Source organism: Bradyrhizobium viridifuturi (assembly GCF_001238275.1).
Lineage (GTDB): Bacteria > Pseudomonadota > Alphaproteobacteria > Rhizobiales > Xanthobacteraceae > Bradyrhizobium > Bradyrhizobium viridifuturi.
In genome coordinates this window covers 114,907-166,488 of sequence record NZ_LGTB01000016.1, presented here as the reverse complement: position 1 = coordinate 166,488, position 51,582 = coordinate 114,907, and the positions used below count along the sequence as shown (strand labels likewise).

Annotated in this window: 49 protein-coding genes and 1 pseudogene (1 of these 50 only partly in view); 32 read left to right on the top strand and 18 right to left on the bottom strand. The window is 65.6% G+C overall.

Annotated features, from left to right (window positions below):
• Positions 1 to 111: 111 nt before the first annotated feature.
• Positions 112 to 1,386 (top strand): cytochrome P450, encoded by a 1,275-nt coding sequence (locus ALC15_RS16825; protein ID WP_050628196.1) that lies wholly within the window; start codon positions 112 to 114, stop codon positions 1,384 to 1,386.
• Between the two features lie 72 nt (positions 1,387 to 1,458).
• The gene (locus ALC15_RS16820) at positions 1,459 to 3,300 is read left to right on the top strand and encodes a class I SAM-dependent methyltransferase (RefSeq protein ID WP_094193924.1); all 1,842 of its coding nucleotides are present in this window, start codon (positions 1,459 to 1,461) and stop codon (positions 3,298 to 3,300) included.
• Positions 3,301 to 3,310: 10 nt separating this feature from the next.
• On the opposite strand, the gene ALC15_RS16815 is transcribed toward ALC15_RS16820, so the two are convergent.
• On the bottom strand, positions 3,311 to 3,820 hold the full coding sequence (locus ALC15_RS16815; protein WP_050628195.1) for a MarR family winged helix-turn-helix transcriptional regulator: 510 nt from the start codon (positions 3,818 to 3,820) through the stop codon (positions 3,311 to 3,313).
• Between the two features lie 106 nt (positions 3,821 to 3,926).
• Between ALC15_RS16815 and ALC15_RS16810 the strand changes: the two genes are divergently transcribed.
• The 4 genes from ALC15_RS16810 to ALC15_RS16795 all read left to right on the top strand — a co-directional run bounded on the left by ALC15_RS16810 (position 3,927) and on the right by ALC15_RS16795 (position 6,970).
• Complete coding sequence (locus tag ALC15_RS16810) at positions 3,927 to 4,826, top strand: alpha/beta fold hydrolase (protein ID WP_050628194.1); 900 nt, start codon at positions 3,927 to 3,929, stop codon at positions 4,824 to 4,826.
• Positions 4,827 to 4,896: 70 nt separating this feature from the next.
• Positions 4,897 to 5,700 (top strand): isocitrate lyase/PEP mutase family protein, encoded by an 804-nt coding sequence (locus ALC15_RS16805; RefSeq protein ID WP_050628193.1) that lies wholly within the window; start codon positions 4,897 to 4,899, stop codon positions 5,698 to 5,700.
• 119 nt (positions 5,701 to 5,819) lie between these two features.
• Positions 5,820 to 6,380, top strand: a complete 561-nt coding sequence (locus tag ALC15_RS16800) for a thiamine pyrophosphate-binding protein (protein WP_094193928.1) — start codon at positions 5,820 to 5,822, stop codon at positions 6,378 to 6,380.
• The gene (locus tag ALC15_RS16795) at positions 6,380 to 6,970 is read left to right on the top strand and encodes a thiamine pyrophosphate-dependent enzyme (protein WP_050628192.1); all 591 of its coding nucleotides are present in this window, start codon (positions 6,380 to 6,382) and stop codon (positions 6,968 to 6,970) included. The genes ALC15_RS16800 and ALC15_RS16795 overlap by 1 nt, the downstream gene beginning before the upstream one ends.
• A gap of 13 nt (positions 6,971 to 6,983) precedes the next feature.
• Here the strand turns inward: ALC15_RS16795 and ALC15_RS16790 are convergent, their stop codons facing one another.
• Complete coding sequence (locus ALC15_RS16790; RefSeq protein WP_050628191.1) at positions 6,984 to 7,907, bottom strand: LysR substrate-binding domain-containing protein; 924 nt, start codon at positions 7,905 to 7,907, stop codon at positions 6,984 to 6,986.
• A gap of 122 nt (positions 7,908 to 8,029) precedes the next feature.
• Here ALC15_RS16790 and ALC15_RS16785 point away from each other — a divergent pair, with 122 nt between their 5' ends.
• The 6 genes from ALC15_RS16785 to ALC15_RS16760 all read left to right on the top strand — a co-directional run bounded on the left by ALC15_RS16785 (position 8,030) and on the right by ALC15_RS16760 (position 13,634).
• A complete protein-coding gene (locus ALC15_RS16785) occupies positions 8,030 to 9,199 on the top strand; it encodes an acyl-CoA dehydrogenase family protein (protein ID WP_050628190.1) in 1,170 nt (389 codons plus the stop codon).
• Positions 9,200 to 9,210: 11 nt separating this feature from the next.
• On the top strand, positions 9,211 to 10,311 hold the full coding sequence (locus ALC15_RS16780; protein WP_050628189.1) for a CaiB/BaiF CoA transferase family protein: 1,101 nt from the start codon (positions 9,211 to 9,213) through the stop codon (positions 10,309 to 10,311).
• Between the two features lie 26 nt (positions 10,312 to 10,337).
• Positions 10,338 to 11,192: an HTD2 family dehydratase gene (locus ALC15_RS16775; RefSeq protein ID WP_050628188.1), complete on the top strand. Its 855-nt coding sequence runs from the start codon at positions 10,338 to 10,340 to the stop codon at positions 11,190 to 11,192.
• A gap of 96 nt (positions 11,193 to 11,288) precedes the next feature.
• Positions 11,289 to 12,341, top strand: coding sequence for a histidinol-phosphate transaminase (gene hisC, locus ALC15_RS16770; RefSeq protein WP_050628187.1), 1,053 nt, complete (start codon positions 11,289 to 11,291; stop codon positions 12,339 to 12,341).
• Positions 12,342 to 12,435: 94 nt separating this feature from the next.
• Positions 12,436 to 13,326 (top strand): MBL fold metallo-hydrolase, encoded by an 891-nt coding sequence (locus tag ALC15_RS16765; RefSeq protein ID WP_050628186.1) that lies wholly within the window; start codon positions 12,436 to 12,438, stop codon positions 13,324 to 13,326.
• A gap of 119 nt (positions 13,327 to 13,445) precedes the next feature.
• Complete coding sequence (locus tag ALC15_RS16760; protein WP_050628209.1) at positions 13,446 to 13,634, top strand: Rossmann-fold NAD(P)-binding domain-containing protein; 189 nt, start codon at positions 13,446 to 13,448, stop codon at positions 13,632 to 13,634.
• 17 nt (positions 13,635 to 13,651) lie between these two features.
• Here the strand turns inward: ALC15_RS16760 and ALC15_RS16755 are convergent, their stop codons facing one another.
• The 3 genes from ALC15_RS16755 to ALC15_RS16745 all read right to left on the bottom strand — a co-directional run bounded on the left by ALC15_RS16755 (position 13,652) and on the right by ALC15_RS16745 (position 16,012).
• Positions 13,652 to 13,945, bottom strand: a complete 294-nt coding sequence (locus ALC15_RS16755; protein ID WP_050628185.1) for a putative quinol monooxygenase — start codon at positions 13,943 to 13,945, stop codon at positions 13,652 to 13,654.
• A 21-nt stretch (positions 13,946 to 13,966) separates the two neighbouring features.
• Positions 13,967 to 15,340, bottom strand: a complete 1,374-nt coding sequence (locus ALC15_RS16750; protein ID WP_050628184.1) for an epoxide hydrolase family protein — start codon at positions 15,338 to 15,340, stop codon at positions 13,967 to 13,969.
• Positions 15,341 to 15,406: 66 nt separating this feature from the next.
• On the bottom strand, positions 15,407 to 16,012 hold the full coding sequence (locus ALC15_RS16745) for a VOC family protein (protein ID WP_050628183.1): 606 nt from the start codon (positions 16,010 to 16,012) through the stop codon (positions 15,407 to 15,409).
• Positions 16,013 to 16,125: 113 nt separating this feature from the next.
• Here ALC15_RS16745 and ALC15_RS16740 point away from each other — a divergent pair, with 113 nt between their 5' ends.
• From ALC15_RS16740 to mdlC, 4 genes are all read left to right on the top strand, one after another.
• Entirely contained in the window at positions 16,126 to 16,632 is a 507-nt protein-coding gene (locus tag ALC15_RS16740; protein ID WP_050628182.1) for a winged helix-turn-helix transcriptional regulator, read from the top strand.
• Between the two features lie 111 nt (positions 16,633 to 16,743).
• The gene (locus ALC15_RS16735) at positions 16,744 to 17,127 is read left to right on the top strand and encodes a tautomerase family protein (RefSeq protein WP_050628181.1); all 384 of its coding nucleotides are present in this window, start codon (positions 16,744 to 16,746) and stop codon (positions 17,125 to 17,127) included.
• Between the two features lie 130 nt (positions 17,128 to 17,257).
• On the top strand, positions 17,258 to 18,145 hold the full coding sequence (gene blaBJP, locus ALC15_RS16730; RefSeq protein ID WP_050628180.1) for a BJP family subclass B3 metallo-beta-lactamase: 888 nt from the start codon (positions 17,258 to 17,260) through the stop codon (positions 18,143 to 18,145).
• 143 nt (positions 18,146 to 18,288) lie between these two features.
• Positions 18,289 to 19,917 (top strand): benzoylformate decarboxylase, encoded by a 1,629-nt coding sequence (gene mdlC / locus ALC15_RS16725; protein WP_050628179.1) that lies wholly within the window; start codon positions 18,289 to 18,291, stop codon positions 19,915 to 19,917.
• An 89-nt stretch (positions 19,918 to 20,006) separates the two neighbouring features.
• On the opposite strand, the gene ALC15_RS16720 is transcribed toward mdlC, so the two are convergent.
• Positions 20,007 to 21,566: a 4-hydroxyphenylacetate 3-hydroxylase family protein gene (locus tag ALC15_RS16720; protein ID WP_050628178.1), complete on the bottom strand. Its 1,560-nt coding sequence runs from the start codon at positions 21,564 to 21,566 to the stop codon at positions 20,007 to 20,009.
• Positions 21,567 to 21,649: 83 nt separating this feature from the next.
• On the opposite strand from ALC15_RS16720, the gene ALC15_RS16715 reads away from it, so the two are divergent.
• Positions 21,650 to 22,270 carry a TetR/AcrR family transcriptional regulator gene (locus tag ALC15_RS16715; RefSeq protein ID WP_050628177.1) on the top strand — a complete coding sequence of 207 codons (621 nt, stop codon included), beginning with the start codon at positions 21,650 to 21,652 and terminating at the stop codon, positions 22,268 to 22,270.
• A gap of 4 nt (positions 22,271 to 22,274) precedes the next feature.
• Positions 22,275 to 22,808, top strand: coding sequence for an isochorismatase family protein (locus ALC15_RS16710; protein WP_050628176.1), 534 nt, complete (start codon positions 22,275 to 22,277; stop codon positions 22,806 to 22,808).
• Positions 22,809 to 23,063: 255 nt separating this feature from the next.
• Here ALC15_RS16710 and ALC15_RS16705 read toward each other — a convergent pair whose 3' ends face one another.
• Positions 23,064 to 23,858 carry an SDR family oxidoreductase gene (locus ALC15_RS16705; RefSeq protein ID WP_050628208.1) on the bottom strand — a complete coding sequence of 265 codons (795 nt, stop codon included), beginning with the start codon at positions 23,856 to 23,858 and terminating at the stop codon, positions 23,064 to 23,066.
• Positions 23,859 to 24,006: 148 nt separating this feature from the next.
• Complete coding sequence (trhA, locus tag ALC15_RS16700; RefSeq protein ID WP_050628175.1) at positions 24,007 to 24,702, bottom strand: PAQR family membrane homeostasis protein TrhA; 696 nt, start codon at positions 24,700 to 24,702, stop codon at positions 24,007 to 24,009.
• A gap of 196 nt (positions 24,703 to 24,898) precedes the next feature.
• Between trhA and ALC15_RS16695 the strand changes: the two genes are divergently transcribed.
• Both ALC15_RS16695 and ALC15_RS16690 read left to right on the top strand, forming a co-directional pair.
• Positions 24,899 to 26,362 (top strand): YcjX family GTP-binding protein, encoded by a 1,464-nt coding sequence (locus ALC15_RS16695; RefSeq protein ID WP_050628174.1) that lies wholly within the window; start codon positions 24,899 to 24,901, stop codon positions 26,360 to 26,362.
• The gene (locus ALC15_RS16690) at positions 26,359 to 27,390 is read left to right on the top strand and encodes a YcjF family protein (RefSeq protein WP_050628173.1); all 1,032 of its coding nucleotides are present in this window, start codon (positions 26,359 to 26,361) and stop codon (positions 27,388 to 27,390) included. The genes ALC15_RS16695 and ALC15_RS16690 overlap by 4 nt, the downstream gene beginning before the upstream one ends.
• 268 nt (positions 27,391 to 27,658) lie before the next feature.
• Here ALC15_RS16690 and ALC15_RS16685 read toward each other — a convergent pair whose 3' ends face one another.
• Entirely contained in the window at positions 27,659 to 29,254 is a 1,596-nt protein-coding gene (locus ALC15_RS16685; RefSeq protein ID WP_162240492.1) for a glycosyltransferase family 39 protein, read from the bottom strand.
• Positions 29,255 to 29,494: 240 nt separating this feature from the next.
• On the opposite strand from ALC15_RS16685, the gene ALC15_RS16680 reads away from it, so the two are divergent.
• The 5 genes and pseudogenes from ALC15_RS16680 to ALC15_RS16660 all read left to right on the top strand — a co-directional run bounded on the left by ALC15_RS16680 (position 29,495) and on the right by ALC15_RS16660 (position 33,846).
• Positions 29,495 to 31,231: an adenylate/guanylate cyclase domain-containing protein gene (locus ALC15_RS16680; RefSeq protein ID WP_050628207.1), complete on the top strand. Its 1,737-nt coding sequence runs from the start codon at positions 29,495 to 29,497 to the stop codon at positions 31,229 to 31,231.
• A gap of 161 nt (positions 31,232 to 31,392) precedes the next feature.
• A complete protein-coding gene (locus ALC15_RS16675; RefSeq protein ID WP_021079752.1) occupies positions 31,393 to 31,620 on the top strand; it encodes a hypothetical protein in 228 nt (75 codons plus the stop codon).
• 221 nt (positions 31,621 to 31,841) lie between these two features.
• Positions 31,842 to 33,041 carry a SorA family sulfite dehydrogenase catalytic subunit gene (sorA, locus tag ALC15_RS16670; RefSeq protein ID WP_050628172.1) on the top strand — a complete coding sequence of 400 codons (1,200 nt, stop codon included), beginning with the start codon at positions 31,842 to 31,844 and terminating at the stop codon, positions 33,039 to 33,041.
• Between the two features lie 11 nt (positions 33,042 to 33,052).
• Positions 33,053 to 33,363, top strand: a pseudogene (sorB, locus tag ALC15_RS16665) (SorB family sulfite dehydrogenase c-type cytochrome subunit).
• Between the two features lie 282 nt (positions 33,364 to 33,645).
• On the top strand, positions 33,646 to 33,846 hold the full coding sequence (locus tag ALC15_RS16660) for a cold-shock protein (protein ID WP_021079749.1): 201 nt from the start codon (positions 33,646 to 33,648) through the stop codon (positions 33,844 to 33,846).
• Between the two features lie 199 nt (positions 33,847 to 34,045).
• On the opposite strand, the gene ALC15_RS16655 is transcribed toward ALC15_RS16660, so the two are convergent.
• From ALC15_RS16655 to ALC15_RS16645, 3 genes are all read right to left on the bottom strand, one after another.
• Positions 34,046 to 36,097, bottom strand: coding sequence for a tetratricopeptide repeat protein (locus tag ALC15_RS16655; protein ID WP_050628171.1), 2,052 nt, complete (start codon positions 36,095 to 36,097; stop codon positions 34,046 to 34,048).
• Positions 36,098 to 36,280: 183 nt separating this feature from the next.
• Positions 36,281 to 36,847, bottom strand: coding sequence for a hypothetical protein (locus ALC15_RS16650; protein ID WP_050628206.1), 567 nt, complete (start codon positions 36,845 to 36,847; stop codon positions 36,281 to 36,283).
• Between the two features lie 165 nt (positions 36,848 to 37,012).
• A complete protein-coding gene (locus ALC15_RS16645; RefSeq protein ID WP_050423774.1) occupies positions 37,013 to 37,477 on the bottom strand; it encodes an Lrp/AsnC ligand binding domain-containing protein in 465 nt (154 codons plus the stop codon).
• A 117-nt stretch (positions 37,478 to 37,594) separates the two neighbouring features.
• Between ALC15_RS16645 and putA the strand changes: the two genes are divergently transcribed.
• A complete protein-coding gene (gene putA / locus ALC15_RS16640; RefSeq protein ID WP_050628170.1) occupies positions 37,595 to 40,600 on the top strand; it encodes a bifunctional proline dehydrogenase/L-glutamate gamma-semialdehyde dehydrogenase PutA in 3,006 nt (1,001 codons plus the stop codon).
• 165 nt (positions 40,601 to 40,765) lie between these two features.
• On the top strand, positions 40,766 to 41,971 hold the full coding sequence (locus ALC15_RS16635; RefSeq protein ID WP_050628169.1) for a CaiB/BaiF CoA transferase family protein: 1,206 nt from the start codon (positions 40,766 to 40,768) through the stop codon (positions 41,969 to 41,971).
• Between the two features lie 100 nt (positions 41,972 to 42,071).
• Here the strand turns inward: ALC15_RS16635 and ALC15_RS44825 are convergent, their stop codons facing one another.
• From ALC15_RS44825 to ALC15_RS16625, 3 genes are all read right to left on the bottom strand, one after another.
• A complete protein-coding gene (locus ALC15_RS44825) occupies positions 42,072 to 42,236 on the bottom strand; it encodes a hypothetical protein (RefSeq protein ID WP_167350149.1) in 165 nt (54 codons plus the stop codon).
• Positions 42,237 to 42,327: 91 nt separating this feature from the next.
• Positions 42,328 to 43,875, bottom strand: a complete 1,548-nt coding sequence (locus tag ALC15_RS16630; RefSeq protein WP_050628168.1) for a hypothetical protein — start codon at positions 43,873 to 43,875, stop codon at positions 42,328 to 42,330.
• 90 nt (positions 43,876 to 43,965) lie between these two features.
• Positions 43,966 to 45,021: a hypothetical protein gene (locus ALC15_RS16625; protein WP_050628167.1), complete on the bottom strand. Its 1,056-nt coding sequence runs from the start codon at positions 45,019 to 45,021 to the stop codon at positions 43,966 to 43,968.
• A 204-nt stretch (positions 45,022 to 45,225) separates the two neighbouring features.
• Between ALC15_RS16625 and ALC15_RS16620 the strand changes: the two genes are divergently transcribed.
• The 4 genes from ALC15_RS16620 to ALC15_RS16605 all read left to right on the top strand — a co-directional run bounded on the left by ALC15_RS16620 (position 45,226) and on the right by ALC15_RS16605 (position 48,586).
• Positions 45,226 to 45,600, top strand: a complete 375-nt coding sequence (locus ALC15_RS16620) for a Crp/Fnr family transcriptional regulator (RefSeq protein ID WP_050628166.1) — start codon at positions 45,226 to 45,228, stop codon at positions 45,598 to 45,600.
• Positions 45,597 to 46,406 (top strand): MBL fold metallo-hydrolase, encoded by an 810-nt coding sequence (locus ALC15_RS16615; protein WP_050628165.1) that lies wholly within the window; start codon positions 45,597 to 45,599, stop codon positions 46,404 to 46,406. The genes ALC15_RS16620 and ALC15_RS16615 overlap by 4 nt, the downstream gene beginning before the upstream one ends.
• A gap of 125 nt (positions 46,407 to 46,531) precedes the next feature.
• Entirely contained in the window at positions 46,532 to 47,845 is a 1,314-nt protein-coding gene (locus tag ALC15_RS16610) for an MFS transporter (protein WP_050628205.1), read from the top strand.
• A 126-nt stretch (positions 47,846 to 47,971) separates the two neighbouring features.
• Positions 47,972 to 48,586, top strand: coding sequence for a glutathione S-transferase family protein (locus ALC15_RS16605; RefSeq protein WP_050628164.1), 615 nt, complete (start codon positions 47,972 to 47,974; stop codon positions 48,584 to 48,586).
• Positions 48,587 to 48,646: 60 nt separating this feature from the next.
• Here the strand turns inward: ALC15_RS16605 and ALC15_RS16600 are convergent, their stop codons facing one another.
• From ALC15_RS16600 to ALC15_RS16590, 3 genes are read right to left on the bottom strand one after another with little or no spacing between them, the layout of a single operon-like run.
• Positions 48,647 to 49,144 (bottom strand): TPM domain-containing protein, encoded by a 498-nt coding sequence (locus ALC15_RS16600; RefSeq protein WP_050628163.1) that lies wholly within the window; start codon positions 49,142 to 49,144, stop codon positions 48,647 to 48,649.
• Between the two features lie 4 nt (positions 49,145 to 49,148).
• Entirely contained in the window at positions 49,149 to 50,039 is an 891-nt protein-coding gene (locus ALC15_RS16595) for a TPM domain-containing protein (protein ID WP_050628162.1), read from the bottom strand.
• Positions 50,040 to 50,060: 21 nt separating this feature from the next.
• The gene (locus tag ALC15_RS16590) at positions 50,061 to 50,669 is read right to left on the bottom strand and encodes a LemA family protein (RefSeq protein WP_050628161.1); all 609 of its coding nucleotides are present in this window, start codon (positions 50,667 to 50,669) and stop codon (positions 50,061 to 50,063) included.
• A gap of 157 nt (positions 50,670 to 50,826) precedes the next feature.
• Between ALC15_RS16590 and ALC15_RS16585 the strand changes: the two genes are divergently transcribed.
• A protein-coding gene (locus tag ALC15_RS16585) for an enoyl-CoA hydratase (RefSeq protein WP_094193923.1) crosses the window boundary here: on the top strand, positions 50,827 to 51,582 show its 5' portion. Its footprint extends 99 nt past the window's final position; only the first 756 of its 855 coding nucleotides appear in the window; it begins with the start codon at positions 50,827 to 50,829; the stop codon falls past the right edge of the window.

The window sequence follows — 51,582 nt, the reverse complement described above, 5'->3', positions numbered from 1 at the left end:
ACCACAGAAGCAGTCTCTGAGTGGAGAGAGCCCCCACCCGCCGCGCTCTTCGAGCGCAGCGACCTCCCCCGCAAGCGGGAGAGGTGAGAACCGCCGCCGGAGCCAATGAAGATGAACGTCCAGACCGCCATCCGTGCCGACCGGGCCGAGCTGCTGCGCCAGGCGCGCGAGGAAGCCTATGCGACGCCATTGAAGGATTTCCATCCCGGCGCGCCGCGGCTATTCCAGAACGATACGCTGTGGCCGTGGTTCGAGCGGCTGCGCAAGGAAGAGCCGGTGCACTACTGCACCAATGCGCCGATCGAGCCCTATTGGTCCGTGGTGAAGTACAACGACATCATGCATGTCGACACCAGCCACGGCATCTTCTCCTCGGATTCCACGCTCGGCGGCATCTCGATTCGCGACGTGCCACCCGGCTACGACTATCCGAGCTTCATCGCGATGGACCAGCCGAAGCACGCCCATCAGCGCAAGACCGTGTCGCCGATGTTCACGCCTGATCATCTCGACGAGCTGGCTAAGCTGATCCGCCAGCGCTCGGCCAGCGTGCTCGACAACCTGCCGCGCAACGAGACCTTCAATTTCGTCGAGCGCGTCTCGATCGAATTGACGACCCAGATGCTCGCGACGCTGTTCGACTTCCCCTGGGAGGAGCGGCGCAAGCTGACGCGCTGGTCCGACGTCTCCACCGCGCTACCGAAAAGCGGCATCGTCGAGTCGCCGGAACAGCGGCGGCAGGAGATGGACGAGTGCTACGCCTATTTCTCCAAGCTCTGGAACGAGCGTGTCAACTCGGCCCCGAAGAACGACCTGCTGTCGATGATGGCGCACAGCGACGCCACGCGGCACATGGATCCCGACAATCTGATGGGCAACATCATCCTGTTGATCGTCGGCGGCAACGACACCACGCGCAACACCATGAGCGGCTCGGTGCTGGCGCTGCATGAGCATCCCGACCAGTTCCGGAAACTGAAGGAGAACCCTGCGCTGATCGACACCATGGTGCCGGAGGTGATCCGCTGGCAGACGCCGCTGGCGCATATGCGGCGCACCGCGCTGCAGGACACCGAGATCGGCGGCAAGACGATCCGGAAGGGCGACCGCGTCGTGATGTGGTACGTCTCCGGCAATCGCGACGACGAGGTGATCGACCGGCCCGACGAGTTCATCATCGACCGCGCCCGGCCCCGCATCCATCTGTCGTTCGGCTTCGGCATCCACCGCTGCGTCGGCATGCGGCTTGCCGAGCTGCAGCTCAAGATTGTCTGGCAGGAGATGCTGAAGCGTTTCGACCGCATCGAGGTGGTCGGTGAGCCGAAGCGGGTCTATTCCAGCTTCGTGCGCGGCATCGAGAACCTGCCGGTACGGATCCCGGGCTGAATAATCCTTGGCTGCAATTACGTTCGGCCCTATGTCTTGCCGCGTCTTACAGCTTGGGCCAGTTGACGGATCATGAACCGAAAAGAACGGCGTGCGGCCGGTAAGCAACGGGACGCGTCCGGCAAGAGCGCACCTGCTTTCGGCTCCGCGGGCATCAGCATTGCCGACCTTGCCGCAGAGGCCAGCCGCTTCTACGGGGTGCGCCGCTTCAACGAGGCGCAGGAGATCTGCCGGAGCATTCTTGCGCGCGAGCCTGCCCATGTGCAGAGCCTGAACCTGCTCGGCCTGATGGCGCAGGCTGCCGGCGACCACCGGGCCGCCGTGAAGACCTTCGCGAAGGCGATTGCGTCCGACGACCTGAATGCCGCCTGCCACTACAATGCCGGCAATTCGTACCAGGCGCTCGGCAATCGCGGCAAAGCTACTGCGCATTTCAGCAAGGCGCTCGCGCTCGGCATGGATGCGAAGGCCGTCGGCTTCATCCTGCAAAGTCCGACCGTCACTCGCTATGTCGCGCGGATTGCCGGCAAGTGGCCGCTACCGGTGACGAGCGCCGACTTGTTCGGCGGCGAAGGCGTTGCCCCGCTGGCCAGCGATCTGTTCCTGCGCTGCGCGATGGAAGCAACGACGCTGGCGAGCATGCAGCTCGAAGTGCTGCTCGGGCACGTGCGAGCCGAATTGCTGCGGCTCGCCGGCGAGCAACGCAGCGATGGCGATGACGACGATCTCGTTGCCTTTGCCTGCGCGCTCGCCCGGCAATGCTTCATCAACGAATATGTCTATGGACAGGCCGAGGCGGAGAGCAAGCAGGCGGGCGCACTGCGCGATCGATTGCTGCACGACCTGGCATCCAGCGCCGCGATCGCGCCGCTGACGCTGGCCGTCGTCGCAGCGTACTTCCCGCTTCATGCCCTGCCGGCGGCGGACGCGCTGCTGCGCCGGGAATGGCCTCCAACCGTCGCCGGCTTGTTGCGGGTGCAGCTTCGCGAACCGCACGACGAGAAGGCAGAGCGCAGCGCCATTGCGACGCTCACCCCGATCAGGAACGACGTATCAGTCGAGGTGATGCGCCAGTACGAGGAGAATCCCTATCCACGCTGGACCGTGAACCCGCTTTCGGCATTCGTCGCCGATCGGGCGCGGGGAAAGACGGTCGCGACTGCGGAACAGCAGGCCGAACGGGATATTCTGATCGCCGGTTGCGGCACCGGTTCGCACGCGATCCAGATCGCGCAGGTCTATCCGAATGCGCGCCTGCTCGCGGTCGACATCAGCATGACCAGCCTCGCCTACGCCCGCCGCAAGACGCGCGAGTTCGGCTTGCGCAATGTCGAGTATGCGCAGGCTGATATCCTGGAGTTGGGCTCGATCGATCGCACCTTCGACAGCATCGAGTCGGTCGGGGTGCTGCATCATCTTGCCGAGCCCTTTGCCGGCTGGCGCGTGCTGGTCTCGCTGCTGCGGCCGGGCGGCACGATGCGCATCGGCCTTTACAGCGAGCTGGCACGCCGCGTCATTGTCGAAGCCCGCAGCCGCATCGCAGCTCGCCATTATCGCGCCACCGCCGACGACATCAGGCGGTGCCGGCAGGAGATCTTCCGCGAGGCCGAGCAATGGAGACCGCTGATCGGCGCCAAGGATTTCTACAGCATGAGCGGCTGCCGCGATCTGCTGTTCAACGTCATGGAACACCGCCTCACCATCCCGGAGATCGCGGCGTTCCTGAACGATCATGGCCTGACTTTCCAGGGCTTCGAGCCGTTTGACGACCCGGCGGTGCTCGAGAAATTCCGCAAGCAGTTTCCGGGGACGGCCGACGAGACCAATCTCGATCAATGGCACCGCTTCGAGGTCGAGCATCCGGAGACGTTCTGGGACATGTACGTGTTCACGGCGCAAAAGCGCGCGGACTGACGGTAAGAGGTCAGTGACCGTGCTGGCCCTTGTTGGTCGGCAACGGGCAATTGGTGCAGACCCGGTCGTCGCACATCCGGCAGATCGTGAAGCGATCCATCTCGGAGGTGTCCTGCCGGGCGAGCAATGCGCGGATCAGCGTCGCCAGCTGCTTCCGTTCGGCCGATGACAGCACCTCCAGCAGCGACGTCACCGCCGAAATCCGCGACGCCAGCAGCTCGTTCCGGGACGCGACGCCCGACGCCGTCAGGTGCAAGGCGACCTCGCGGCCGTCCTTGCCGGGCCGGCGCTCGACCAGCCGATCCGACACCAGACGATCCACCAGCCGGACCGTTCCGGAATGCGACAGGCCGAGGATCCGCCTGAGCTTGTCGTTGGTCATGCCCTGGCCATAGCCGATCACGATGAGCGCCGCGGGCGTCTCGCCGCCGCGGCCGACCACCTCGCGCGCGCCCTGCTCGATGCGATCCATGACGGCGAGCGACAGCGCGCCCAGCAGATTGGCGATTCCGTTTTCCATGCCCTCATAATATGTGCGCTGCGCACAAAAAACAACTTGACCAGATATGTGCGCTACGCACATATTTACCCCAGAGAGCGACAACGATGAAAAATGGAGAGCAGCGATGACGACCCGAAGCGGCGCACTGGCAACGCCTGAGACCACAGGCAGCGAACCCGCCCTGAAATACGTGCAGGCCAACGGCGTGCGGTTTGCCTATCTCGAACAGGGCAGTGGGCCGCTGGTCATGTTCATGCACGGCTTTCCCGACAACGCCTGGTCGTATCGCAAGCAGCTGCAGGTGTTCGCGGATGCCGGGTATCGCGCGGTCGCGCCGTTCCTGCGCGGCTATGCGCCGACCGGGATTCCGGCCGACGGCATCTTCGATCCGATTGCGCTGGGCAGGGATCTCGAAGCACTGATCGAAGCGCTGAGCGACGACGGACGGGCCTGCGTCGTCGGCATGGATTGGGGCGGCACCTCGACCTTCCAGGCGCTGGCCACGGCGCCGTCGGCGATCAAGGCCGCGGTCGTCATGAACACCGCGCACCCGATCACGATCGCAAGCCTCAGGAGCGATCCCGACGCCGTTCGATCGGTCTTCCATGTCTATTTCTTTACGGTGCCCGGCGCTCACTCGGCGGTCAACATCGAGGGACTTCCCTTCGTCGACTACCTTTGGAAGTTGTGGTCGCCGACCCTGCAGAACGACGAGCATCTTCGCTCGGTCAAGGAGACGCTCAGCTCTCCCGGCACCATGAAAGCGGCGTTGAAGTACTACAATGGCCTGGTCGAAGCGGGAGCCGCGGGCCGGCTGCCGATCAACGACATGCATACGCCGACGCTGACGATCTATGGCGGCAACGATCCGACGGCGCGGTATTCGATGCAGGAGGAGCCGCTCTTCAAGGGGCCACATCGCAGGGTCATCCTGCCCGATGTCGGGCACTTCCCGCACCTCGAGCGTGAGGCCGAGGTGACCAGCCTGATCTTGGACTGGTTCAAAACGCACGGCGCCGACTGAACAGGCGCGCCGCAACCGGCGGCCGCGACAATCACAGCATCTTCAAATCCTCTGATCAGGAGTGTGCGCAATGGACGCCACGACGCAGCAGCAATACGCCGAAGCATTTCGAGCCCTTCACAAGACGGGCGATCCGCTCGTCCTGTTCAACGCCTGGGATGTCGCCACCGCCAAGGCGATCGCGAAGTCGTCGCCGGCGGTGGCGACCAGCAGCGGGGCCGTCGCGGCCGCACTCGGCTACGCCGACGGAGAGAACGCCCCGCTCGACATGGTGGAAGGCCTGGTCGCGCGGATGACCGCTTCGGTGCCAGTTCCGGTATCGATCGATCTGGAGGCGGGCTATGGCGATACGGCGGAGGCCGCCGCGCATTCAGCGGCGCGGATCCTGAAAGCCGGTGCCATCGGCATCAATATCGAGGACGGGCTTTCGGGCGGAAGGCGGCAACTCGTCGATCCCGCCCAGCATGGCGAGAAGATCCGGGCCGTCCGGGCCACCGCGCAAAAGCTCGGAATTGATCTCTTCATCAATGCGCGGACCGATCCGTTTCTGCTGAAGTTCGGCTCGCCGGAGCAGTGCCTGAATGAAGCGGCCCGGCGCGCGAGGATCTATGCCGATGCCGGCGCCGATGGGATTTTCGTACCCGGGCTCACCGAGCTCGCGCTGATCGAGCGGTTCGTGCAACTGACGCCGCTACCCGTCAACATCATGGTGACGCAGGGTGTCCCCGACATCGCCGATCTCGCCCGCGTCGGCGTGCGACGGGTCAGCCTCGGGCCGTGGCCCATGATGGCGGCGATGCGCGTCATCGGACAGGCCGCCGCCGCGGTCGCCACGAGCAAGCAATACGGCGCGCTTCTGCAGCCGAACGGCTGATGACGGAGATATACAATTCCGGCATAGCTGCGCGAAACAGATGTGACGGGATTTGAGCGCCCCTACCCGCTAAGCCTCCCGGTGTGAGGACGCGCCTCTGCGCGCCCCGAACCGAGGCCATGATGGACCAGATTGCCGTTCACCAGGACAGCGCGACCAGCCGCGACTGGCCGGTTGCGATCTACCGCACGCTGAAGAGCTTCGGCGTTGCGCAGGTGTGCTACGTCCCCGACGCGGGACATTCCGAGCTGATCAAGCTGTCGCACGCCGATGCCGGCATCAAGACCACGGTGCTGACTACAGAAGAGGAAGGCGTGGCGCTCGCCGCCGGCGCCTGGCTCGGCGGCGACTGCGCGGTGCTGCTGATGCAATCGAGCGGCGTCGGCAATTGCGTCAACATGCTGTCGCTAATGGCGAGCTGCCGCTTCCCGCTGCTGACCCTGGTGACGATGCGCGGCGAATGGGCCGAGTTCAATCCCTGGCAGATCCCGATGGGCCGCGCGACGCCGCAGGCCTTCGAGATCATGGGCACGACGGTGCTGCGCCTCGAGAATCCCGACGACGCCGAGGAAGTGATCTCGGCCGCCGCCTCGCTCGCCTATGACGGCGACCAGCAGGTCGCGGTGCTGATCTCGCAGCGGATGATCGGCCGCAAGAAGTGGACCAAGGAGACGCACTGATGTCAGCAACCGGCACTCTCGATCGCCGCGCCGCCGTGAAGGCACTGCTTGCCGACCGCGGCGATCTTCTGGTGATCTCCGGACTCGGCTCGTCGTCCTACGACGTGTTCGATGCCGGCGAGCATCCCGGCAATTTCTATCTCTGGGGCGCGATGGGCGGCGCTGCGATGGTCGGGCTCGGCCTCGCGCTGGCGCAGCCGAAGCGCCCGGTACTGGTTGTCACCGGCGACGGTGAGCAGCTGATGGGGATCGGCAGCCTCCTCACCATCGCGACCAAGCAGCCCGGCAATCTCTCGATCGCGGTGCTCGACAACGGCCATTTCGGCGAGACCGGCATGCAGCTCAGCCATTCTGGTCTCGGCGCCAAGCTCGAGGTGATCGCGAGCGGCGCGGGCATCGGCAATGTCTCGGATATCGCCGACATGTCCGGCATCGAGAATTTCCGCAACAGCCTGCGCGATCTCGGCGGCGGCCCGCGGCTGGCGCGGATCCGCATCGCGTCCGGCGAGGTCGAGCGCGCGTTGCCGCCGCGCGACGGCACCTACCTCAAGAACCGCTTCCGCGGCCATCTCGGCTTCGTGGTGAAGTGATGCGAAGCCGCGCTCAGGCGAGCTGGATATCCCAGAGCCCCTCGGCGCGCAGCGCGGCGACCTCGTCGCGCAACAGCTTTGCGATCAGCGTCATCGCATTGGAGCCGGGATGCTCGACCGGCGAGGCCAGCGTCAACTCGCGCCGCGGCGCCGGCCGCGCGATCGGCGCGGTCTCGAGCCGGCCCTCCGCGACCTCGGCGCGCACCGAGGACGGCGGCAGCATGGTGTATCCGAGCCCCTCCTCGACCAGGCTGGTCAGCACCCGGAACGAATCCGCCTCGAGCTTGACGTCGAGATCGATCTTCTTTCGGGCCGCAGCATGTTCGAGCAGCGCGCGGAGGCCGTGCGAATGACTGGGCAGCACCAGGCGCTGGCGCATCAGCCAGCCGAATTCCACCTGCTTCTTCTGCTTCAGCCCGCTGCCGCGCGGGCCGACCGCGACGATGCTGTCGCGGCCGAGGCTCTGCACCGCCAAATGCAGGTCGACCGACGGGCCGTAGATCACCGCAAGATCCATCTCGCCGCGATGCAGCCACTCGATCAGATGGCCGCTGTAGCTCTCGACAATGCAGAGCGAGATGCCGGGGTAGTGCTCCACCGTGCGCCGCGCCAGCCGCGCCGACAGCACGCAGCTCACCGTCGGCACGAGGCCAAGCACGACGCGCCCGGACGGCGCGCCGCCGGCGGACTGGATGTCGTCGCGGATCTGGTCGATCTGCCGCACGATACCGCTGGTGCGCGCCAGCAGCAGCCGGCCGGCATCGGTCAGCACCATGCCGCGGCCGTTGCGCGTGAACAATTCGGTGCGCAGCTCGTGCTCCAACAGCTTGATCTGCCGGCTCAGCGCCGGCTGCGCAACCCGCAAGGTATCGGATGCCTTGCTCAGACTCCCGAGTTCCGCGACGCACGCAAAGGTCCTAAGCTGGCGGAAATCCATACTTGCCAATCCTGGAAGGCAGGTTCATACGCTATAACAAAACAGCATAGGGAGTTTACCGGGGCCCCACAACAGCGGGCGTTTGACCTGGTGTCCGCGCAACCTCGCGACAAGAAGAACCGATGACCACACACGATCAGCACACCGACGACCATACAGACATCCGCGACGCCGTCGCAAAACTCTGCGCGCAGTTTCCCGGCGAATACTGGCGCAAGCTCGATCGCCAGATGGCCTATCCGAAGGAGTTCGTCGATGCGCTGACGGAGGCCGGCTATCTCTCGGTGCTGATCCCCGAGGAATATGGCGGCGCGGGGCTGAAGCTGTCGGCTGCGGCCGCGATCCTGGAAGAGATCCAGCGCGCCGGCTGCAATGGCGGCGGCTGCCACGCCCAGATGTACACGATGGGCACCGTGCTGCGGCACGGCAACGACGCGCAGAAGGCGAAGTATCTACCGAAGGTCGCGACCGGCGAATTGCGGTTGCAGGCGTTCGGCGTCACCGAGCCGACCAGCGGCACCGACACCTCGTCGCTGAAGACCTTCGCCCGCCGCGAGGGCGATCACTACGTCGTTAACGGCCAGAAGATCTGGACCAGCCGCGCGGAATATTCCGACCTGATGATCCTGCTGGCGCGCACCACGCCGAAGGAACAATCCAAGAAGCGCACCGACGGGCTCTCGGTGTTCATCGTCGACATGCGCGAGGTGAAGGGCAAGGGTCTCGAGATCCGCCCGATCCGCACCATGATGAACCACGCCACGACCGAAGTGTTCTTCACCGACATGAAGGTGCCGGCGGAAAACCTGATCGGCGAGGAAGGCAAGGGCTTCCGCTACATCCTCTCGGGCATGAATGCCGAGCGCATCCTGATCGCAGCCGAATGCGTCGGCGACGCCAAATGGTTCATCGCCAAGGCCACCAACTACGCCAAGGAGCGCAGCGTGTTCGGCCGGCCGATCGGCCAGAACCAGGGCATCCAGTTCCCGATCGCCAAGGCCTACGCCTCGATGCGCGCGGCGGAATTGATGGTGAAGGAAGCCACCCGCAAATATGAAGCCGGGCTCGACTGCGGCGCCGAGGCCAACATGGCCAAGATGCTGGCAGCGGATGCGTCCTGGGAAGCGGCCAATGCCTGCGTGCAGACCCATGGCGGCTTCGGCTTCGCCGAGGAATACGACGTCGAGCGCAAGTTCCGCGAGACCCGGCTCTACCAGGTGGCGCCGATCTCGACCAATCTGATCCTCTCCTTCGTCGCCGAGCACGTGCTCGGCATGCCCCGCTCCTACTGAGTTGTCTGATCATGCTGCCGCTTGAGGGATTGACCGTCATCGCCGTCGAACAGGCGGTTGCTGCGCCGTTCTGCTCGTCACGCTTGGCCGATGCCGGCGCCCATGTCATCAAGATCGAGCGACCCGAGGGCGATTTCGCCCGCGGCTACGACGCCGCAGCGAAGGGCCAGAGCAGCTATTTCGTCTGGCTCAACCGGGGCAAGGATTCCGCGGTGGTCGATCTGGCCACCAAGGAAGGCCGCGCGCAGCTCGAAGAGCTGATCGCGGGCGCCGACGTGCTGTTGCAGAACCTCAAGCCGGGCTCGATGGACAAGCTCGGCTTCTCGCGCGAGCGGCTGCGCAAGGCCTATCCGAAGCTGATCATGTGCACCATCACGGGCTATGGCGACACCGGTCCCTATGCCGACCGCAAGGCCTATGACCTCCTGATCCAGGCCGAGAGCGGCCTTGCCTCGATCACCGGCGGCCCCGAGGGCGCCTCGCGCGTCGGCATGTCGATCGTCGATGTCGCAACCGGCGCCACCGCGCATGCGTCCATTCTCGAAGCGCTGATCGGGCGCGGCCGCACCGGAGAGGGCGCGGACATCCGGATCTCGATGTTCGACGTGATGGCCGACTGGCTCACCGTGCCGCTGCTCAATGCCGAAGACGGCAAGTCGCCCAAACGCATCGGCCTCGCCCATCCCTCGATCGCGCCCTACGGCGTGTTCCGCTCGAAGGATGGCAAGGAAATCCTGATCTCGATCCAGAGCGAGCGCGAGTGGAAGACGCTGTGCGCCAAGGTACTGGGCCAGCCCGGCCTGCCCGACGATCCGCGCTTTGCCAACATGGTCGAGCGCGTGCGCAACCGCGCGCTGACCGACCAGATCGTCAGCGACAGCTTCGGGCGCCTGACGCGCGAGGAATTGCTGGCGAAGCTTGCCGAAGCCGACATCGCCTTTGCCGAGGTCAACAGCATGGACGATCTCGCCAGGCATCCGCATCTGCGCCGCATCGAGGTCGACACGCCGAACGGCAAGGTCAGCTATCCGGCGCCGGCCGCGATCGTGGTCGGCGAGGACCGGCACTACGGCAAGGTGCCCGCGATCGGCGAGCGCACCAAACGTTCCTGAGATCCCTCCTGCCCGGGCACCCAGTCATGACCGATAAACTCGACCTCGATCATCTCCGCCAATGGATCGGCAAGACCACGGAAGCCTCCGACGTCGTCACCAAGTACCTTGTCATGGGGCTGCGCGCGACGCTGTTCCAGGAGATCGGTGAGCCGAAAGCAGGCGATGCGGCGCCGTGGACCACGCATTGGTGCCTGGCGCAGCCGGTATTTCCGATGTCGCAGCTCGGCCCGGACGGTCACCCGACCCGCGGCGGCTTCCTGCCGCCGGTGCCGCTGCCGCGCCGGATGTGGGCCGGCGGCGAGCTCGAATTTTTCGATGCACTGCGCATCGGCGACGAGGCCAAGCGCTCGTCGAAGATTGCCGACGTCACCATCAAATCCGGCTCGACCGGGACGCTGTGCTTCGTCTCGGTCAATCACGAGGTGACGACCTCGCGCGGGCTGGCGGTGCGCGAGCGGCAGGACATCGTCTATCGCGAGATGACGAGCACGCAATCCGTGGCGCCCGCCAAGGCACCGCCGCATGCTCCGGCCGCGCAGCATCGCGAGAGCCACGTCTCCGATCCGGTGCTGCTGTTCCGCTACTCCGCACTGACCTTCAACGGCCACCGCATCCATTACGATCGCGACTACGTCACCAAGGTCGAAGGCTATCCGGGGCTGATCTTCCACGGCCCGCTGCAGGCCTCCTTCATAGTCGAGCTCGCCGCCAAACTGCGCGGCGGCAAGCCGCCCAAGAAGCTGTCCTATCGCGGCGTGCAGCCGCTGTTCGAAGGCAGCGAGTTCTCGATCAATGCCAACGACAAGGACGGCGGCATGGAGCTGTGGACCGCTAACGCCGAGGGCCAGCCGACCATGAAGGGCACGGCCAGCTGGTAAGGATCGCAAGCGTCGGAACGACGGAAAAAAGAGGCGCTTTCATCGGCGCCTCGCATTCCGTATTGTGATCGCATTCATCTCCCTGGATCGCAGATCATGAGTCGCTTCTGGAGTTCGGTCGTCCACAACCTGTCGCCCTACGTGCCCGGCGAGCAGCCCAAGATCGACGGCCTCATCAAGCTCAATACCAACGAGAATCCCTACCCGCCGTCGCCGCGCGCGATCGCGGCGATCACAGCGGCCACGGATCGCCTGCGGCTCTATCCGGATCCGCGCGCAACCGCGCTGCGCGAGGCGATCGCGACGCGCTATGGCGTCACGCCGGACGAGGTATTCGTCGGCAACGGCTCGGACGAGGTGCTGGCGCACAGCTTCCCGGCACTGCTGAAGCACGATGCGCCGCTGCTGTTTCCCGACATCACCTACAGCTTCTATCCGGTGTATTGCCGGCTCTATGGCGCGCGATACGAACAGGTGCCGCTCGACGCCGCGATGCGGATTGATCTCGCCGACTACCGGCGGCCGGGCAGCGCCATCCTGCTGTGCAATCCAAACGCGCCGACCGGCATCGCGCTGCCGCGTGCCGCGATCGAGGCGCTGCTCGCCGAGCAGCCGGACCGTCTGGTCGTGGTCGACGAGGCCTATGTCGACTTCGGCGCCGAGAGCGCGGTGCCGCTGGTCGCGCGCCACGACAATCTCTTGGTGATCCAGACGCTGTCGAAGTCGCGCGCGCTGGCCGGCCTGCGAGTCGGCTTCGCGATCGGCCAGCGTCCGCTGATCGAGGCGCTGGAGCGGGTCAAGGACAGCTTCAACTCCTATCCGCTGGACTGTCTAGCGCTTGCCGGCGCAACCGCGGCGATCGCTGACGACGCCTGGTTCGACGAGACCCGGCAGCGCATCATCGAAAGTCGCGAGGCACTGGTCTGCGGCCTCACCGAGCTCGGCTTCGAGGTGCTGCCGTCGCTTGCGAACTTCGTGTTCGCGCGCCATGGCGGCCATCGGGGCGCCGATCTCGCCGCGAAGCTGCGCGAGCGCGGCGTCCTGGTGCGGCATTTCCAGAAGCCGCGGATCGAGGATTTCCTGCGCATCACGGTCGGCACCGACGATGAGTGCGGCCGCCTGATCGCCCTGCTGCGCGAGATGGTCTGATAGCCATTCACCGCCGACGCGACTTGCGATCGTTGACGCCGACCCGCATAGTGACCGGGCGGCAAGATGCGCGGATCTCCGGGAAGGAGCTGTCATGCGGTTTGCGATCGGCGAGGCGACTGTCGACATCATCGTCGACGACGACGACTTCGGGCTGCCGCTCTCCGGGTTCCTTCCCGGATATGATCGCGGCTCGATCGAAGCGCATCGCGACACGCTGGAGCCGGTGTTCATCGATCTCGCGCGCGATCTCGCGAAACACGCGATCCAGAGTTTCGTGATCCGAACGGCCGGGCGAACGCTGCTCGTCGATGCCTGCATCGGCGAGCACAAGGACATCCCTGAAATTCCGGCCTGGCATCGGCGGCGCGGCAGCGGCTTCCTCGATCGGTTGCGGGCAATCGGCGTCGATCCGGCCGGCATCGATCTGGTGTTCTGCACCCATCTGCATGTCGACCACGTCGGCTGGAATACGCGCCAGGACAATGGCCGCTGGCAGCCGACCTTTCCCAATGCGCGCTATCTGTTCGGCCGCCGCGAGCTTGCCGACTGGATGGCACAGCATAATGCCGGCCGTGCCCCGCCGATCCACGCCCGCGCGCTGGAGCAGAGCGTCATTCCGATCGTCGAGGCCGGCCGTGTCGATCTCGTCGACGACGGCCATGAGCTCGTCCCGGGCCTGCAACTCGTCCCCCTGCCGGGCCACACCAGCGGGCAAATGGGGTTGCGCGTCGATTATGCGCAGTATCGCGCGATCTTTTGCGGCGATGCCGTGCACAATCCGGTGCAGATCTTCCAGCCCGCCCTGTCCACCTCATCCTGCACCGAGCCGCAACTCGCGCACGAGACGCGCGCGAAAATCCTGTCGGAGGCCGCCGACAGCGGCCGGCTCGTCATACCGGCCCACTTCCGCGGCGCGCGCTGCGCCCACATCCGCCGCGACGGCGACGGCTACACACCGGTGTTCGACACCGTGCCTCGGTGAAGCTCGGGGCACGGACGGCGTCGCAGCAGATGGCCGGTCGGCGCGAAGTTCGGTCGTATCATCCGGCCTCCTGGAACCGAATGCCGGCCTGCGCGTTCCCCGCCCTGACGGAGGACGCCATGCTTAGAGACGAACAGGTCGCGGTTCTCTGCGACATCGCGCAATCGATCGCCTTTGCCGACGACGTGCAGGGCGAAGTCGACCGGCTCATCAAGGAGGGCTACGTTGCAAAGGACGGCGACCTCTATGAGTTGACGCCGAAGGCCGAAAAGGTCCTGTCCGAGCGCGGCGCCAGCCTCAAGGCATGACGCCGGCGCGGCTGCGCTTACTCGGCGGGCGTACACCGCGTCGCGGTGATCTTGACGCCGAGCGCCGCTGACTCCTCGCGAAACTGTGCGATCGAGCGCGCATTGCGATGCGCCTCGAACGCGGCGTCGTCCTGATAGACCTCATAGATCAAAAGCTTCGCGGCATCCTCGCGCGGCACCAGGATGTCGAAATGCAGCGTACCCGGCTCATCCCTGAGTGAGCGGGCGCCGTGCGCCGACAACAACGACTGTACTTGATCGCGCTTCTCCGGCGCGACCTCGACGGTGGCGATGAGTGCAAGCTTTGACATGGCGGATGTTCCCTTCGATTCTCAGATCAGCTTGCGGAGCGGCCGAAACGCATCCCGAACTTCCCTGCTGAAAATGTCGGGCTGCTCCCAGGCCGCGAAGTGACCGCCGGCTTCGGCCTGATGGAAGTAGATCAGCTTGTGATAGGCCTTCTCCGCCCAGCTCCGCGGCGCCACGAAACTCTCGCCGGGGAACGCGGTGACGGCAGCGGGGATCGTGACATTGGCGGGCAAATAGAGATTGGTCTTGTTTTCCCAGTACAGGCGGCCCGAGGAGATCGCGCTGTTGGTGAGCCAGTACAGCGTGATGTTGTCGAGCACATCATCGCGGGTCAGCGCACCCCCGGAATGGCCGTTGACGGCGCGCCCGAGCACGGCTGATTGCATCGCGGAGGCCGGCTGGGCATAGCCGTCGCCGTGATCGAGCAGCCAGGCGGCGAGGCCCGCCGGAGAATCCGCAAACGCCGCAAGGGACTGCGGGCGCGTGCCCATGATCTGCGCATAGGCACGCCGCTTCGCGAATTGAAGCTTGATCTGCTCGAAGGCGTGCAGCTCCTCCGCCGACAGATTGTCCGGCGCGGGACCTCCGGTGGAGACCGCCTTGAACACCTCGGGCGGAACGACGCCGGGCAGGTTGACATGGATGCCGAGCAGCTCCGGCGCACCCAGCTTGGCCATTTCATTGGAGACCGGCGAACCCCAGTCGCCGCCCTGTGCCACGAACTTGCTGTAGCCGAGCCGCTTCATCAGCTGGACCCAGGCCCGCGCGATGCGCTGCGGATCCCAACCCGTCGTGGTCGGCTTGCCGGAGAAGCCGTAGCCCGGCATCGACGGGATCACGAGATGGAACGCGTCCGCCACGCTGCCGCCATGGGCGGTGGGATTGGTCAGGGGCTCGATGATCTTCATCTGCTCGATCACCGACCCCGGCCAGCCATGCGTGACGATCATCGGCAGTGCATTGTCGTGCTTCGAGCGAACGTGAATGAAGTGGATGTCGAGCCCGTCGATCTCGGTGATGAACTGCGGCAGCGCGTTGAGCCGCGCCTCGACCTTGCGCCAGTCGTAATCGGTCTGCCAGTAGCGGACCAGATCGCGCAGCATCGCCTGCGGGACGCCCTGGGAGTCGTCATTGACGGTCTCCTTGTCGGACCATCGGGTCGCCGCCAGGCGGCGGCGAAGATCGACGAGGTCTGCCTCGGGGATGTCGATATGGAACGGGCGGATCGCATCATTGGCGGCCGCTGCAACCGGGCGCGCCGGAAACAGGCCGGCGGCGCTGGCGACAGCGAGGCCCAGCGCCGCGCCGGCAAGCAGCCTGCGTCTGCTCTGGTCAATGGCTTCCTGGTTCGATTGACCCGCTGCAATTGTAATCGCTGTCTTCGATGACGTCGTCATTGCACTAGCTCCTTCGAACGCGCAGCTGCGATGCTGCCGGCTTTACGGACTACCGCGGTCTTCCGATCACTCGGGCAGCGGCTTGCCGGCCTGCTCGCGGACGATGTATTCGGCGTACCAGTCCGGCCAGTTCGCATCATGCCCACCGGTCCGCTTCTCATGCTCGCCATGGGCCGTGGCCGCGCGGCGGAGCGCGGCGGCGAGATCAGCCGACGATGAGAAGTTCGTGCTGTTGCCGTCGACGCGACCCGGCAGCCGCTGCGTGACCTGCTGCAGCAGCCAGACATTGCCGTCGGGATCGTTGAAGGTGGCGAGCGAACCGTAGCTCGGGCGCTCCGGATCCGGTCCCTCGATGCGGCCTTCCGCGCCGCGATGAAACACCTCGCTGACGTCGGCGCCGCGCGCGATCAGCTCGGCGCGCGCCGCTTCGATGTCGTTGACGATCAGGAAGCGCGGCAGCCCGGCTCCCGAGCCGAGATGGATCGAAGTCGGCGAACCCGGCGGCGTGAGTTGTACGGCGCGCGAGCCGTCGGGCCTGACGAAGTCGGCATCAAGCCGCCAGCCGAGGTCCTGGTAGAACCGCTTGGCCCGGTCGACGTCGGCGACGGGAATGACGACGACCTCGAGCTTCAAATCGACTTTTGCCGCTGCCGGCGCCTGTTCCGTGGTCATGGCTCGCTCCCTGGTGATGAAAGACCGGGCCAAAAGCGGCCCATTGCATTCGCGATGATGACGGGCCATATTGCTATGATAATCATAGTAACAAGCTCGATGAAGTAATCGTGATGGCCAAAATCAAGGACAACAGGACTGACCAAACGCTGTGTCCGGTCGCCCGCGCCGAGACCGTCGTGGGCGACCGCTGGACTGTACTGGTTTTGCGCGAGCTGTTCGCGCGCAGTCATCGCTTCGAGGAGATTCAGGCGCAGACCGGGGGCACGCCGCAGATGATCACGGCGCGGCTGAAGAAGCTGGAAGCGGACGGCCTGGTGACGCGGCGCGTCTACAACAAGCGTCCGTTGCGCCACGAATATCACCTGACCGAGAAGGGCACGGCGTTCTTTCCGGTGTTGATGGCGCTGCGCGCCTGGGGTGAGACCTGGTGCAAGTCACCGAAGGAAGGCCGCGCGATGACCTACACGCACCTCGTCTGCGGCAAGCCGGCCGGGCTCGGCCCGGTCTGCGAGTCTTGTGGCGAGCCGGTCCGTCGCGAGGACATGGTTGGAGAGCGGACACCCAAATATCAAACAGAGCGCGACGCGCGATGGGACACCTTCAAGGCGAGCCGCTGACCCCTTCGGGACCAACGACGAAGCGGACAACACAATCGCCGTCAGACCAATGAAGCATTTCGATCACGCGGGTCTGTTATGGCCCAGCCCCGCATAACACGGGAGACCACCATGCCATTCGTTCGTATCGACCTGAAGCGCGGCACGTCCGCCGAATATCGCAAGACGCTGGGCGAGATCGTCTACAAGGCGATGCGCGACACCATCAACGTGCCCGAGAATGACAAGTTTCAGGTCATCACCGAGCATGACCGCGGCGACCTGAACCATGCCGACAACTATCTCGGCAACAGCTACAGCGACGATCTCATCTTCATCCAGATCACCATGAACGCCGGGCGCACGGTCGAGATGAAGAAGGCGTTCTACAAGCGGATCGTGGACGACTATCAGAGCCAGTTGCAGGGACGGCCCGACGATGTCGTCATCAACCTGGTCGAGGTCGTCAAGGAGAACTGGTCGTTCGGCAACGGCATCGCGCAGTACGCCAGCTGACCAGCGGAACAGGCATGCGCCGGACGGCGGGGCACCCTGACCGGCGGCCTGCCGTCCGCCGCTTGCCGCCGGCGTTGCCAGCACGCATAGTGCGGCCCGTGCACGAACAATAACAGGCAGGGAGACAACCATGAGGACGATCGCAGCCGCGCTGTGCGCGCTCGCGCTGATCGCAACCGGTGCGCAGGCACAGACGCTGAAGGATTTCATGGCCACGGTCATGAAGAAATGGACTGCACCGTTCGAGCCGTACCAGCTGATCGACAACATCTACTATGTCGGCACCGACGGGATCGCCGTCTACATCATCAAGACCTCGCAAGGGCTGATCCTGATGGACACTGCGATGCAGCAGTCGACCGGCATGATCAAGGACAACATCACGAAGCTCGGCTTCAAGGTCGCCGACATCAAGATCATCCTCAACAGCCATGCCCATCTCGATCACACCGGCGGCTTTGCCGAGATCAAACAGGAGACCGGCGCACAAATGATCGCCGGCGAGCGCGACAAGCCCCTGCTCGAGGGCGGCTACTATCCCGGCGACGAGAGCAACGCCGATCTTGCCTTTACGCCTGTGAAGGTCGACCGCACGGTCAAGGAAGGCGACAAGGTCACGCTCGGCGACACCACGCTGACCGCGCACGCCACGCCCGGCCATTCGCCGGGCTGCACCAGCTGGGAGATGACCGTGAAGGACGGCGGCGAGACGCGCGACGTGCTGTTCTTCTGCAGCGGAACGGTGGCGCTGAACCGGCTGGTCGGCCGCCCGACCTATCCCGGGATCGTCGACGACTACCGCTCGACCTTCGCGAAGGTCAAGACGATGAAGGTCGACGTGCTGCTCGGGCCGCATCCGGAGGTTTACGACATGCAGGCCAAGCGCGCGCAGATGAAGGACGGTGCGCCGAACCCGTTCGTCAAGCCGGGCGAAAACGCCAGCTATGTGGCGGGGCTGGAGCAGGATTTCGACAAGCAGCTCGCCAAGCAGACCGCCGCGCTCGCGAAGGCCAATTAGCCGCTCAATTTCGGCCGTTGCCGCGGCAACCATGGGCGCGGCGGCTTGACATGGCCAGGCAATCCATCGACAGGTGGATTGCCTTTCCGCTTTTGCCGCGCGCAATGACGGAACGTAACAAGACACCAAATGGGAGCCGCCCGATGTCGTCGCGCAAACCCGCCGCCAGCAAAGGCAAGACCGTTACCGTCAAGGACGCCACCTTCGGCCTGCTGCGCGCCTGGGGCATCAAGAAGGTGTTCGGCAATCCCGGTTCGACCGAGCTGCCGTTCCTGAGCGACTGGCCCGATGACATCGATTACGTGCTCGGCCTGCAGGAGGCCTCCGTCGTCGGCATGGCCGACGGCTATGCGCTGGCGACCCGCAATGCCGGCTTCGTCAACCTGCATTCGGCGGCCGGCGTCGGCAACGCGCTCGGCAACATTTACAACGCCTATCGCAACCAGACCCCAATGGTGATCACCGCAGGCCAGCAGGCGCGCTCGATCATGCCGCTGCAGGCCTTCCTCTATGCCGAGCGCGCCTCGGAATTTCCGCGGCCTTACGTCAAATTCGCGGTCGAGCCGGCGCGCGCCGAGGACGTGCCGGCCGCGATCGCGCGCGCTTACTACGTCGCGATGCAGCCGCCCTGCGGGCCGACCTTCGTCTCGGTGCCGATCGACGACTGGGCGCATGCGACGCAACCGCTCGACGCCCGTCAGGTCAGCCGCGAGGTTGGCCCTGATGCCGCCGCGATGCGGGCACTGGTGGCCGCGCTCGGCGAGGCCAAGCGCCCTGCCCTCGTCGTCGGCCCGTCCGTCGATCGCGCCGAGGCGGTTGATCTCATGGTCAAGGTCGCCGAGAAGACCAAGGCTGCGGTCTGGGCCAGCCCGTTCTCGGCACGCTGCTCGTTCCCCGAGCGGCATCCGCAGTTCGCCGGCTTCCTGCATGCCGCACCGGGCCAGCTTTCCGATGCGCTGCGCGAGCACGATCTCGTCGTCGTGGTCGGCGCGCCGGTGTTCACCTTCCATGTCGAGGGCCATGCGGCGATCTTCGACGGCGCGACCACGATCTTCCAGATCACCGACGATCCCGATGCCGCTGCGATGACGCCGACCGGCCACAGCATCATCGCGACGATGAAGCCGGCGCTGTCGGCGCTGCTCGAGCTGCTGCCCGAGACCAGGCGCACGGCACCTGCGGGCCGCATCCTGCCGCCGGCGCCCGCGGCCGGCGATCCCATTCCCGCCGAATACGCGCTGCACGCGCTCTCGGCCGCGATGGGACCGCACGATGCGCTGGTCGAGGAAGTGCCGTCGCATCGCCCGCTGATGCAGAAGGCGATGCCGATGCGTGGCCAGGACAGTTTCTACACCATGGCGAGCGGCGGCCTCGGCTACAGCCTGCCGGCGGCGGTCGGCATGGCGCTCGGCCGGCGCGAGGGGCGCACGGTCTGCCTGATCGGCGACGGCTCGGCGATGTATTCGATCCAGGCGCTGTGGACTGCAGCCCAGCGCAAGCTGCCGCTGACGGTCGTCGTGATGAACAATTCCGGCTATGGCGCGATGCGTTCATTCAGCCAGGTGATGCAGGTGCGCAACGTGCCGGGTCTCGACCTGCCCGGCATCGATTTCGTCAAGCTCGCCGAAGGCATGGGCTGCGACGCGGTGCGGGTGGCGAAATCAGCCGAGCTCGCGGACGCCTACAAGCGTGGCTTGTCGGCGAAAGGCGCCAGCCTGATCGAGGTGATGGTCGATTCCGCCGTGCCGCTGCTCTACACGCAGAAGAGCTGAGCGGCGAGACGCGGCTCTTGCGCACGCGTAAGGAAGGCACCCGGCGGCTGGGTTCCCTCCCCCCTTGCGGGGGAGCCCGATCAGTGCGCTCACCTCACGAGAAGATTTTCACGCTCCTGCTCCTGTTCCAACGTTTGCACTGACGGTGCCGGCACCTCGCAGCCCGTGGCGCAGCAGCGGCCGGGCTGCTTCGACACACGCTGGCCCTCGTCGACCAACCCGCGGCCGAGCAGATTTTCGACCAGCTCGGCCTTCTCCATCACGGGATAATTGCGCCAGATCTCGCGCTTCATGGCTTCCGGCGAGCCGCCGCCGTGCAGCGAGATCACCGAGTACCAGCCGGCTTCATGCGAGACCGTGAGGTCTTCGATCAGCCGCGCCACCTCGGCGCGCTGCTCGGCTGGAATGTCCGGACGTCCGCCCATCACGGCGGCGAGCGAGGCGCGCGTTTCCGGATTATGGTCCTCGTCGGGTCCCGGCAGCGCGACGATCAAGCCGCCGGAGACGTAATGCGCGACGCGGTGCATGTCGTAGATCTTGGTTGCCAGCAGCAGCTTGCCGATGTTGGAGAACACCGCATCCGGCATCACCGAGCCCGCCGGATCCCTGGTGCAATAGACCGAGGACGCGACGCCGCAGGCATAGAAGCTTTCTGTGATCGTGATCAACTCGACCATCGCCTCGCGGATATGGGCGTGCTTCTCGGCATCGAGCCCATTGGCCTCGATCATCAAGGCGCCGGCGCCGATCAGGAGATCGCCGAAGCCGGCGCGTGCACCGATGCAGGAGTGGCGGTGATGGGTGGCATAGGACGTGGTGAGGAAGCCGCCCTCCTCGGTCTCGCCGGCGAGGAAGACGCGGTCGTGCGGCACGAACACGTCGTCGAAGATCACGACGCCGACCGACTGGCCGTACTTCGCCGAGAACTTTGCGCTGGCATCGCCGGGCCGGCCGGCGGGCCGCGCGACGATGGTCACGCCTGGCGCATCGATCGGCACCGCGCAACACACCGCGAAATCCTTGTCATCGGGCACATGGGTGCGGCACGGCATGAGCAGGAACTCGTGCATGTAGGGCGCGCCGGTCACGATCGCCTTGGTGCCGCGGATCACGATGCCGTCGGGGCGGCGCTCCCTGATGTGGACATAGACGTCTGGATTGGCCTGCAGGCCCGGGCGCTTGGAGCGGTCGCCCTTGGCGTCGGTCATGGCAACGCCGAGCGTCAAGTCCTGGTCCTGCACCTCGTGCAGATAGTTGAGGAAGCGCTGGCTGTAGTCGGTGCCGTGGCGATCGTCGGTCAGCTTCGTCGCCTGATAGAGCCCGTTCAGCGCGTCATGGGTGAGATAGCGCTGGGCGCAGCCTGATGTCCGGCACACCAGCCGCACCGCCTCGAGCTTGTAGAGCAGGTCCTGCGAGCTCTCATTGATGTGGAGCATGCGGTTGACGGTTTTGCCGGAGGTCGCCTGCCGTGCGGTCATGATCGCCGTGTGCTCGGCGTGGTGCGCGAAATCATAGGTCACGCCGACACCGGCGATGCCGGGCGCCAGCAAGGGCTCGTCCGCGACGCTCGCCACCGCCTCGCCATTGACGAACACCCGCGGTCGGTAGCGGCGCAGAGATTCCCGGTAGTCCGCGGCCGTCATCAGCATGGCGCTTCTCCCTTGCTTGTTTATTCTAACACTGTTAAATTATTGAACACTGTTAGAATTGAGTCAAGGACGGATTCGACCGGATGCAGATGCGCGAGAGCAGGAAGGAGGCGGTCAGCCGCCACAAGCGGGAGCTGATCCTCGATGCGGCGCGCAGCGTGTTCGCCGAAGAAGGCCTCGAGGGCGCGAGCCTGCGGGCGATCGCGACCCGGGCCGGTTACACCCCGGCGGCGCTGTATTTCCATTTCGATTCCAAGGAGGCGATCTATGCCGAGGTGCTGCGGCAGTCGCTGGCCGCGCTCGGCGACGCCGTCAGCGCGGCAGTCGCGACCACGCGCGGCGCCAAGCAGCGGCTGCACGCCGCCGGGATGGGCTTCTTCCGCTACTATGCCGACAACCCGCGCGACCTCGATCTCGGCTTCTACCTGTTTCGCGGCGGCATGAAGCCGGCCGGGCTCGGCCATGACCGCGACCACGCGCTGAACGCCGCGCTGGAGGCAGCATTGCATCCGATCGCGGAAGCCGCCGAGGCGCTCGGCGCGTCCAGGCAAAAGGCGAATACGGCCATGGTGGACTGCTTTGCCCACGCCACCGGCCTCTTGCTGTTGCTGCACACCGGCCGCATCCGAATGTTCGGCGCCTCGGCGCCCGACCTGATGGACGCCTATCTCCGCGAGAAGGTCGCGCAACTCGGTAAGGAGTGAAGCCATGCTGACGATCGATCCGAGACAGTCGCTGCTGCTGATCGTCGACTTCCAGTCCCGCCTGATGCCCGCGATCGATCAGGGCACGACAGCAGTGAGGAATGCACGGCGATTGATCGACATGGCCGGGCTCGTCGACATTCCCGCAGTCTTCACCGAGCAGAATGCCAAAGGCCTCGGCGCGACCGTCGCCGAGCTCGCGACCACCGACGCGCGACTGATCCACAAGATGACCTTCGATGCCGTCCGCGAGCGCGAATTCCTCGGCGCGATCCCACCCGACAGGCACATCGTCGTCGCTGGCTGCGAAGCGCATGTCTGCGTGCAGCAGACCGTGCTCGGCCTCATCGACGCCGGCCGCAAGATCTATGTCGTGCGCGATGCGCTGGGCTCACGCCGCGCCGAAGACAAGGACACTGCGATCGGCCGCATGGAGCGGCACGGCGCCGAGATCGTGACCACCGAGATGGTGGTGTTCGAATGGCTGGAAACCGCTGAGCATCCCCGGTTTCGCGAAGCAATTGCACTGATCAAGTGACGGCGCGATCAGCGACACAACCATCTCACCGAAGTGAGGGATGCACTTGCAGACGGGTTCCCTCCCCCTTGCGGGGGAGGGTTGGGGAGAGGGTACCACACGGGTGCTCTCTCGACGCTTCAACGACGCGCGAGCGAAATTGCGATGGCGACGCTTCGATCGATCATCTCGCCCGGAGCCACCCCTCTCCCGCAAGGGGAGAGGGAGCCTGACCAGGGTGCTCATCTCACACGCGCGACGCGAATTCGCTGGCCGTCACTTCCCGTGGCTCTCGCGCATCTTGGCCTGGATCTTGGCCATGCCGCCGATCCAGCGGTCGTAGTTCTCGGTCTTCTTGCGCATGTAGCCGAGCACCTGCGGGTGCGGCAGGATCAGGAAGGTCTCCTGCTCGATGCCCCTCAGCGCGTCCTGCGCGACCTGCTCCGCGGTGAGATCGCCGTCACCGGATTGCGGGCCCTTCGGGATCGAGCGCAGCATGTTGGTGTCGACGCCCTGCGGGCAGAGGATCGAGACCTTGATGTTGTCGGCGCGGTGCGAGATCGCGAGGTTTTCGGCGAAGCCGACCGCGGCGTGCTTGGTGGTCGAGTAAGCGGGACTGCCGACCTGGGACAAGAGGCCCGCGGCCGAGATCGTGTTGAGGAAGTAGCCCTCGCCGCGCGTCTTCATGCGCGGCACCAGATGCCGCGCGGCATAGACATGCGCCATCACGTGGATCGCCCAGCTCCGCGACCATGGCTCGTCCGAGGTGCCGCCGGCATTCTTCGACAGCGGGTCGAAGCCGCCGCCGATGCCGGCGTTGGAGCAGAACAGCGCGATCGGGCCGAACATGCGCTCGGTCTCCTCGATCACATGCAGGACGTTCTTCTCCTGGCCGACATCGCATTTGAAGGCGGCGCCGCCGACCGAGCCTGCGACCTTCTCAGCCGCGGCATGATCGAGGTCGACCACCACGACCTTGGAAGCGCCGGCGGCATGGAACGCCTCGCAAAGCGCCTTGCCGATGCCATTGCCACCGCCGGTGACCACCACCACTTTACCTGCCACCTGCATGGCCATCCTCCCGATATCTTGATTTCAGCGCATGATCCGGAAAGCCGGCGTCATGCTCAAACAGAGCGATCATGATAGCGCATCTTGTGCCGATGCATGATCTTTTCGAGAGGCCGGCCCGGTCTTTCGCGCAGCGCCGGTGGGCAGATCAGCTCGCCAGCACGACGTCGAACACCGCCGTATAGTGGCAGGCGGCCCCGAGCAGCACGAAGCCGTGCCAGATCGCATTCTGGAAGCGCAGCCGCCGCCAGGAATGGAAGATCACCCCGAGGCTGTAGAGGATGCCGCCCGCCAGCACGAAGCCGAGCGCCATCGTCGGCAGCGCCTTCACGACGCGGTCGTAGAGCATGATGCCGCTCCAGCCCATCGCGAGATAAAGCCCGACCGAGAGGCGGTCGAAGCGGCCGGGATAACGCAGCTTCAGCCAGATGCCGACGATCGCCACGCACCACACGCCGACCAAGAGCGCGATCGCAAAATAGCTGTCCTTCAGTTCCACGATGAACGGCGTGTAGGTCGCGGCGATCAACAGATAGATCGCGGAATGATCGAAGCGCCGCAGGATCCATTTGGCGCGCGACACCGGCCAGAGATTATAGGTCGCCGACAGCGTCAGCATCGCGAGCAGGCCCGCGACATAGACCGACACCACGGCGACGTCGAACGGGCCGGCATAGACCGCGGTCAGCACGATCAGCGCTGTGGCGGCAACCAGCCCGAAAGCGACGCCGACCAGATGAACGACGCCGTCGGCGATCAGTTCGGCCCGGTCGTAGTTCCACAGCGCAACGCCGGCCGCGTGGATCGAGGTCGAGGCAAGTTGCTTCAGGCGGAAGACCGTCATGCAGGCTTTCCTGTGGGCCTATTGATATGGGTAGCGCGGGTGGCGTGACGCGTTCAATCCCCTGCAATCCCCTCGCCCCTCCCTCGCCTGCAAAGGCGCCGGAAATGTGAAGCTTGATTTTGGCCCGATAATCGCCACCTTGCGGGTGATCGCCCGCCCCTTTTGGTCCCTCCTGCCGGGTCTTCGTTAACCCTCCATGCCCCCCAGGTTTCGAGATATCGTCGAGGAAGCCCGTCTCTCGGCGCGGGCGCTGCTCGACTATGGCGAGGGTTTGTTCAACCCGACGGTGCGGCTCGGCGTCACCGGCCTGTCGCGCGCCGGCAAGACCGTGTTCATCACCGCGCTGGTGCACGGCTTGACCCGCGGCGGCCGCTTCCCGGTGTTCGAGGCCTATGCCTCGGGACGGATCGCGCGCGCCTACCTCGCGCCGCAGCCCGACGATGCGGTGCCGCGCTTCGCCTATGAGAACCATGTCCGGACATTGGTCGAGGAGCGGACCTGGCCGACCTCGACCACCGACATCTCCGAGCTTCGCCTCGTGATCGAATATCAGCGGCAAAACGGCGCAGACCGCACGCTGACCCTCGACATCGTCGACTATCCCGGCGAATGGCTGCTCGACCTGCCGCTGCTGGGCAAGAGCTACGAGCAGTGGTCGGCGGAGAGCCTTGCATTGTCGCGCGAGCCGCTGCGCGCAAAACTTGCGGCGCCCTGGCACGCCCATCTCGCAACGCTGAAGCCTGAGGCGAGAGAGGACGAGCAGGCCGCGCTCACCGAGGCACGGCTGTTCACCGACTATCTACGCGCCTGCCGCGACGAGCGCTTCGCGATGAGCCTGTTGCCGCCCGGCCGCTTCCTGATGCCGGGCAACCTCGCCGACACGCCGGCGCTGACCTTCGCGCCGCTCGATGTGCCCATCGACGGCAGCGCGCCCGATCACTCGCTATGGGCGATGATGCGACGGCGATACGAGGCCTACAAGGACGTCGTGGTGCGGCCGTTCTTCCGCGACCATTTCGCGCGGCTCGACCGCCAGATCGTGCTGGCGGATGCGCTCGCCGCGTTCAATGCCGGCCCCGAGGCGCTGCACGATCTCGAAGCGGCGCTCGCCGGCATTCTCGACTGCTTCCGGATCGGCCGCAGCACGATCCTGAGCGCGCTGTTCAGGCCGCGCATCGACCGCATCCTGTTCGCGGCAACCAAGGCCGACCACCTGCATCACCAGAGTCACGACCGGCTCGAAGCCGTGCTGCGGCGGATCGTGGCGAGGGCCGCCGAGCGCGCCGAATATGCCGGCGCCGAGATCGACGTCGTCGCGCTCGCCGCGGTGCGCGCCACTCGCGAGGCGCAGGTCCAGCGTGGCCGCGATAAGCTGCCCTCGATCCTCGGCACGCCGGCGCCGGGCGAAGTCGCCAATGGCGAGCGGCTTGATGGCGAGACGGAGGTAGCGACCTTTCCGGGCGACCTGCCCGACAATCCGGAGGAGCTGTTCAACGGCGGCTTCCGCGGCCTCTCCAGCGGCGACACCAACGCGGCCGATTATCGTTTCCTGCGCTTCCGCCCGCCGAAGCTGGAACGAGGCGGCGATGCGGAGCCGGCGCTGCCTCACATCCGCCTTGACCGCGCCCTCCAGTTCCTGATCGGAGACAAACTGCAATGAACGAGAAGACGCCCCCGCGGCGGCCGGCGACGTTCAAGCTCGACGATCCCGGCGTGGTCGTGATGGATCCGGACGAGCCTGGCCGCCTCACGCGCGGCACGATCCAGATCGTGCCCGAGGCCGAGCCCGCACAACTGCCGGTGCCGACAGACACGCCGCTGCTGCCGGAGCGTCGCGGCTTCCGCTGGGGCACACTGTTCTGGAGTGCGGTCGCGGGCCTCGTCGTGCTCGGCAGCGGGCTTGGCGTGATCAACCTGGTCGAGGATCTGTTCGCGCGCAACGAAGGCCTCGGCTTCCTTGGGCTGGCGCTCGCCGTCGTCGCTGCGGTGGCGCTCGCGGTCGTCACCATGCGCGAGCTGGTCGGCCTGGCGCGGCTTGCCACCATCGAGAAGCTGCACTTGCGCGCCGCCGAGGTGCTGATCAGCGACGACCGGGCCGCGAGCCGCACTGTGGTCGCCGATCTGCTCAAGCTCGCGCACCACACCCCGCAGCTCGCCCGCGCCCGCAGCGCGCTGCAGAGCCACACCGATGATATCATCGACGGCGCCGACATGATCCGCCTCGCCGAGCGCGAATTGATGACGCCGCTCGACGAGGAGGCGCGGCGGCTGGTGTCGGCGGCGGCGCAGCGCGTCTCCGTCGTCACCGCGGTCAGCCCGCGCGCGCTGTTCGATGTGCTGTTCGTGTTCGTGGCGAGCTTGCGGATGATCCGGCAACTGGCGCGGCTTTATGGCGGCCGGCCCGGCGCGCTCGGCATGATCCGCCTGCTGCGCCATGTGATCGCGCATCTCGCGATCACCGGCGGCATGGCCGCAAGCGACAGCCTGATCCAGCAGATGCTCGGCCACGGCATCGCGGCCAAACTCTCGCAGCGGCTCGGCGAAGGCATGCTCAACGGCCTGTTGACCGCCCGCCTCGGCCTCGCCGCGATCGACATCACCCGCCCGCTCCCCTTCGACGCCCTGCCCCGCCCCGCGCTGACCGACCTGGCGAAGGATTTGATCCGCAAGCGGGAGGAAGAGGAATAGCGGCGCAGGGTCGGCAGAGACACGTTTGCGCCGTGCCACCATCAACCGTCTCGCGACAAACACAGCTGTCGTCCCTGCGAAAGCAGGGACCCATAACCACCGATGCTGGTTATCTCGCGTTGCTGTAAGGACGAGCTCCGTTCACAACATCCGCTGCGGCGTATGGGTCCCTGCTTTCGCAGGGACGACATCGAGTGTGTTGCGCGGGTGAGGGAGCCACCAGCGGACGAGTTCTCTCCCATCGTGGGATAGGCCAGGGACAGGTCCGTCACCCACTCGCTTGGGTGAGGGTATCCATCCACGCGCACCTCACCTGCGGAGAGAGCCCCCTCATCCGGCGCGCGAATGCGCGCCACCTTCTCCCGCAAGGAGAAGGAAGACGCGTCGCCAGCACGCGCCAGCGGAAGAACGTGGTGTCCGGCGGCGGCGACAGATCGGGGGTCCAGCCTGAGATCTTCTCCAGCGAATAGGTGTCCATCACCATGCCGCGCCAGCTCCGCGTCACGCGCTCCAGCGGCTGGCGCACCGCTGACGTTTCGTTCCACAGCGGCAGATTGTTCTCCGGCTCGCGCCCAACATAGATGCCGACGTGATCCCGGATCATGCTCATGCCGGGATCGGCAAAACCCTGGAAACGGCCGCGCTCATTGATCTCGACGACCGGCACCCGCCCACGCAGCATCCAGCGCAGCATCGCATAGGTGCGGTAGTCCGTGGTCGCGACCCAGGTCGCGCCGGTGGCCTCGACCTGCGCCAGGGTATGCGCGGCCACCAATTCGTAGCCCGCCTCGGTGCCGATCGGATCGGTACGGCCGATCAGATTCCACGGCGCGAGCATGTAATAGAGGAACACGCAGACGACGAAGGCGATGCCGGTCGTGATCGCGGTCCGCGCCCAATAGATCGTCGATTTGACCAGACCGGTCGACCAGCCCTCGAACGGCATCCGCGTCAAATTGATAGCGACCGCCGCAAAGCCGGCCGGCCACAGGAACATCGGCCAGGTATCGCCGACCCGCAAGGTCAGCGACTTCCAGAGGAAGTAGATGAACGGCACCAGCACCGCGGTCGCCAGCAGGATCGCCACCGGCTCGCGCCTGGCATAGCCGCGCCATGCCGTCAGCGCTGTTGCGAACAGCGTCACCGGCAGCAGCACGAAGCCGACCAGGCCGAACTGCATGCCGATGAATTCGCCGAGGGTGCGCAGTGTCAGATCGCGCTCGACGGTGGCGCGCACCGCCTGGAAACGGAACGAGGCCCAGTCATGCCCCGCATTCCAGATCAGCACCGGCGAGAACAAGACGATCGCGATCAGCGCGGCAAGGTAAGGATACGGGCTGCGCAGCCAGCGCCAGCGCCAGTCCGGCACCAGCGCAAAGGCGAGCACCGCCGGCGCGAACATGATCGCGGTAAACTTCGACAGCAGCGCAAGCCCTGCGAACAGCCCGGCGGCGAGCCACCAGCGCCCGTCATCGCTCTGCGCGAGCCGCACCAGCGACCACAGCATCGCCACCGAAAACGGGATCAGCGCCGTATCCGGCGCGACCTTGGCCATCAACAGCCCGTAGTAGAGCGCGGCCTCCGGCAGCAGCAACGCCAGCATCACGGCGCGGATATTGTTGGCCGTGACGCGGCGAACGATGTCGGCGAGCAGGAGCTGGGTCACCAGCATCGCCACGATACCACCGAGGCGGACGCCGAGATTGGTGTCGCCGAGAACAGCGGTGCCGAAGCGGATGAACCAGGCGACCATCGGCGGATGGTCGAGGAAGGACAGCACGTTTTCCTTCGACCAGGTCCAGTAATAGGCCTCATCGGTGCGCAGATCGAGCGCATGGGCATAGACCAGCCGCATCGCGGTCATGGCAACGATCACGGCGATGACGCCACGCCAGTCCGGCGCCCGCGAACGGGCCGGCTTAACGCCGATGTTATCGGCTCCAGGTTCGGCTTCAGGTCCGGCTTGGGTTATCGTCACGGCCGCTTTTTGTTCGACTCTTAACGGAGTGTCAACGTTCCGCGCGGCTCGCTGTCCCGGCGCGTCCGGACCCGTGGTGGTGTTCAGCGCGGGAATTAAACATTAGACTTGCCGATCATGAATCACATGGCCTCCCCCTCGCGCGAGCACCTGCAGAACATGGCCCGCGGCATCGGCCAGCGGCAGGTCCGCCTGGTCACGGGGACGATCATGTTCGCCTACCTGATCAGCCATTTCCTCAACCATGCGCTCGGCAACATCTCGACCGAGGCGATGGCGATCGGGGTGCACTACCACACCGAGTTCTGGCAGTTCCTGCCGGTCGCGGTCGTGTTCTATTCCGCCTGCCTGGTGCACGCCGCGCTCGGCATCTGGGCGCTGTTTGAGCGGCGCGAGTTCCACTGGAAGGCGATCGAGCCGCTGCAGCTCACCCTCGGCCTCAGCGTCCCGATGCTGATCGTCGCCCACGTCGTCGGCGTCCGGCTCGGCCAGACCCTGTACGGGCACGAGAAGCTCTATCCGCAGGAGCTCTACACGTTCTTCATCGCAGCGCCGAACCGGCTGTGGACGATGCTGGCGGTGCTGGTGATCGCCTGGGTGCATGGCTGTATCGGCCTGTATTTCTGGCTGCGGATGCGCGCGTTCTTCAAGCGCGCGGCGCCCTATCTGCTCGCCACCGCCGTGCTGATCCCGACGCTGGCGATGCTCGGCATCTACCAGGCCGGTCGCGCCACGATCGCCGACTACCAGGATCCCGACTGGCGGCGCGAGGAGTTGTCGGTGCAGAAGCTCGGCACGGCGGCGCAGGGGGCCATGCTCGAGAAGATCACCGACGACCTGACGATCGGCTATCTCAGCCTGCTCGGCCTCGTGCTGCTCGCGCGCGGTGCGCGGACCCTGCTGGAACGCCGGGGCGGCATGATCGCACTGTCCTATGGCAACGGCCGCACGCTGCGGGTGCCCAGGGGACTGAGCGTGCTGGAAGCGAGCCTGCGCTACAACGTGCCGCATGCCAGCGTCTGCGGCGGCCGTGCGCGCTGCTCGACCTGCCGCATCCGCATCATCGGCGATCACGCCACCCTGCCCGAACCTTCGCCGCGCGAGGCCTTCGTGCTGCACCGGGTCGGCACCGACGATCCCTCGATCCGGCTGGCCTGCCAGTTGCGGCCGACCTCCGACCTGACCTTCTTCCAGTTGTTCCTGCCGAGCACGATGTCGGCCAACGCGCATGCCGGCAATCCGACGCGGGTCGGCCAGGAGCGTTATCTCGTCAGCATGTTCGTCGACATGCGCGGCTCGACGCAGCTCGCCGAGAAGCGGTTGCCGTTCGACACCGTGTTCATCGTCAACCGCTTCCTAGGCGCTGTGTCGCAAGCGGTGCTGGAAGCCGGCGGGCGGCCCAACCAGTTCATCGGCGACGGCATGCTGGCGCTGTTCGGGCTCTCCTCCGACCGGCACGAGGCCTGCCGCCAGGCGCTGCGCGCCGCGGCGCTGATCGCAGCCAATATCGATGAGCTGAACCAGTTCCTCAGTCACGATCTGCGCGAGCCGATCCGCTTCGGCATCGGCATCCATGGTGGCGAGGTGATCGTCGGCGATATCGGCTATCGCGACCACATGGTGTTCACCGCGCTCGGCGATGCGGTCAACGTCGCGGCACGGCTGCAGGACATGACCAAGGCGCTGGCCTGCGAGGCCGTCATTTCCGACGAGGTGCGCGTCACAGCCGGCCTCGCCGACGATGCCCTGCCCGCGCAGGAGGTCGCGATCCGCGGCCGCAACGAGCCGATGACCGTGCGCACCGTCGAGGCGACGCGGGTGCTGTCGGCGCTGGTCGACGAGCGGCGTGCCGTCGCGGCCTGATCGGTTCATCTCCCCTTCACCGAATGTGACCTGCCGCACATCCAGCGGAGCGTTCAGCCGCGATGCTCGAACGCGTCCCGTGCCGGATGCGACTGACTGGCGATGGGTAACACTGCAACCGCGCCGCGACAGAGTTCAACGCGCATCTGAAGGAGACGACCATGCTTCGCAAAGTCACGCTTGCTCTCGCTACCGCCGCAACCCTCGGTGCCGCCGCGCTGGCTCCGACCTCGGCGTCCGCCAAGCCGTTCTTCTGGCATCCGTACCACCATCACTTCTGGGGTGGCCCGGGCATCTCCGTCGGCTTCGTCGACTCCGGGTGCTACGTCACCCGCCTGGTGATGACGCCCTACGGCTATCGCTATCGCACCGTGAACGTCTGCTACTGATCGAACCAACTACCTGGAAGCGAAATGCCCCGGTCGCCTCATGCGATCGGGGCCTTTCGCTATTGCAACGCAACGCCGGTAAGCGCTGCGAAAGCTCAATTGACTCGGGATCGTCAGGTGCGACATTTGTCGCCGCGCGCTTTCCATGATGCGACGGCGCGCAAGGCAGGGTGAGCCTGGTGATGACCAGCTCACGACAGAACAGCTTCGGAGGAAGCGGAATGCTCGATCGACGAGACTTGATGAAGCGCGCCGGGTTGGCGGCTTTGGTGACGGGGCTGGGATCAAGGGGCGCGTTCGCCCTCGACACCGTGACGCTGCCCATTGGCAACGGCGAACGGCCGCTGGTCCGCTACCCGCAGAAGCGCCCGATGATCGGCCTGACCAGCCGGCCGCCGCAGCTCGAAACCCCGTTTGCGATCTTCAACGACGGTCCGCTGACGCCGAACAACGCGTTCTTCGTCCGCTATCACCTCGCCGGCATCCCCTACGACCTCGATCCGGACAAGTTCACGCTCGAGATCAAGGGCAAGGTCGACAAGCCGCTGAAGCTGTCGCTGAAGGATGTCCGCAAACTGAAGCCCGTCGAGCTGGTCGCCGTCAACCAGTGCTCCGGCAACAGCCGCGGCTTCTTCAATCCGCGCGTCGCCGGCGGCCAGCTCGGCAACGGCGCGATGGGCTGCGCGCGCTGGCATGGCGTGCCGCTGAAGACCGTGCTCGACATGGCCGGCGTGCAGGCCGGCGCCAAGCAGGTCACCTTTGGCGGCATGGACGGCCCGGTCATGGAGACGACGCCCGATTTCGTTAAGGCGCTCGACATCGACCATGCGCGCGACGGCGAGGTGATGCTGGCCTGGGGCATGAACGGCGAGGACCTGCCGTTCCTCAACGGCTTCCCGCTCCGCCTCGTGGTGCCCGGCTATTACGGCACCTATTGGGTGAAGCACCTCAACGAGATCACCGTGATCGACAACGTGTTCGACGGCTTCTGGATGAAGTCCGCCTACCGGATTCCGGATACGCCCAACAACGCGGTCGAGCCCGGCACCGCACCGAAGGCGACGATCCCGATCAACCGCTTCACGGTGCGCTCGTTCGTCACCAGCGTTGCCGACGGCGCCAAGCTGAAGGCCGGCCGCACCACGCTGCGCGGCATCGCCTTCGACGGCGGCAAGGGCATCAAGGAGGTCGTGGTCTCGACCGACGGCGGCAAGAGCTGGACACCGGCGAAGCTCGGCAAGGACCTCGGCAAATACGCGTTCCGCGAATGGAAGCTGAAGGTCGCGCTTCCCGCCGGCCCGTCGGAGCTGAAGGTGCGCGCCACCAACAATGCCGGCGACACCCAGCCGATGGACCCGTTGTGGAATCCGGCAGGCTATCTCCGCAACGTCGTCGAAACCGTGCGCGTCACCGCGGCGTGAGGAGAAGCATCATGACCAGCAAGCTGCTTGCCTCCCTCGCCGCGATCGCGGCACTCTCGATCGGCGCTGCGATCGCCGCGCCCGTCAACTACACGCTTCCCGAGGAGACTGCGGCGTTCAAGCCGGGTCCCAACCTCGACGTGGTGCAGAACAATTGCTCCGGCTGCCACTCGGCGGACTACATCAAGACCCAGCCGCAGGGCGAGAAGTTCAAGAAGGACTTCTGGCAGGCCGAGGTGACCAAGATGATCAAGGTCTACGGCGCGCCGATCGACCAGGCCGACGTCGCAAGATCGTCGAGTATCTCTCCGCGACCTATTGAAGACGGAGTCCCTCGATCCCCCGCGCGCCCGCCACAAGGCAGCGCGCGGGACCATTGATCCAATTCGGGTCAGAGAAACCCGATTTTTGCACTGCATCAATTGACCACGAAACAGGCAATCCGGCGCCAAAACCCTGCAAAACGGGTTGTTTCCGGGCAAAAACACACCGTGGTTTGATCTACCCAGCTTTTTTCAAACTGCTATCCTGTGCAGTACGGACAAGCCGGTTTGTGCGGGGACCGGCTGGTCTGTTTTCGATTGATTCCGCGGAGACGACTGGAATGCCCAAAGGTACAGTGAAGTGGTTCAACCCGACCAAGGGTTATGGATTCATCCAGCCCGCAACGGGCGGCAAGGACATTTTCGTTCATATTTCAGCAGTTCAGAAGGCTGGTCTTCAGAGCCTCAACGAGGGCCAGTCAGTTGAATACGAAGAAATCGCGAATCGCGGCAAGACGTCAGCCGAGAACCTCAAGGTCTAGCGCTCCGCGCAAGATCGAGCGGCGCACTCTCGGACGCCATCCGGGAGTGAGGGCCGATCCAACATCACACGCGTGACGTTCGGCGGAGCGGGCACGGTGCCCGCGCGCCACGGCATCGAATTTTTTTCCAGCCGTCATCGATTGCGTGTCGACATCTATCCATTGCGCTGGAAAGACGCGCGACTGCCGTGTCGCCGCGTCACAGGCAGGTGCCGCTCTGGCCATTGCCGCACGGCACCCGTTTCGACAATTCCTGGACCTTGCGCTTCGACTCCGCCTGCGCCAGCACGTCGAACACGCTCGACGGCACGAGCTGCGTCGCCTTGCGGAAGTCGTCGGTCGCCTTGTCGGTGTGGTTGAGCGCCTCGTGCGCCTTGGCGCGGGCGAACAGGTTCTCGACCGTCTCCTTCTGGGCAATGGCCCGATCCAGGTCTTCGACCGCCTTGGTGTATTCGCGCTGCGCCGACCATGCGATGCCGCGCAGCGTCAGGGCATCGAGGTAATCGGGCCGGGCAGCCAGCACAGCATTGAGATCCTTCATCGCGTCATCGGTCTTCTTCAGTCCAAGATAGGCGCGCGCACGCAGCACTTGCGGGAACGGGTCATTCGGCATTTTGGCGACGATCGGATCGATCGCGAGCACCGCGCGGTCGTACTGCGCTGATGTGAGCATCGCCAGCGCGCGACCGAGCTGGGCGGTGGGGTTGTTGGGGTTTCGCTCCAGCACGCCGTTGATGTCGACCAGCCCCTCGTCGGCGCGCCCCTTGAGCAGCAACGCCAACCCGCGCCATGATTTCGCGAGCAGATTGGTCGGGGTGATCGCCAGCGCCTGGTCGAAATCGAGCAATGCCTTGTCGATCTGCTTGAGATTGATGTAGGCGAGCCCGCGCTCGGTGAAGGCCAGCGAGTCCTTGCCGTTCAGCGATATCGAATGGTCATAGTCGGCGACGGCATCCTGCGTCTTGCCGGTGCCGGCCTTGATCAGGCCGCGGCCGAGATAGGCCATCGCATTGTTCGGATCGAGCGCAATGGCGCGGGTGGCATCCGCCATCGCCGCATCGAACTGTCGAAGCGCCGCCGAGTTGACCGAGCGGAAGGCGAGCAGCGGCGCATCGTTCGGCTTGAGCTTGAGCAGGCTGTCGAGGTCGTTGCGCGCATCTACGAACCGGGCGACCCCCGAATAGGCCACTGCACGCAGCCGAAGTGCGCCCTCATTGCCGGGATCACCAGTCAGCACCCTGTTGAGATTGGTGATCGCGCCCGCATAGTTGCGCTCAGCCACCATCAGCCTGGCCTGGTCGAGCAATTGGGTGGTTGCCGGCGCGAGCGGTTGCGCCGGCGGCGCCACGGGCACGGCGGGCGCCACGCCGGACTTCGCCAATTCAGCCTGCATGGCGAGCGCCTGCTGGCGCTGCTGCTGAATCTCCTTGTTGTCGGGCAGGAACGTCAGCAGCTTGTCGAAATCGCCGATCGCCCTGACGTAGTCGCCCTTGGCGCTGTAGAGCTGGGCGCGGGCGAAATAGGCGTTGCGCTCGGTCTGCGGCGCCTGCGCGATGGCGCGCGAGAAATCCTCGATCGCGTGATCGATGTCTCCCTTGCGACGATAGGCCTGACCGCGCCAGTAGAACGCGTTCGGCGTGCTTGCATTGACGGCGATCGCGGTGTTGGCGTCGGCCAGCGCCGCATCGGGCTGCCCGGTTTCGACATAGGCTCGCGCCCGCCCGACATGGGCCGCGGGAAGATCCTGCCGCAGCGTGATCGCCTCGCCGTAATCGGAGATCGCATCGGCCCAGGCGCGCTGGTCGGCACGCAGATTGCCGCGCGCCAGGAAGCCGAACGGATTCTTCGGCTCGAGCTCGATCGCGCGATCGAAATCGGCCCGCGCCTGGTCGAGGCTGCCCTTGCGCTGCCGAAGATAGCCGTGCGCGATCAGCGCGGGCACGAATTGCGAGTTTAGCTGCAACGCCGCATCGGCATCGCTCAAGGCCTGATCGATCTTGTTGCGGGCAATGTAGAATCGCGCGCGGCCGGTGAACGCCTTGGTCCGCTCCTCAGTGGAGCGCGCGGCATCGTTGATGATGCCCGAACACGCCGCCTCGGCCTTGTCCGACGGCGGCCCGTTGCAGTCCTCGACGTCACCGGCGCGGGCGGAAACCGCGAGCGCGGGCCAGAGAAGCAGTGCAAGCGTCAGCAACAGCTGGAAACGAATGCCGCTCATGGCAGCACCGGTGCAGGTCGAACGTGAACGCATGTCGTAGCCTCGGGTTGACCGAATGCTGGCCGTCTTATCGCGTCACTTGGTTCGTACGATGATGGGCCAGGAAACGAACTCCGCGAACCCTGGAGCCAGTTCCAGCGTCAATGACGCAACATTATCCCCTACAATCAATGGGGATGGAACGCCACGAAACGCGCGGCAGAAGCAATCAGCCGTTCAATCTTCCGTCACCCACTGCGCGACGGTCATGACGTCAGGCGGTTGCAGATAGCCGCGAGGCCAGAGATCGACGGCCCATTCCACCTTGGTGGCGCGTTCGAGCAGGACGGCGGTGTTGTGCGGCGTTTGCCCCAGCGAAAATCCGCGGTAATGCGGATTCCCGACGTCGTGGAACTTGAACAGGTTCCATGTCTGCATCACCAGCATCAGGCTGGTCGTGTTGCGGGTCGTGTCCCAGCAGTCGTAATTGTGCTGGTCGTCGTTGGCGCGGAAGTCCGCTTTCGCGACGCGCTTGTTGGTGCCGAGGATCGGCCCCATCCGGCGGTCGAACCAGATCACGGCCTTTTGCACGGCCGCGCGTTCGGCCGCGGCATTGGTACGGCCGGTGGCCATGATCCGGGTCAGGGCAGCCCTGTCGGCTGCACTGAAGTCGAGCATCTCGCGGCGTCGGCAGACGAAGCCGTAGCACACCGTCATCGCCGAGGCCGACGGCGGATAGATCGACACCGATGTATAGAGCTGCATGATGCCGGAGCTGAGCTCGGCCGCAGGGGCCGGCGTCATCGCGAACAGGGACAAGATCGTTGCGCACAACGCGCCGGCAGCCCCGGTTCGCTTCGTACGTATCGGCTTATTGGCATCGTCCATGTCGCGGCCCCCAACTCTGGGGGAGAATTATCGCGGGTGCGCCGCGATGCCAAGACATCCGGCGCATGGCTGTGGATCAGATCAGCCGACCGGCAGCGGCGCATCGCGCTTGACTTCCTCCATCACCGCGTAGGTCCGCGTCTCGCGCACGCCCGGCAGCGCCAGCAGGGTTTCGCCGAGAAATCGGCGATAGGCCGTCATGTTGGCGACGCGCGCCTTGACCAGATAGTCGAACCCGCCGGCCACCATGTGACACTCCAGCACTTCCGGTGCGGTCTGCACCGCCTTGGCGAAGCGCTCGAACACGTCGGGCGTGGTCTTGTCGAGCAGCACCTCGACGAACACCAGGAGGCCAAGGCCGAGCCGATGCGGATTGAGCCGCGCGCCGTAGCCCTCGACGAAGCCGTCGCGCTGCAGCCGCTTCAGCCGTTCGCCGACCGAGGTCGGCGACAGGCCGATCCGCTCGGCCAGCTCCACATTGGCAATCCGGCCATCCCCTTGCAGGATCGAGAGGATTTTGCGGTCTGTCTTGTCAATCTCTGTCATATCTACGGCCAAAACTGAAATACTCCGGACTTTCTAAGGCAAATCTGCTAATTTGTCTATCGAACTACGGTCCACGGGCGCGTAGGTGTTCCCGTGCAACCCAGAGGAACCGCCGCCATGCCAGACCCGCTCCCGCCGCCGTTCAGCGCACCCTACGCCCCCGATGACGCCGCGATCGCAGGCCGCTTGCGCCGGGACGCCAGGCTGAGCGCGGAGGCGGAGGCGAGGATCGACCGCACCGCGACGCGCCTGATCGAGGCGATCAGGGCCAATGACGATCCGCTCGGCGGGGTCGAGGACATGCTGCGGGAGTTCGCGCTGTCGACCAAGGAGGGACTGGCGCTGATGGTGCTGGCGGAGGCGCTGCTGCGGGTGCCCGACGCGCGCACCGCCGACCAGTTCATCGAGGACAAGCTCGGCCAGGGCGACTTCGTCAACCACGAGACCAAATCGAGCGCGTTCCTGGTCAACGCCTCGGCCTGGGCGCTCGGCATGTCGGCGCGCGTGATCCAGCCCGGTGAAACACCGCAGGGAACGATCGGCCGGCTGACCAAGCGGCTCGGCGCGCCGGCGGTGCGCGCGGCGACGCGGCAGGCGATGCGGCTGATGGGCAGCCATTTCGTGCTCGGCGAGACCATCGAGGCGGCGCTGTCGCGCGCGCAATCGCACACGGCGCGCGGCTCGCGCTATTCATTCGACATGCTCGGCGAGGGCGCGCGCACCGCCGACGATGCCCGCCGCTATTTCGAATCCTACGCCCGCGCGATCGAAGCGATCGGCAAGGCGGCGGGCGATCAGCCCCTGCCCGACCGGCCCGGCATCTCGGTCAAGCTCTCCGCGCTGCATCCGCGCTTCGAGGCGGTCAGCCATGCACGGGTGATGAGCGAGCTGGTGCCGCAGCTGATCGATCTGGCGCGCCGCGCCAAGGCGTACCACCTCAACTTCACCGTCGATGCCGAAGAGGCCGACCGGCTGGAGCTGTCGCTCGACGTCATCGCAGCGGCGTTCGCCGACCCGTCGCTCGCCGGCTGGAGCGGCTTCGGGCTTGCGATCCAGGCCTATCAGAAGCGCGCCACCGACGTGATCGATTATATCGATGCGCTGACGCGCGCGCTCGACCGCAAGATGATGGTGCGCCTCGTCAAGGGCGCCTATTGGGACACCGAGATCAAGCGCGCGCAGGAGCGCGGTCTAGATGGCTATCCGGTGTTCACGCGCAAGGCGATGACCGACCTGAACTACATCGCCTGCGCGCGAAAGCTGCTGGCGCTGCGGCCGCGGCTGTTTCCGCAATTCGCCACCCACAACGCGCTGACGGTCGCGACCATCCTCCAACTGTCGGACGATCCCAACAGCTTCGAATTCCAGCGGCTGCACGGCATGGGCGAAGCGCTCTACGCCCAGCTTGGCCAGGATCGCCCTGACATCGCCCACCGCACCTATGCGCCGGTCGGCAGCCACCGCGACCTGCTCGCCTATCTAGTGCGTCGGCTGCTCGAGAACGGCGCCAACTCATCATTCGTGGCGCTGGCCGCGGACAATCGCGTCTCCATCGTTGACCTGTTGCGCCGCCCCGCCGAGATCATTGATCGCGACGACAATGCGGCCCATTCCGGGATTCCGCTGCCGACCGACCTTTACCGGCCGCAGCGCGAGAATTCGCACGGCATCGAGTTCGGCGAGCGAAAGGCGCTCGATGCGTTGACATCGGCGATAACAGTCGAACCCAAGGCTGCATCCGTCACGGTCGCGACGTCGACAATCGAGCAGGCGAATGCCGCCGTCGCCGCCGCGCGCGGTGGCTTCAGGACCTGGAACGCGACGCCGGCCACGCGACGCGCGGCCATGCTGGACAAGGCTGCCGATCTGCTCGAGCAGCGCCGCGCCCACTTCCTCGCTCTGCTGCAGAACGAGGGTGGCAAGACGCTCGACGACGCGCTCTCCGAGGTCCGCGAGGCGATCGACTTCTGCCGCTACTATGCGGCACAGGGCCGGACGCTGTTCGGGCAAGGCGAGGCGATGCCTGGGCCAACCGGCGAAAGCAACGTGCTGGAGCTGCGCGGGCGCGGCGCGTTCGTCGCGATCTCGCCATGGAATTTCCCGCTCGCGATCTTCCTCGGCCAGGTCACGGCGGCGCTGATGGCCGGCAATGCGGTGATCGCAAAGCCGGCCGAGCAGACGCCGCGCATCGCAGCCGAGGCCGTCGCCCTGCTGCATCAGGCGGGTGTGCCAGCATCGGCGCTACATCTGGTCCAGGGCGACGGCGCGGCCGGCGCCGCGCTGGTCGAGCATCCCGCCATTGCCGGCGTGGTCTTCACAGGGTCCACAGAAGTTGCGCGATCGATCAACCGGACGCTTGCCGCCAAGGACGGCCCCATCGTGCCGCTGATCGCCGAGACCGGCGGCATCAATGCGATGATCGTCGACGCCACCGCGCTCCCCGAGCAGGTCGCCGACGACGTCGTCACCTCGGCGTTCCGCTCCGCCGGCCAACGCTGCTCGGCGCTGCGGCTTCTGTTCGTGCAGGACGACGTCGCCGACCGCATGATCGAGATGATCGCGGGCGCCGCGCGCGAATTGAAGATCGGCGATCCCTCGCAGCCATCGACACATATCGGACCTGTGATCGATGCAGAGGCCAAGCAGCGGCTCGATGCGCATATCGCACGGATGAAGAACGAGGCGCGGGTCCACCTTGTTGGCGAGGCGCCGGTGGGCAATTTCGTCGCGCCGCATATCTTCGAGCTGTCGTCGGCAAGCCAGCTCACCGAGGAGGTGTTCGGCCCGATCCTGCATGTCGTGCGTTACCGCGCCGAGCGGCTCGGCGACGTGCTGGCCTCGATCGAGGCCACCGGCTTCGGCCTGACGCTCGGCGTCCATTCGCGCATCGACGACACCATCGAGCACGTCATCGACCGCCTCCAGGTCGGCAACATCTATGTCAACCGCAACATGATCGGTGCGGTCGTCGGCGTGCAGCCGTTCGGCGGCAGCGGCCTCTCCGGCACCGGCCCCAAGGCCGGCGGCCCGCATTACCTTGCGCGCTTCGCCACCGAGCAGACGATCACGATCAACACGGCGGCTGCGGGAGGCAATGCCGCGCTGATGGCGGGAGTGGAGTAGTTGCACTTTCACCCTCCCCCTCCAGGGGAGGGTGAAGCGAGGGTAAGAAAGTGCCGTTGCATCATCACCCCGAGATGGGTCAAATGGCCGCTCGACGGGATCATCGCACACGATAATTCCAGCTACCGGAAAAACACCAACAAGCGCCACGGGAGCGACGGCACGATGGAAAAAGGCATTTTTGACGGGCTCAAGGTCCTGGACTGCGCGAGCTTCATCGCGGCGCCCGCGGCCGCCACCGTGCTGTCCGACTTCGGCGCCGACGTCATCAAGATCGAGCCGCCCGGCGCCGGCGATCCCTACCGCAACCTGCCCAACCTGCCCGGCTATCCCGCCAGCGAGCACAATTTCGCGTGGATGCTGGAGGCCCGCAACAAGAAGAGCCTTGCGCTCGACCTCACCAAGCCTGAGGCACGCGAGGTGCTCTACAAACTCGTCGCCGAAGCCGACGTCTTCATCACCAACATGCCGCCGCAGGTCCGCGAAAAGCTCGGCATCACCCATGACCATCTCGGCCATCTCAACGACCGGCTGATCTACGCCTCCTTCACAGGCTACGGCGAGAAGGGCGAAGAGGCCAACAAGCCGGGCTTCGATTCCAACGCCTACTGGGCCCGCTCCGGCCTGATGGATCTGGTGCGCGCCGACGAGGACACCACGCCGGCTCGCTCGGTCGCCGGCATGGGTGACCACCCCTGCGCGATGGCGTTCTACGGCGCGATCGTCACCGCTTTGTTCCAGCGCGAGAAGACCGGCAAGGGCTCGCACGTCTCGACCAATCTGATGGCCAACGGCGTCTGGGCCAACGGCGTGCTGGCGCAGGCCAAGCTCGCCGGCGCCAAGTTCAAGAAGCGCAAGCCGCGCGAAGAGGCGCTGAACGCCGTCACCAACCACTACAAGTGCAAGGACGGCCGCTGGCTGATCCTGTCGCTGCTCAACGAAGACCGGCAGTGGCCGACCCTGGCGCGCTGCATGGGCCGCGAGGACCTGATCGCCGATGCCCGCTTCGCCACCAAGGCGGACCGCCATGCTCGCTCGGTCGAGCTGATCAAGATCTTCGACGAGGTGTTCGCCGGCAAGGAGCTCGCCGAATGGCGCAAGATCCTCGACGGCAACGGCCTGGTGTTCGGCGTCGTCGGCATCCTCGACGATATCCCGAACGACAAGCAGATGATCGAGAACGAGGTGCTGGTGCGCTTCGAGAACGACACCATGCTGACCGTCAACAGCCCGATCTTCATCGACGGCGCCAAGAAGGTGCAGCCGCGCAAGCCGCCGGAGGTTGGCGAGCATTCCGACGAGATCCTGCGCCAGGCCGGCTACGACGAGGCCACGATCCGGAAGCTGCGCGCATCCGGCGCGGTGGCGTAGCGGACCGACGACCATCATGAGCAGCCCGGATAAAGCGAAGCGAAATCCGGGCTACGTAGCTCACGCGAACCGATATCCACTTCGCTCGAAAACGCTTTGGCTATCGCTTGATCCAGGCCCAGACGATGGCCACCACGATGATGCCGATGATGACCGTGAGCCCGATCGCCCAGCTGCTGACGCGGACGGCGCTGACCGCCTGACGCTCGGCCTCGTTGGCCGCGATCTCGCGGTTGCGCTGCTTGTTGTCCTCGGGAGCACTCATCGGGCCGGTCTCCGGTCAGAGCTGTCAGGTCCAGGCAAGCTCGAGTGTAGCATCAAATAATGACGCGCAACCGCTCCGGTTCCAGCTGAAATCAGCGGCCCTTCACGAAGCACATGCCCATGTGGGAGGTTTTCCCGGCAACCTGGCAGGCGAGGCCTTCGGCGCAGGTCCAGCCACGGAAACTGCGGTCGGTCTCCGCCGGCTTGGCGCTCGGCTGATAGCAGTGAGCGCCCCAACCGTCGCTGTATTCGGTGCCGGCAAGCTCGGCAGCGCCGCGCGGCTGCGGGCGGTTGGAGAAGCCGCGGGAAAAATCCGGCGCCTTGCCGTCGCGGAAGCTCGCCAGGATATCGCGGCGGCGAGGCTGGTCGCCGAAGAAGTGCGGCGAGGCCGGCACCACGGTGGAGTTCGACGGCTTCGCCGCCATCCAGTCGACGCCGGGGAAATGGAAGCCGCCGATACCGCGGGTCTGATGGCAACCGGCGCAGGTAACGTCGTTGAGGCGCCGTTCGAAGCCGGCCAGCGACTGGATATTCCTGAGCTTCGTCCCGTCAGCGGCGGCCTTCTGCAAGGCCCCGACGACGTCGCCCTCCGAGAACACCGCATTGCCGGCTCCGCCCTCGCCCTGCACCATCCCGAACTCCGGCTCCAGATCGCTGACGTCAAAGCCGGTCGGCGTCGGCGCGACGGCACCGGTTGCGAGGAAATGATCGGGGATCAGCAAGGTGCCGCGATCGAACTCGGCAAAATGCCTGGGATCGAGCAGCCATGCCTTGAAGTCGCGCTTCAATCCCTCGTCGGCCAGAATGCGGTCGCGATCGATCTGGTTCTCCAGCGGCGCTTCGATGAAGCGTTTTGCCGCGCCGTCATAGTCGAACACTTTCAGCAGATAGTCGGTGCGGAAGTCGCGCACCGCGGATTTCGGCGCGTGCGCGATCTGCAGGTTAGTCTCGATGCGATCGATATTCCGGGCATCAATCAGGTCGAGCGGCCCGTCCTTGCCGAACAGCTTGTCCATCGTCGGCGGCGCACTGCCCGTCGCGAGCCAGCGTCGCGCGATCTCGCGGCAGGTGAGCGACGCGTCATTGCCGTCGCCCTTCGCCTTCAGCACCAGGTTCAGCGTCATCGGCAGCCGCTGCGACACCGCGTTCTCGCCGATCAGCGGCACATCGGTGCGGGTCAGCCGGTAGATCAGCCGGACCTCGCCGCAGTCCTTCGGTGCCACATAGGCGCGGTCCATGCGGTTGACGATGCCTGCGAGCACGAAGCGGACGTCAGCGGATTCGAACAGCGCGCGGTCGAACAGCTGGAATGCAAAGCCGTCGCCGACCCCGATGCTCTCGCTCGGCAGGCTCGCCTTGTGCTTCGAGACATAGCGATCGAATTCGCGATCGAGCGCCGCGCGTACCGGCACCATCGCAGGCAGGCCGAACAACTCGCGATTGGACAGCGGCGTATCGGCGGAGCGTTCCGGCGCGAGCATCCGGCCGAGGCCAAAGCGGCCTTGATCGAGCTCGCGCAGAACAGCGGGATCGATCACCGCCGCGCCGCGCTCGAGCGCGCGATCCTCGGCGGCACCTGCCGGGGCGGCGCCGCCGAGCAGAACGGATATCAGCAGGAGGCATTTCAGCACGCGGCTCATGCCCCACTAACACCGCACCGCGAATCCTATTCAAGAAAAAAGGCGCTTCACATCGCGGTGAAGCGCCTTGGTATCGTCGTCTTTCCGCAATCAACGCGAAACGATCAGGCCCTTGCTCGTGACGACCACCCAACGGCCATCCTGCTTGCGGATCGCGTCGACGCGGCCGAGGCCGGGGACGGGATCGCCGGCATAGACCTCATAGATGCCGCCGCGGCCCTCGATCAGCGCGCCGCCATTGCCGACGTCGCGCAGCGCCCAACCGTCGACCACCGGCAGGCGGCCGACCTCGGGCCTCGGGGCGGCAGGTGCTGCCGCGGCCGTCGCCGGCGGGACCGAACCGGTGACCTCGCGGGCGGGCGTCGCCGCGGCGACGGTCGTCTGCGGGGCGCGGAGCTTGTCGACGGTCTCGCTGAGCTTGTTGAGCTTGGCAATCGGCTCGGCCTGGGCCTTCTCGACCTTCTCGATGCGCTCACTGGCCTTGCTGAACTGGGCCTGGCCGGCCTTGGCGGTCTGCTCCACGCTGGCCTTCAGCGCGGCGAGCTCGGATTCGACCCGGGCGAGCGCGGCGTCGGCCGCGTCTTTGGCGGCGGCGTCCTTGGCAGCCACGTCCCTGACGGAGGCAGCGGCAGGTGCAGCGAGATGGCCGAGCCCTGCGGTCGCGAGCGCGCCGCCGATGGCGCCTGCCACGGTCGCCAGCGCAATCACCGCGGCCATCGCGCCGAACCGGCGCGAGCCGGCCGGTTTGGCGGTCTGCTCGGCACCCGGTTTGGAGGCGGTCGCCTCATGGTCCCAGGTGCGGTCGCCGGGCGCCATGATCATCAGTCTGCCCGGGAAGCGCGGCTCTTCACGCTTGCCGGTCTCGACCTTGGGCACCTCCATATTGGTCGGCTCGATCTTGGGGGCGATCTTGGCATCGATCCTGGCCTCGATCATGGGATCGAGCCGGGACGGCTCTACCTTGGGCGCTTCGGCCTTCGGTGCGTCAACTCGGGGCGCATCCGCCTTCGGCGAGGTCTCTTCCTGCTCGGGCGCGAGCCGCGGAGCCTCGACACCGGCCGCGGCCATCGCGGGCTCGCTCTTCGCCGCCATTTCGGCGCCGGTTTGACCGCTGACCGGTTCGCTCTGCTGCTCACTCACGTTCAAAGTCTCCAGGCTAGGTTGACAATTCGGTAACTTTTATTGCTTGCGAAATGGTTACCCCGCTCCGCCATTACCTAAATTTTAGGGAGTTTTCCGGGCCGGATTTGGGCGATGCGGCGCTGCGGCAATCTGCGTCAGCTCCGTTTGCGCGCGGCGCTTTCCCGATTAACATACCGCCATCTTCCAGCCAGAAGGCAGGGGAGTGCCATGACGATCGAGAAGTGCATCAACGAATTTGGTGTCGATGACGTCATTTTTGAGGAAGGCTCGACCGGCCGCGAGCTGTTCGTCGTGCTCGACGGCACGGTCGACATCGCCAAGATCGATGGCGGAAACAAGACCGTTATCGTCAGCCTCGGCAAGGGCGAGTTCTTCGGCGAGATGGCCGTGATCGACGGCTCGGCGCGCTCGGCAACCGCCATCGCAGCCGCGCCTGCGACGCGCGTGATGCGGATCAACCACGCCCGCTTCGTCTATCTGGTCAGCCAGCAGCCGGCCTTCGCGCTGATGGTGATGGATGCGCTGTCGAAACGCCTGCGCGCCTCCAACGCCGTCACCTACCGAACCGCAGGGGCACCATGAGCGACCGCAAGCCGAGCCCGTTCAAGACGCTGTTCGACGCCGATGTCGCGACGCTGATCCAGGCCGCCGACGGCGTCTACCAGATCCGCTTCAAGAACCGCGCCGCGAACGCCTATCTCGTGCGCGGCAGCAAACGGACCATCATGATCGACGTCGGATTGTCGACCAACTATCCGTCGCTCGTCGCCTGCCTTAATCATCTCGGCATAACACCCGATGCGATCGACATGGTGATACTGAGCCACGAGCATCTCGATCACATCGGCGCGGCCTATCATTTCCACGGCTCGGCCTACATCGCCGCGCACCGGCTCGCCGCCAACAAGATCATGCTGCGCGACGACTTCTCGATGCTGCGCAAGATGTTCAACGAACCGAACGTGCCGATCGACATCGACATCTGGCTCGAAGAAGGCAACCTGATCGATCTCGGCAATTTCCGCCTCAACGTGATGTACACGCCGGGCCACACCTCGGCCTGCATCTCGCTGTTCGATCAGGACAAGGGGCTGCTGTTCGCCGCCGACACGCTGATGCCGGGCGGCGTGATGGGCGGCGTGTTCGGCTCCGGCTCGATCGCCGACTACATCCAGTCGCTGGAGCGGTTGAAGGGGCTCAATTCGAAGATCCTGCTGTCGGGTCACGGCCGGTTGTCCGACACGCCGCAGGACGATGTGCGGGTCGCCCTGCAACGCTCGCACGCCTTGCTCGAGGACACCGCGCAATTGTTCGACGCCCTCGATGCGCGCTCGAACTTCGAGCCGATCATGCAGTCGGTGCGCGACCTCAACAAGCTCGACGATTGAGGATCGGCCGCAGCCGAAGCCCGCCGTTGTGGCCTGCCATGACTTTGCACTAGGATCGGCTCGGAACGACAAGAACCATGGACGCGGCGATGCAAGCCGTTGCCGGCAGCGGGGAGACGAAGCGAATGCAGGCTGACACGATGGCGCGGATGCGCCGCCGGGTGGTGATCTCCTCCACGATCGGCAATGCACTGGAATGGTTCGACTTCACCGTTTTTGGCCTGTTCGCCGGCATCCTGAGCAAGCTGTTCTTTCCCGCGGACAATCCGCATTCCTCGCTGCTGCTCACCTTCGCGACATTCGGGATCGCCTTTGCAGCCCGGCCGCTGGGTGGCCTGGTGTTCGGGCTCTATGCCGACAGGCACGGCCGCAAGAAGGCGCTGGTCGTGATGATATCGCTGATGGCTGCCGGCACCGGCCTGCTCGGCGTCCTGCCGACTTACGGCGCGATCGGAATCGCAGCACCGCTGTTGCTGCTGCTGGCGCGGCTGATCCAGGGCTTTTCCGCCGGCGGCGAATTCGGCAGCGCGAGCGCAATGCTGATCGAGTTCGCGCCGCCCGGCCGGCGCGGCTTCTACGGCTCGTTTCAGATGGTGTCGCAATCGCTGGCGTTCGGCCTCGGTGCCGCGATGGCGATCGGCCTCAATCTCGGCCTGTCGGCGGACGCCTTCGCGAGCTGGGGTTGGCGCGTACCGTTCATCCTCGGCATCCTGATCGGGCCGACCGGATGGTACCTGCGCCAAAAGTGCGACGAGTCGCCTGAATTCAAAGCGTATCTCGCCGAGAAGGCCGCGACGGCGCAGCCGGGCAGGCAGACTACGCTCGGCCAACTGTTCTCCGAACATCCGCGCGAGTTGATTGCATCGTTCTGCCTGATCGCGGCCGGCACGGCGATCAACTATGTCAACGCGATCTTTCTGCCGACCTATGCGGTCGCCGAGCTGAAGCTGCCGATCCTCAATGCACAGCTCGGTCTGCTCGTCGTCAGCCTCATCAATGCGGCGGTGGCGGTGGCCTGCGGCGCTCTCTCCGACCGGATCGGCCGCCGCACGGTCCTGGTTCCGGCGCTGATCATCTACAGCCTGCTGTTCTATGTGATCCTGCAGCGGCTGGTTGCCGCGCCGACCACGGCGAATCTCTGGCAGTTGCAGATCGTCGCGGTCCTGCTCGGAGCCCTCGCCGGGCCGATGCCGGCCTTCATGACCGAGATATTCCCCGTCGGCGTGCGCTCGACCGGGGCATCGCTGATGTACAATCTCGCCGTGATGCTGTTCGGCGGGCTGGCGCCGTTCATCAACACCTGGCTGGTCCAGGTCACGGGCGACAAGGCCGCTCCGGTCTACTACATCCTCTTCGCCACGGCGGTAGGTCTCGTGGGTCTGTCGGTCTATCGCGGGCGACCGTCGGTGCCGGGAATCGCAACTCAACCGGCGCAATGACCGCGACCGGTGTGACGGCTGACGCCCGAGCTTGCGCGACTGTGCGGGCGGCGCTGCATTTGACAAATCCGCGCCTGGCCTGTTCAACAGCGGCAAGAAAACGCTGAAGAACAGGGAGCGAGGACCATGAAGCTTTACGACTCGATCGGACCCAATCCGCGCATCGTGCGCATGTTCATGGCGGAGAAGGGCATCGAGGTCCCCAAGGAGACCGTCGACCTGCGCAAGGGCGAGAACCGCGAGGAGGCGCATCTGAAGCGCAACCCGCACGGCCAGATGCCGGCGCTCGAGCTCGACTGCGGCAACTACCTCTCGGAGATCACGGCGATCTGCGAATATCTCGAGGAGAAGCATCCCTCGCCCGCGATGATCGGCGCCACGCCGGAAGAGCGCGCCGAATGCCGGATGTGGACGCGCCGGGTCGATCTCAACATCGCCGAGCCGCTCGCCAACGGCTATCGCTTCGGCGAGGCGCTGAGATTCTTCGAGAAGCGCATCCCGGTCGCACCCGAAGCCTCCCCGGGCCTGAAGATGATCGCGGCCAACCGCATCAAATGGCTCAACGACCAGATGGCCGACGGACGCGACTATATCTGCGGCAAGCGCTTCACGCTCGCCGACATGCTGCTCTACTGCTGGATCGATTTCGGCAACCAGGTCGGCCAGCCGCTGGATCAGTCGAACGGCAACATCGTCGCCTGGTTCAACCGCGTTGCCGCGCGGCCGTCGGTGAAGGCGTAAAGGCGGTCTTCTTGTCCTCCCCTGGAGGGGGAGGATAAGGGGGCAAGACCATTCAGTCCCTCAAATCACCACCGGCCTATCCGGCAGCTCGTTCGGGCCGCCCTCGGTGTGCGGAAAATACTTCGCGAGCTCCCGCGACACCGCCGCAATCCCCGTAGTGACGCCCTGCTCGAACCGGCCGGCCCGAAAATCCGCTTCCATCGCGCGACAGATCGCTTCCCAGCCGGCGTGGCCGACCTTCGCATCAATACCGCGATCGGCGACGATCTCGACGTCGCGGTCGGCCAGCAGGAGATAGATCAGGACGCCGTTGTTGTGATGGGTGTCCCAGATCCGAAGATGCGAGAACACGTCGATCGCCCGCTCCCGTGCCGGCTGGTCGCGGAACAGCGGCACGCCGTCGAGTGCGCCCTCGACGACGAAACGGATCTGGCCGGAATGGGTCGCCTCGCCCGCCTTGATCGCCTGCTCGATCGCGTCGAGCACGCGCGGCGGAAACTCGCGCCGCACGCGCCAGCGATGCTCGATGAGGTGCTTGCCGATACGCTTGATGCCCATATGCCTACCAGCTCCCCGAGGCGCCGCCGCCGCCGAAGCTGCCGCCTCCGCCGCTGAAACCGCCGCTCGAGCCAGAGCCGCTGCTCCAGCCCCCGCCGCCGGACCAGCCCCCGGAATAACCGCCGCCGCGCCGGTAAGGTCCTGAGCCCGCTGCGGGACCACCGAAGTTCAATCCGCCAAAGATCAGCGCGGCAACGCCGGCGAACAGACCGACCACCAGCGCGGTGGCCAGCGAGCCGGCCAGCATCCAGGTGAAGACGCCGACGATGCCGCCGGTCGCGACCGACCCCAACAACCGCCCCAGCAGGCCGCGCAGGAAGCCTGCCACGATGATGACGCCGAAGATCACGACCGGGTTGGCGAAGTCGACGAGATTGGGCGCCTGCCAATGCTCGGGCTCAGGTGCCGGCAATTGCTCGCCATTGACCAGCCGGATCATCCGGTCGACGCCGGCCGAGATGCCGCCTGCGAAATCGCCGGCCTTGAATTTCGGCGTGATGTCCTCGTCGATGATGCGGTGAGTGACGACGTCGCTCAGTACGCCTTCGAGGCCGTAGCCGACCTCGATGCGCAGGTGCCGATCGTTCTTGGCGACGACGAGCAGCGCGCCGTCGTCGACCTTCTTGCGCCCGATCTTCCAGGCCTCGGCGACGCGGATCGAAAACTGCTCGATGGTTTCCTCAGCTGTCGTCGGCACGATCAGGACCGCGATCTGGCTGCCCTTGCGGGTCTCCAGATCCTTCAGCCTGTCGTTCAGTGACGCGATGTCGCCTGATGACAGCGTGCCGGTCTGATCGACGACGCGGCCGGTGAGCTGAGGCACTGCGACCTCGGCCCATGCCGGGCAGATGAAGCCGAGCAGGAAGGCGAACAGGATGACGCGTGCGGCGGCCATCGCGGCGGGCGCTCGCCGGTGCTATTTCGACGGTGCCGGCGCCGGATTGAAATCGACCTTCGGCGCGGTCGAGATCTCCTTCTCATTGTCGACCGTGAAGTTCGGCTTCTCCTTGTAGCCGAACGCCATCGCGGTCAGATTGTTCGGGAAGGTGCGGATGCCGACGTTGTAGTCCTGCACCGCCTTGATGTAGCGGTTGCGCGCCACGGTGATGCGGTTCTCGGTGCCTTCGAGCTGCGCCATCAGGTCGCGGAACAGCGCATCCGATTTCAGCTGCGGGTAATTCTCGGTGACGACCAGCAGTCGCGACAGCGCACTGGTCAGTTCGCCCTGCGCCTGCGTGAACTTCTGGAACGCGGCGGGATCGTTGAGCACCTCGGGCGTCGCCTGGATGCTGCCGACCTTGGCGCGCGCGTTGGTGACGCCGAGCAGCACGTCCTTCTCCTGCTGCGCAAAGCCCTTCACCGAGTTGACCAGGTTCGGCACGAGATCGGCACGCCGCTGGTACTGGTTCACCACCTCCGACCAGCTCGACTTGACCTGCTCGTCATTGGTCTGGATCGCGTTATAGCCGCAGTTGGTCAGGCTCAAGGTCGCCAGCGCTGCCAGCACGGTCCAAAGCTTGCGCATGAAGATGGTCCTCCGGGTGGTTTCTGCATCACGGTAACAGATTTTCGCGCGATAATCCCGTGGCGCGGATTTCGCGCTCGCTTTTCCAAATGATGGCCCTTGCTATCCCTCCCCGCGCCGTTCATCATGGCGAAAAAATCGATCGCGGGAGGATCCATTGGCGTCTGAACAATTCGAGACGATTGTTGTCGAGCGGCCCGACCCCGCGATTACGCGGATCGTGATGAACCGCCCTGAGGCGCGCAACGCCCAGAACCTGCAGATGACCTACGACCTCAACGCCGCCTTCGACCGGGCGGTGCAGGACGACGCGGTCAAGGTCATCATCCTCGCCGGCAACGGCCCGCATTTCTCGGCCGGTCACGATCTCAGGCCAGGGGCCAAGAATGAGGCGGGCGTCGATTTCCCGCCAGTCGGAAATTGGGGCGGCTTCGCCGAACCCAACGCCCACGGCCGCTTCGCGCGCGAGCAGGAGATCTACCTGCAGATCACACGGCGCTGGCGCAATCTCGCCAAGCCGACGATCGCGGAAATCCACGGCAAGTGCATTGCCGGCGGGCTGATGCTGGCCTGGGCCTGCGACCTGATCGTTGCGAGCAGTGATGCCGAGTTCTGCGATCCCGTGGTGACGATGGGCGTCTGCGGCGTCGAGTGGTTCGTGCATCCCTGGGAGCTCGGCGCGCGCAAGGCCAAGGAGATGCTGTTCACCGCCGACGTCTGGAGCGCCGACGAGGCGCATCGCCTCGGCATGGTCAATCACGTGGTGCCGCGCGGCGATCTCTCGCCCTTCACGCTGGCGCTCGCGCGGCGGATCGCCGCCAAGCCCGCCTTTGCGCTGAAGCTCAGCAAGGAAGCGGTGAACCGCTCGATCGACATCATGGGGCAGCCGGCGGCGATCGATCAGGCGTTCGCG

Bases quoted from the DNA above. Each gene is read 5' to 3' on its own strand.
- ALC15_RS16735 (WP_050628181.1), top strand. From the start codon at position 16,744: ATGCCATTCGTTCGTATCGACCTGAAGCGCGGCACGTCCGCCGAATAT.
- ALC15_RS16795 (WP_050628192.1), top strand. From the start codon at position 6,380: ATGTCAGCAACCGGCACTCTCGATCGCCGCGCCGCCGTGAAGGCACTG.
- ALC15_RS16745 (WP_050628183.1), bottom strand. From the start codon at position 16,012: ATGACCACGGAACAGGCGCCGGCAGCGGCAAAAGTCGATTTGAAGCTC.
- ALC15_RS16615 (WP_050628165.1), top strand. From the start codon at position 45,597: ATGAGCGACCGCAAGCCGAGCCCGTTCAAGACGCTGTTCGACGCCGAT.
- blaBJP (WP_050628180.1), top strand. From the start codon at position 17,258: ATGAGGACGATCGCAGCCGCGCTGTGCGCGCTCGCGCTGATCGCAACC.
- ALC15_RS16645 (WP_050423774.1), bottom strand. From the start codon at position 37,477: ATGACAGAGATTGACAAGACAGACCGCAAAATCCTCTCGATCCTGCAA.
- ALC15_RS16750 (WP_050628184.1), bottom strand. From the start codon at position 15,340: ATGACGACGTCATCGAAGACAGCGATTACAATTGCAGCGGGTCAATCG.
- ALC15_RS16635 (WP_050628169.1), top strand. From the start codon at position 40,766: ATGGAAAAAGGCATTTTTGACGGGCTCAAGGTCCTGGACTGCGCGAGC.
- ALC15_RS16810 (WP_050628194.1), top strand. From the start codon at position 3,927: ATGACGACCCGAAGCGGCGCACTGGCAACGCCTGAGACCACAGGCAGC.
- ALC15_RS16590 (WP_050628161.1), bottom strand. From the start codon at position 50,669: ATGCGCAAGCTTTGGACCGTGCTGGCAGCGCTGGCGACCTTGAGCCTG.
- ALC15_RS16610 (WP_050628205.1), top strand. From the start codon at position 46,532: ATGCAGGCTGACACGATGGCGCGGATGCGCCGCCGGGTGGTGATCTCC.
- mdlC (WP_050628179.1), top strand. From the start codon at position 18,289: ATGTCGTCGCGCAAACCCGCCGCCAGCAAAGGCAAGACCGTTACCGTC.
- trhA (WP_050628175.1), bottom strand. From the start codon at position 24,702: ATGACGGTCTTCCGCCTGAAGCAACTTGCCTCGACCTCGATCCACGCG.
- ALC15_RS16740 (WP_050628182.1), top strand. From the start codon at position 16,126: ATGGCCAAAATCAAGGACAACAGGACTGACCAAACGCTGTGTCCGGTC.
- ALC15_RS16630 (WP_050628168.1), bottom strand. From the start codon at position 43,875: ATGAGCCGCGTGCTGAAATGCCTCCTGCTGATATCCGTTCTGCTCGGC.
- ALC15_RS16825 (WP_050628196.1), top strand. From the start codon at position 112: ATGAACGTCCAGACCGCCATCCGTGCCGACCGGGCCGAGCTGCTGCGC.
- ALC15_RS16790 (WP_050628191.1), bottom strand. From the start codon at position 7,907: ATGGATTTCCGCCAGCTTAGGACCTTTGCGTGCGTCGCGGAACTCGGG.
- ALC15_RS16820 (WP_094193924.1), top strand. From the start codon at position 1,459: ATGAACCGAAAAGAACGGCGTGCGGCCGGTAAGCAACGGGACGCGTCC.
- ALC15_RS44825 (WP_167350149.1), bottom strand. From the start codon at position 42,236: ATGAGTGCTCCCGAGGACAACAAGCAGCGCAACCGCGAGATCGCGGCC.
- ALC15_RS16650 (WP_050628206.1), bottom strand. From the start codon at position 36,847: ATGACGCCGGCCCCTGCGGCCGAGCTCAGCTCCGGCATCATGCAGCTC.
- hisC (WP_050628187.1), top strand. From the start codon at position 11,289: ATGAGTCGCTTCTGGAGTTCGGTCGTCCACAACCTGTCGCCCTACGTG.
- ALC15_RS16760 (WP_050628209.1), top strand. From the start codon at position 13,446: ATGCTTAGAGACGAACAGGTCGCGGTTCTCTGCGACATCGCGCAATCG.
- ALC15_RS16680 (WP_050628207.1), top strand. From the start codon at position 29,495: ATGGCCTCCCCCTCGCGCGAGCACCTGCAGAACATGGCCCGCGGCATC.
- ALC15_RS16785 (WP_050628190.1), top strand. From the start codon at position 8,030: ATGACCACACACGATCAGCACACCGACGACCATACAGACATCCGCGAC.
- ALC15_RS16660 (WP_021079749.1), top strand. From the start codon at position 33,646: ATGCCCAAAGGTACAGTGAAGTGGTTCAACCCGACCAAGGGTTATGGA.
- ALC15_RS16815 (WP_050628195.1), bottom strand. From the start codon at position 3,820: ATGGAAAACGGAATCGCCAATCTGCTGGGCGCGCTGTCGCTCGCCGTC.
- ALC15_RS16600 (WP_050628163.1), bottom strand. From the start codon at position 49,144: ATGGGCATCAAGCGTATCGGCAAGCACCTCATCGAGCATCGCTGGCGC.
- ALC15_RS16765 (WP_050628186.1), top strand. From the start codon at position 12,436: ATGCGGTTTGCGATCGGCGAGGCGACTGTCGACATCATCGTCGACGAC.
- ALC15_RS16710 (WP_050628176.1), top strand. From the start codon at position 22,275: ATGCTGACGATCGATCCGAGACAGTCGCTGCTGCTGATCGTCGACTTC.
- ALC15_RS16695 (WP_050628174.1), top strand. From the start codon at position 24,899: ATGCCCCCCAGGTTTCGAGATATCGTCGAGGAAGCCCGTCTCTCGGCG.
- ALC15_RS16775 (WP_050628188.1), top strand. From the start codon at position 10,338: ATGACCGATAAACTCGACCTCGATCATCTCCGCCAATGGATCGGCAAG.
- ALC15_RS16595 (WP_050628162.1), bottom strand. From the start codon at position 50,039: ATGGCCGCCGCACGCGTCATCCTGTTCGCCTTCCTGCTCGGCTTCATC.
- ALC15_RS16655 (WP_050628171.1), bottom strand. From the start codon at position 36,097: ATGCGTTCACGTTCGACCTGCACCGGTGCTGCCATGAGCGGCATTCGT.
- ALC15_RS16605 (WP_050628164.1), top strand. From the start codon at position 47,972: ATGAAGCTTTACGACTCGATCGGACCCAATCCGCGCATCGTGCGCATG.
- ALC15_RS16755 (WP_050628185.1), bottom strand. From the start codon at position 13,945: ATGTCAAAGCTTGCACTCATCGCCACCGTCGAGGTCGCGCCGGAGAAG.
- ALC15_RS16685 (WP_162240492.1), bottom strand. From the start codon at position 29,254: ATGACCGCGATGCGGCTGGTCTATGCCCATGCGCTCGATCTGCGCACC.
- ALC15_RS16690 (WP_050628173.1), top strand. From the start codon at position 26,359: ATGAACGAGAAGACGCCCCCGCGGCGGCCGGCGACGTTCAAGCTCGAC.
- ALC15_RS16705 (WP_050628208.1), bottom strand. From the start codon at position 23,858: ATGCAGGTGGCAGGTAAAGTGGTGGTGGTCACCGGCGGTGGCAATGGC.
- sorA (WP_050628172.1), top strand. From the start codon at position 31,842: ATGCTCGATCGACGAGACTTGATGAAGCGCGCCGGGTTGGCGGCTTTG.
- ALC15_RS16675 (WP_021079752.1), top strand. From the start codon at position 31,393: ATGCTTCGCAAAGTCACGCTTGCTCTCGCTACCGCCGCAACCCTCGGT.
- ALC15_RS16720 (WP_050628178.1), bottom strand. From the start codon at position 21,566: ATGCTGATGACGGCCGCGGACTACCGGGAATCTCTGCGCCGCTACCGA.
- ALC15_RS16715 (WP_050628177.1), top strand. From the start codon at position 21,650: ATGCAGATGCGCGAGAGCAGGAAGGAGGCGGTCAGCCGCCACAAGCGG.
- ALC15_RS16620 (WP_050628166.1), top strand. From the start codon at position 45,226: ATGACGATCGAGAAGTGCATCAACGAATTTGGTGTCGATGACGTCATT.
- ALC15_RS16800 (WP_094193928.1), top strand. From the start codon at position 5,820: ATGATGGACCAGATTGCCGTTCACCAGGACAGCGCGACCAGCCGCGAC.
- ALC15_RS16780 (WP_050628189.1), top strand. From the start codon at position 9,211: ATGCTGCCGCTTGAGGGATTGACCGTCATCGCCGTCGAACAGGCGGTT.
- ALC15_RS16805 (WP_050628193.1), top strand. From the start codon at position 4,897: ATGGACGCCACGACGCAGCAGCAATACGCCGAAGCATTTCGAGCCCTT.
- putA (WP_050628170.1), top strand. From the start codon at position 37,595: ATGCCAGACCCGCTCCCGCCGCCGTTCAGCGCACCCTACGCCCCCGAT.